This is a genomic window from Streptomyces sp. NPDC003016, from assembly GCF_053591455.1.
The window spans coordinates 110686-166025 of sequence record NZ_JBSFTV010000013.1 but is presented as its reverse complement, the minus strand read 5'-3'; the positions used below and the strand labels follow the sequence as shown (position 1 = coordinate 166025).

The 55340-nt window shown below is 71.2% G+C and carries 55 protein-coding genes and 4 pseudogenes (2 of these 59 only partly in view); 23 read left to right on the top strand and 36 right to left on the bottom strand.

Annotated features, from left to right (window positions below; translation table 11 throughout):
- Positions 1-555, bottom strand: the start of a protein-coding gene (locus ACWDZ4_RS14190; RefSeq protein ID WP_451508657.1) for an MFS transporter. It extends 873 nt beyond the left edge of the window; 555 of the gene's 1428 nt are visible here — the first part of the coding sequence; the start codon lies at positions 553-555; its stop codon lies beyond the left edge, outside the window.
- Positions 556-996: 441 nt separating this feature from the next.
- The gene (locus ACWDZ4_RS14185; protein WP_451508670.1) at positions 997-1308 is read right to left on the bottom strand and encodes a restriction endonuclease; all 312 of its coding nucleotides are present in this window, start codon (positions 1306-1308) and stop codon (positions 997-999) included.
- Between the two features lie 409 nt (positions 1309-1717).
- On the opposite strand from ACWDZ4_RS14185, the gene ACWDZ4_RS14180 reads away from it, so the two are divergent.
- Genes ACWDZ4_RS14180 through ACWDZ4_RS14170 form a run of 3 tightly spaced genes read left to right on the top strand, consistent with a single transcriptional unit; the run spans position 1718 to position 2996 of the window.
- Positions 1718-2080: a peptidase inhibitor family I36 protein gene (locus ACWDZ4_RS14180; protein WP_451508656.1), complete on the top strand. Its 363-nt coding sequence runs from the start codon at positions 1718-1720 to the stop codon at positions 2078-2080.
- Between the two features lie 29 nt (positions 2081-2109).
- Positions 2110-2484 (top strand): peptidase inhibitor family I36 protein, encoded by a 375-nt coding sequence (locus tag ACWDZ4_RS14175; RefSeq protein ID WP_451508655.1) that lies wholly within the window; start codon positions 2110-2112, stop codon positions 2482-2484.
- The gene (locus ACWDZ4_RS14170; RefSeq protein WP_451508654.1) at positions 2484-2996 is read left to right on the top strand and encodes a ricin-type beta-trefoil lectin domain protein; all 513 of its coding nucleotides are present in this window, start codon (positions 2484-2486) and stop codon (positions 2994-2996) included. Before ACWDZ4_RS14175 ends, ACWDZ4_RS14170 begins: the two co-directional genes overlap by 1 nt.
- Before the next feature lie 38 nt (positions 2997-3034).
- Here ACWDZ4_RS14170 and ACWDZ4_RS14165 read toward each other — a convergent pair whose 3' ends face one another.
- Entirely contained in the window at positions 3035-3403 is a 369-nt protein-coding gene (locus tag ACWDZ4_RS14165; RefSeq protein ID WP_451508653.1) for a hypothetical protein, read from the bottom strand.
- Between the two features lie 771 nt (positions 3404-4174).
- On the opposite strand from ACWDZ4_RS14165, the gene ACWDZ4_RS14160 reads away from it, so the two are divergent.
- Both ACWDZ4_RS14160 and ACWDZ4_RS14155 read left to right on the top strand, forming a co-directional pair.
- The gene (locus tag ACWDZ4_RS14160) at positions 4175-4549 is read left to right on the top strand and encodes a hypothetical protein (RefSeq protein ID WP_451508652.1); all 375 of its coding nucleotides are present in this window, start codon (positions 4175-4177) and stop codon (positions 4547-4549) included.
- 47 nt (positions 4550-4596) lie between these two features.
- Complete coding sequence (locus tag ACWDZ4_RS14155) at positions 4597-4869, top strand: hypothetical protein (RefSeq protein WP_451508651.1); 273 nt, start codon at positions 4597-4599, stop codon at positions 4867-4869.
- A 391-nt stretch (positions 4870-5260) separates the two neighbouring features.
- Here the strand turns inward: ACWDZ4_RS14155 and ACWDZ4_RS14150 are convergent, their stop codons facing one another.
- Complete coding sequence (locus tag ACWDZ4_RS14150) at positions 5261-5428, bottom strand: hypothetical protein (protein ID WP_451508650.1); 168 nt, start codon at positions 5426-5428, stop codon at positions 5261-5263.
- An 892-nt stretch (positions 5429-6320) separates the two neighbouring features.
- Here ACWDZ4_RS14150 and ACWDZ4_RS14145 point away from each other — a divergent pair.
- Entirely contained in the window at positions 6321-6743 is a 423-nt protein-coding gene (locus tag ACWDZ4_RS14145; RefSeq protein WP_451508649.1) for a hypothetical protein, read from the top strand.
- A gap of 217 nt (positions 6744-6960) precedes the next feature.
- Here the strand turns inward: ACWDZ4_RS14145 and ACWDZ4_RS14140 are convergent, their stop codons facing one another.
- The 20 genes and pseudogenes from ACWDZ4_RS14140 to ACWDZ4_RS14045 all read right to left on the bottom strand — a co-directional run bounded on the left by ACWDZ4_RS14140 (position 6961) and on the right by ACWDZ4_RS14045 (position 22748).
- Positions 6961-7323 carry a hypothetical protein gene (locus tag ACWDZ4_RS14140; RefSeq protein WP_451508648.1) on the bottom strand — a complete coding sequence of 121 codons (363 nt, stop codon included), beginning with the start codon at positions 7321-7323 and terminating at the stop codon, positions 6961-6963.
- Between the two features lie 386 nt (positions 7324-7709).
- A complete protein-coding gene (locus tag ACWDZ4_RS14135; RefSeq protein ID WP_451508647.1) occupies positions 7710-8477 on the bottom strand; it encodes a sulfite exporter TauE/SafE family protein in 768 nt (255 codons plus the stop codon).
- A 130-nt stretch (positions 8478-8607) separates the two neighbouring features.
- Positions 8608-8960 (bottom strand): annotated as a pseudogene (locus ACWDZ4_RS14130) (transposase); the annotation flags it as partial.
- 714 nt (positions 8961-9674) lie between these two features.
- On the bottom strand, positions 9675-10949 hold the full coding sequence (locus tag ACWDZ4_RS14125; protein WP_451508646.1) for a geranylgeranyl reductase family protein: 1275 nt from the start codon (positions 10947-10949) through the stop codon (positions 9675-9677).
- Positions 10950-11394: 445 nt separating this feature from the next.
- Entirely contained in the window at positions 11395-11523 is a 129-nt protein-coding gene (locus ACWDZ4_RS14120) for a hypothetical protein (RefSeq protein ID WP_451508645.1), read from the bottom strand.
- A gap of 207 nt (positions 11524-11730) precedes the next feature.
- Entirely contained in the window at positions 11731-11919 is a 189-nt protein-coding gene (locus tag ACWDZ4_RS14115) for a hypothetical protein (RefSeq protein WP_451508675.1), read from the bottom strand.
- Positions 11920-12410: 491 nt separating this feature from the next.
- On the bottom strand, positions 12411-12944 hold the full coding sequence (locus tag ACWDZ4_RS14110) for a hypothetical protein (RefSeq protein WP_451508644.1): 534 nt from the start codon (positions 12942-12944) through the stop codon (positions 12411-12413).
- Positions 12945-13207: 263 nt separating this feature from the next.
- Positions 13208-13870, bottom strand: a complete 663-nt coding sequence (locus ACWDZ4_RS14105; RefSeq protein ID WP_451508643.1) for a lysophospholipid acyltransferase family protein — start codon at positions 13868-13870, stop codon at positions 13208-13210.
- Positions 13871-14079: 209 nt separating this feature from the next.
- On the bottom strand, positions 14080-14232 hold the full coding sequence (locus tag ACWDZ4_RS14100; protein WP_451508642.1) for a hypothetical protein: 153 nt from the start codon (positions 14230-14232) through the stop codon (positions 14080-14082).
- 249 nt (positions 14233-14481) lie between these two features.
- The gene (locus ACWDZ4_RS14095) at positions 14482-15492 is read right to left on the bottom strand and encodes an ABC transporter substrate-binding protein (RefSeq protein WP_451508641.1); all 1011 of its coding nucleotides are present in this window, start codon (positions 15490-15492) and stop codon (positions 14482-14484) included.
- 16 nt (positions 15493-15508) lie between these two features.
- Positions 15509-16282 carry an ABC transporter ATP-binding protein gene (locus ACWDZ4_RS14090; protein WP_451508640.1) on the bottom strand — a complete coding sequence of 258 codons (774 nt, stop codon included), beginning with the start codon at positions 16280-16282 and terminating at the stop codon, positions 15509-15511.
- Position 16283: 1 nt separating this feature from the next.
- The gene (locus tag ACWDZ4_RS14085) at positions 16284-17303 is read right to left on the bottom strand and encodes a FecCD family ABC transporter permease (RefSeq protein ID WP_451508639.1); all 1020 of its coding nucleotides are present in this window, start codon (positions 17301-17303) and stop codon (positions 16284-16286) included.
- Between the two features lie 421 nt (positions 17304-17724).
- Positions 17725-18543: an S-methyl-5'-thioadenosine phosphorylase gene (locus ACWDZ4_RS14080; RefSeq protein ID WP_451508638.1), complete on the bottom strand. Its 819-nt coding sequence runs from the start codon at positions 18541-18543 to the stop codon at positions 17725-17727.
- Positions 18540-19274, bottom strand: coding sequence for an acireductone synthase (mtnC, locus tag ACWDZ4_RS14075; RefSeq protein WP_451508637.1), 735 nt, complete (start codon positions 19272-19274; stop codon positions 18540-18542). Before mtnC ends, ACWDZ4_RS14080 begins: the two co-directional genes overlap by 4 nt.
- Positions 19271-19855 carry a 1,2-dihydroxy-3-keto-5-methylthiopentene dioxygenase gene (locus tag ACWDZ4_RS14070; protein WP_451508636.1) on the bottom strand — a complete coding sequence of 195 codons (585 nt, stop codon included), beginning with the start codon at positions 19853-19855 and terminating at the stop codon, positions 19271-19273. The genes mtnC and ACWDZ4_RS14070 overlap by 4 nt, the downstream gene beginning before the upstream one ends.
- A gap of 4 nt (positions 19856-19859) precedes the next feature.
- Positions 19860-20525 carry a methylthioribulose 1-phosphate dehydratase gene (gene mtnB / locus ACWDZ4_RS14065; protein WP_451508635.1) on the bottom strand — a complete coding sequence of 222 codons (666 nt, stop codon included), beginning with the start codon at positions 20523-20525 and terminating at the stop codon, positions 19860-19862.
- Positions 20522-21568: an S-methyl-5-thioribose-1-phosphate isomerase gene (mtnA, locus tag ACWDZ4_RS14060; protein ID WP_451508634.1), complete on the bottom strand. Its 1047-nt coding sequence runs from the start codon at positions 21566-21568 to the stop codon at positions 20522-20524. The genes mtnB and mtnA overlap by 4 nt, the downstream gene beginning before the upstream one ends.
- A 17-nt stretch (positions 21569-21585) precedes the next feature.
- Positions 21586-21742, bottom strand: a pseudogene (locus ACWDZ4_RS14055) (methionine adenosyltransferase domain-containing protein); the annotation flags it as partial.
- Positions 21715-21840: pseudogene (locus ACWDZ4_RS14050) on the bottom strand (S-adenosylmethionine synthetase N-terminal domain-containing protein); the annotation flags it as partial. The pseudogenes ACWDZ4_RS14050 and ACWDZ4_RS14055, both read right to left, overlap by 28 nt.
- A 14-nt stretch (positions 21841-21854) precedes the next feature.
- Entirely contained in the window at positions 21855-22748 is an 894-nt protein-coding gene (locus tag ACWDZ4_RS14045; protein ID WP_451508633.1) for a class I SAM-dependent methyltransferase, read from the bottom strand.
- Positions 22749-23608: 860 nt separating this feature from the next.
- Between ACWDZ4_RS14045 and ACWDZ4_RS14040 the strand changes: the two genes are divergently transcribed.
- The 5 genes from ACWDZ4_RS14040 to ACWDZ4_RS14020 all read left to right on the top strand — a co-directional run bounded on the left by ACWDZ4_RS14040 (position 23609) and on the right by ACWDZ4_RS14020 (position 28991).
- Positions 23609-24712 (top strand): ABC transporter substrate-binding protein, encoded by a 1104-nt coding sequence (locus ACWDZ4_RS14040; protein ID WP_451508632.1) that lies wholly within the window; start codon positions 23609-23611, stop codon positions 24710-24712.
- A 41-nt stretch (positions 24713-24753) separates the two neighbouring features.
- Positions 24754-25521 carry a methyltransferase gene (locus tag ACWDZ4_RS14035; protein WP_451508631.1) on the top strand — a complete coding sequence of 256 codons (768 nt, stop codon included), beginning with the start codon at positions 24754-24756 and terminating at the stop codon, positions 25519-25521.
- Between the two features lie 15 nt (positions 25522-25536).
- On the top strand, positions 25537-26571 hold the full coding sequence (locus tag ACWDZ4_RS14030; RefSeq protein ID WP_451508630.1) for a pyridoxal-phosphate dependent enzyme: 1035 nt from the start codon (positions 25537-25539) through the stop codon (positions 26569-26571).
- Between the two features lie 291 nt (positions 26572-26862).
- Entirely contained in the window at positions 26863-27684 is an 822-nt protein-coding gene (locus ACWDZ4_RS14025; RefSeq protein ID WP_451508629.1) for a Rossmann-like domain-containing protein, read from the top strand.
- Positions 27681-28991, top strand: coding sequence for an MFS transporter (locus ACWDZ4_RS14020; RefSeq protein WP_451508628.1), 1311 nt, complete (start codon positions 27681-27683; stop codon positions 28989-28991). The genes ACWDZ4_RS14025 and ACWDZ4_RS14020 overlap by 4 nt, the downstream gene beginning before the upstream one ends.
- A gap of 618 nt (positions 28992-29609) precedes the next feature.
- Here the strand turns inward: ACWDZ4_RS14020 and ACWDZ4_RS14015 are convergent.
- On the bottom strand, positions 29610-30332 hold the full coding sequence (locus tag ACWDZ4_RS14015; RefSeq protein WP_451508627.1) for a TauD/TfdA family dioxygenase: 723 nt from the start codon (positions 30330-30332) through the stop codon (positions 29610-29612).
- Between the two features lie 86 nt (positions 30333-30418).
- Positions 30419-30979 (bottom strand): annotated as a pseudogene (locus ACWDZ4_RS14010) (MFS transporter); the annotation flags it as partial.
- Between the two features lie 1390 nt (positions 30980-32369).
- On the opposite strand from ACWDZ4_RS14010, the gene ACWDZ4_RS14005 reads away from it, so the two are divergent.
- The 8 genes from ACWDZ4_RS14005 (at position 32370) to ACWDZ4_RS13970 (ending at position 41726) form a co-directional block, all read left to right on the top strand.
- On the top strand, positions 32370-34535 hold the full coding sequence (locus ACWDZ4_RS14005; protein ID WP_451508626.1) for a hypothetical protein: 2166 nt from the start codon (positions 32370-32372) through the stop codon (positions 34533-34535).
- A 70-nt stretch (positions 34536-34605) separates the two neighbouring features.
- Entirely contained in the window at positions 34606-36114 is a 1509-nt protein-coding gene (pelF, locus tag ACWDZ4_RS14000; RefSeq protein ID WP_451508625.1) for a GT4 family glycosyltransferase PelF, read from the top strand.
- On the top strand, positions 36111-37472 hold the full coding sequence (locus ACWDZ4_RS13995) for a hypothetical protein (RefSeq protein ID WP_451508624.1): 1362 nt from the start codon (positions 36111-36113) through the stop codon (positions 37470-37472). The genes pelF and ACWDZ4_RS13995 overlap by 4 nt, the downstream gene beginning before the upstream one ends.
- A 59-nt stretch (positions 37473-37531) precedes the next feature.
- Entirely contained in the window at positions 37532-38557 is a 1026-nt protein-coding gene (locus ACWDZ4_RS13990; protein ID WP_451508623.1) for an SDR family NAD(P)-dependent oxidoreductase, read from the top strand.
- Positions 38558-38589: 32 nt separating this feature from the next.
- Positions 38590-39303 (top strand): nucleotidyltransferase family protein, encoded by a 714-nt coding sequence (locus tag ACWDZ4_RS13985; protein WP_451508622.1) that lies wholly within the window; start codon positions 38590-38592, stop codon positions 39301-39303.
- 7 nt (positions 39304-39310) lie between these two features.
- On the top strand, positions 39311-40213 hold the full coding sequence (locus ACWDZ4_RS13980) for an NAD-dependent epimerase/dehydratase family protein (RefSeq protein WP_451508621.1): 903 nt from the start codon (positions 39311-39313) through the stop codon (positions 40211-40213).
- Between the two features lie 41 nt (positions 40214-40254).
- Entirely contained in the window at positions 40255-40926 is a 672-nt protein-coding gene (locus tag ACWDZ4_RS13975) for a spherulation-specific family 4 protein (protein ID WP_451508620.1), read from the top strand.
- Complete coding sequence (locus ACWDZ4_RS13970) at positions 40923-41726, top strand: endo alpha-1,4 polygalactosaminidase (RefSeq protein WP_451508619.1); 804 nt, start codon at positions 40923-40925, stop codon at positions 41724-41726. The genes ACWDZ4_RS13975 and ACWDZ4_RS13970 overlap by 4 nt, the downstream gene beginning before the upstream one ends.
- Before the next feature lie 603 nt (positions 41727-42329).
- On the opposite strand, the gene ACWDZ4_RS13965 is transcribed toward ACWDZ4_RS13970, so the two are convergent.
- On the bottom strand, positions 42330-43691 hold the full coding sequence (locus ACWDZ4_RS13965) for an FAD-dependent oxidoreductase (protein ID WP_451508618.1): 1362 nt from the start codon (positions 43689-43691) through the stop codon (positions 42330-42332).
- 205 nt (positions 43692-43896) lie between these two features.
- Between ACWDZ4_RS13965 and ACWDZ4_RS13960 the strand changes: the two genes are divergently transcribed.
- Together ACWDZ4_RS13960 and ACWDZ4_RS13955 are read left to right on the top strand one after the other, a co-directional pair.
- Positions 43897-44340 carry a hypothetical protein gene (locus tag ACWDZ4_RS13960; protein WP_451508617.1) on the top strand — a complete coding sequence of 148 codons (444 nt, stop codon included), beginning with the start codon at positions 43897-43899 and terminating at the stop codon, positions 44338-44340.
- A 312-nt stretch (positions 44341-44652) separates the two neighbouring features.
- On the top strand, positions 44653-45015 hold the full coding sequence (locus ACWDZ4_RS13955; RefSeq protein WP_451508616.1) for an ArsR/SmtB family transcription factor: 363 nt from the start codon (positions 44653-44655) through the stop codon (positions 45013-45015).
- Between the two features lie 483 nt (positions 45016-45498).
- Here the strand turns inward: ACWDZ4_RS13955 and ACWDZ4_RS13950 are convergent, their stop codons facing one another.
- Positions 45499-45891 (bottom strand): ArsR/SmtB family transcription factor, encoded by a 393-nt coding sequence (locus ACWDZ4_RS13950; RefSeq protein ID WP_451508615.1) that lies wholly within the window; start codon positions 45889-45891, stop codon positions 45499-45501.
- A gap of 11 nt (positions 45892-45902) precedes the next feature.
- A complete protein-coding gene (locus tag ACWDZ4_RS13945) occupies positions 45903-46232 on the bottom strand; it encodes an ArsR/SmtB family transcription factor (protein WP_451508614.1) in 330 nt (109 codons plus the stop codon).
- 401 nt (positions 46233-46633) lie between these two features.
- Here ACWDZ4_RS13945 and ACWDZ4_RS13940 point away from each other — a divergent pair, with 401 nt between their 5' ends.
- Together ACWDZ4_RS13940 and ACWDZ4_RS13935 are read left to right on the top strand one after the other, a co-directional pair.
- The gene (locus ACWDZ4_RS13940; protein WP_451508613.1) at positions 46634-47752 is read left to right on the top strand and encodes a permease; all 1119 of its coding nucleotides are present in this window, start codon (positions 46634-46636) and stop codon (positions 47750-47752) included.
- Positions 47753-47888: 136 nt separating this feature from the next.
- The gene (locus tag ACWDZ4_RS13935) at positions 47889-48410 is read left to right on the top strand and encodes an N-acetyltransferase family protein (protein WP_451508612.1); all 522 of its coding nucleotides are present in this window, start codon (positions 47889-47891) and stop codon (positions 48408-48410) included.
- A 576-nt stretch (positions 48411-48986) separates the two neighbouring features.
- Here ACWDZ4_RS13935 and ACWDZ4_RS13930 read toward each other — a convergent pair.
- The 7 genes from ACWDZ4_RS13930 to arsL all read right to left on the bottom strand — a co-directional run.
- Positions 48987-50255 carry an ATP-grasp domain-containing protein gene (locus ACWDZ4_RS13930; protein ID WP_451508611.1) on the bottom strand — a complete coding sequence of 423 codons (1269 nt, stop codon included), beginning with the start codon at positions 50253-50255 and terminating at the stop codon, positions 48987-48989.
- A 77-nt stretch (positions 50256-50332) separates the two neighbouring features.
- Positions 50333-50668 (bottom strand): ArsR/SmtB family transcription factor, encoded by a 336-nt coding sequence (locus tag ACWDZ4_RS13925; protein WP_451508610.1) that lies wholly within the window; start codon positions 50666-50668, stop codon positions 50333-50335.
- A gap of 8 nt (positions 50669-50676) precedes the next feature.
- The gene (locus tag ACWDZ4_RS13920) at positions 50677-51756 is read right to left on the bottom strand and encodes an inorganic phosphate transporter (RefSeq protein WP_451508609.1); all 1080 of its coding nucleotides are present in this window, start codon (positions 51754-51756) and stop codon (positions 50677-50679) included.
- 68 nt (positions 51757-51824) lie between these two features.
- The gene (locus ACWDZ4_RS13915; RefSeq protein WP_451508608.1) at positions 51825-52613 is read right to left on the bottom strand and encodes a methyltransferase domain-containing protein; all 789 of its coding nucleotides are present in this window, start codon (positions 52611-52613) and stop codon (positions 51825-51827) included.
- An 18-nt stretch (positions 52614-52631) separates the two neighbouring features.
- On the bottom strand, positions 52632-53738 hold the full coding sequence (locus tag ACWDZ4_RS13910) for a GTP-binding protein (protein ID WP_451508607.1): 1107 nt from the start codon (positions 53736-53738) through the stop codon (positions 52632-52634).
- Positions 53739-53775: 37 nt separating this feature from the next.
- Complete coding sequence (locus tag ACWDZ4_RS13905) at positions 53776-55038, bottom strand: GNAT family N-acetyltransferase (protein ID WP_451508606.1); 1263 nt, start codon at positions 55036-55038, stop codon at positions 53776-53778.
- 30 nt (positions 55039-55068) lie between these two features.
- Positions 55069-55340, bottom strand: partial view of an arsinothricin biosynthesis radical SAM protein ArsL gene (gene arsL / locus ACWDZ4_RS13900; RefSeq protein WP_451508605.1) — the 3' portion only. It continues 979 nt past the right edge of the window; 272 of the gene's 1251 nt are visible here — the last part of the coding sequence; its start codon lies off the right edge, out of view; its stop codon occupies positions 55069-55071.

Genomic DNA, 55340 nt, shown 5'->3' with positions numbered 1-55340 from the left:
CGCGAGGCCGGGGAGGGCGACGAGGACGCTGATGGCGAAGACGGCCCACCAGCCCAGGGCGCTGGTGAGCACTCCGCCGAGCAGGACTCCCGCGGCTCCGCCCGCCGCGGAGGCCGCTCCCCAGACGCCCAGGGCCTTGCCGCGGCCGGGCCCCGGGGGCCAGTGGGCCAGCAGGACCGCCAGGCCGGCCGGTGACAGCAGGGCCGCACCGACGCCCTGGACCGCACGGGCCGCGATGAGCAGCCCGGCGTCCGGGAGAGTGCTCGCGGCGAGGGAGCCGGCGGCGAAGACGAGGAGACCCGCCAGAAAGGCGGTCCGGTGCCCGAGGAGGTCGGCGAGACGGCCGCCGACGGGCAGCAGGGCCCCGAAGGCGACGAGGTAGGCGTTGACGACCCAGGCCAGGCCTGTCGGTGTCAGGTGGAGGTCCTGGCCGATGGCGGGCAGGGCGACGTTCACGATGGAGGTGTTGAGCACGACGAGGAACTGCGCACCGGCCAGCAGGAAGAGGACAGACCTGGGGCGGTAGGGGCGGGGTGCGGGCGTCGGGAGGGACATGATGCCTTTCGGGCTGCTGGTCTGCTGCTGATCCGTGGGCGGGGCACCGTCCCGGTGGGACGGTGGGACGGCGGGACGGTGGGACGGCGAGACGGTGGGACGGCGAGACGGCGAGACGGCGGGACGGCGAGACGGCGGCGGGGCTGTCGGCCCTGCGGCAGGTCATGAGAGCGGCGACCGGAGCGGGACGGTCGCGACGGCCCATGGGCGGGGAGTCGGGTCGGGAACACTTCCGGCAGGTGCCGTCGGCAGCCGGGAATGTGCGGTCAGGCCGTGTGCGGCGTGGGTCTTCCTGACAGATGCTCATGCCGGTCGGCGCTCGGACGACAGGTCATCGGCCGCCCATTGCTGTTCAAAAGTGCTCACTGCCGCTATCGATCCGTCGCACCAGGGGCAGGAGCAGCGGCGGTGTGGTGGTCGCGAAGCGGGCGCGAGCCGCAATCAGCCGGCCCACTCCCCCAACAGACGACGATTGACCAGGTGCAGGCGCTGGTCACGGTCGAATGGCTGAGCGCGGGAGCCGAACCGGCCGTTTGTCACCATGCCGATGACACCGCCATGGTGGATCTGGCGGCCGGTGGCGTTGAACTTCTGCGGATCTGGTATGCCGACCGCGGCGCCGGCAAGGTCGGCTCGGCGGTGCTTGCACTGGATCACCCACCGCCACCCGAACGGATCGGTTGCCTTCGCGTCCGCACCGTTGTCCCCGGCCCCGCCCCCCTGCACTGCGTCCGGGCACCCGTCGCGCCTCATCAGGTCCCGCACGGCGTACTCGAACTGCCGGTGATGCAGAGCGTCGATCTGCGACAGCTGATCGCGCAGCCTAGGAGCACAGCTGCCCGGGGGTCTGCGTCCGCTGGGCGCGGTTCGCTCGCGGCGCCCCGTTCCCGTCCCACGGCTCCCGGAAAGGGCGCACTGCTCTGCGCGCCCTTTCCGGGAGGGGCGGACGGGAGCACGGCGTCCGCGGCTGCGGGAGCACCGCGGACGGGCGCTGTTCAGCGGTGGCCAAGGTCCGATGGCGCTGAAGCAGAAGTGAGCAGTACTGAACAGCGAATGGCCTGTTGAATGGGCAGCCGCCGCGCCGATGATTTCCTCAAGAGACCGGGGAGCCGCCGAATGCCCCCGGGACCACGGAAGGAAATCCATGCGCGGTAATCGCCTCGTGAAACGTCTTTCCGCGACGGGAGCGGCCACTCTGGCCGCCGTCGCGATCGGTGCGCTGAGCGCCCCGCCGGCCGCCGCCGACAGTGACTACTGCCAGGCCAACGAGTTCTGTGTGTGGGACGACTCCAGCTACCAGGGCCGGTTTGTGGGCAGCCCGGCGCAGAACGTCTCCAACATCGGCTTGCACATGAACGACCGTACGACGTCCTACTGGAACCGCACCAGCCAGTGGATCACGGTGTACAGCGACTCGGGCTACCGCGGTTGCATGTTCGCCATTCCGCCGGGCGGCTCGGACGCGGCCGTCGATCCCCACCTCAACGACCGCGTGACCTCGTTCGCCGTCGGCCAGTGGTGCTGAAGAGAGCCGTGACAACCATGAGGAAGAAGATGATGACGATACGCATGCGCCCCCTGGCCGCCGCTGTGCTCACTTTGAGCGCGGCCTTCGGTCTGACCACCGTGAGCACAGCGACGGCCGCAGCCGATTCCGCCCAGTGCCCGGTCGGAGAGTTCTGTCTCTGGGAGCACTCCAGCTACCAGGGGCGCTTCGCCTACTCCAGCGAACCGCAGCCCAACGTCGGCAACTACATGAACGACCGCATGACGTCCTACTGGAACCGCACCGACCACTCGATCACGATCTACGACGACGACAAGTTCGAGGGATGCATGATGGCCATCGCGCCGGGCATGAAGGTCCCGGCCATCATGTCCTGGTACAACGACCTGACCACCAGCTTCCGCGCCGGAAATTTCTGCTGATGGACCCTATGACCGACCGCACCCGCACCCATGTCCCCGCCCGCATCCGTCTCGGCATCATGGCGACCGCCGCCTGCCTGGCTCTGGGCCTCGCACCGCAGGCGGCACACGCCGACGACTGGTCCGGCACCTGGGTCAACCTCGAAAACCCCCACACCCAGGCCTGCTTGGGCATCAACACCGCCATCGCCGGGCCCAAACCGGTCACACAGGTGTCCTGCAAATTCGGCAGCTACAACTCGTGGCACCTCAATGCCGCCGGCTGGCTGCGCAACGGCTACATAAGCGACTCGTGCCTCGACACCAACGGCACCCAGCTGTACCTCTCGAAGTGCAACACCACCGACCCCGGCCAGCTGTGGGAGCGGCTCCCCGGTACCAAGGTCGGCATCGTCAGCCGGGGCTTCCCCGGCAAGACACTCGTGGGCTGGGCCGACGGGACGGTCAGCCTGGCCGCCCCCGGCGCCGTCGACAACGCCGGCAAGTACCAGTGGAAGTGGAACTGGCGGTAGTCCGCTTCCGGCCCAGGGCTGATTCAAAGTTGCGGTGATCAAGAGTCAGTGCTGGTCAGGGCAGTCCGATGAGGTCGAGTGGGCGGTTGTGGGGCTGGTAGGAGAGGTGCCGGAGCCGCGGCGATGCTGTGGTGGCCGACGGTTCGCAGAGTGCTGATCGCGAAGTTGCGCAAGGTGTCCATGTTGGCCGGGCCGTGTCCGGTGCGGATCTTCGGGGCGTCCTCGGCGAAGACGGTGTCCCGCACGTGGCGCACGACCCCGGTCTCCCATGGCGAGCGGGCCAGTTGGGCGACGAACTGCGGGGATGTTGCAGTGGCGGGAAGGCCGGTGATCGCGTAGAACGTCTCGCGGGTGACTTTGCCGGTCTTCACGCAGAGGCGGTAGCGCACGATCTTCGCGGCCTGCACGACGTGCGGGAAGGCCAGGCCTGTCCGGTGACGGTCAGCGCCCTCACCGGGCAGGTCTCCCGGCGGCCGTGACCGGATCCACGGTCGTAGCGGCGAGCGGTGACCTGCGTCCAGGGCAGCGAGCGCAGGGCCGCGTGCAGCACGGCTGGTTGCATTTGACGGCCATCGAGTAGTGCGCCTGCTTGGCCGCCACCAGCTATTTCGCGTGATCGCGGCAGGCGCGCAGAGCGTCCACGGTCACCGTGACGTCTTCGAGGCCGAACGGGCTGGGGCACAGCTCTCCCTCGGGTGAGGGGCGTGCTTTCGGTTCGCTGGCCGGCTGCCACTGCCGACCAGCAAGACAACTACAACACGCACACGTCACGCAAGGGGATGGTTCGCAGCGATTCCGCGGACCAGCCTCCGCTGCTCGCCTGGCATATGGGCGGCGGGGCGGGGCGCGCGGCGGGCGTCGGCGGTGCCCCGTGGCGCCGCAGCGCCGGGGCGGGGAGGCGGGCAGTACGCAGCAAGGGAGCGGGCGCGCAGCGCCCTCGGCGACCGGCTGACCGATCTTCGCGGTGCGTGAGAGCACGCAGCGCTCGGTCCGGGCCGCAGCGCAGCGGCGCGCCCCGTTCAAGGAAGGATGCTGCGCCCCGCTGCGTCACTCCCGGCGGTGATAGGGCAGGCGGGCATTGACCGAAGGGCGGGTAGGCTCCGGGCATCCGCGAAGCGGCCACCTCGACGGCCGGCGGATTGTCCCGGGGCCTGCGGCCCGGGCTTCATGCTGAGCGCATGAGCGACTGGGGCGGTCCTGACCCGCCGGACTGGCAGCTGTACGTCGTCGGTCGGCTGGGGCCCGGCGAAGGGCCGGTCATGGGTGAGAGCTCTGTGGTCTGTGTGCGGGCCTGCTGGCAGTGCGGAGCGCCGGTCGGCGAGCTGTGTCTGCCGCTTGCCGGGGTGCGGCGGTTTCGAGGCGCCCACGTGGCGCGTTACGCGGACCTGACGTCGTACGACATGGAGCGCAACCGGGAGGCGTTCGGCCGACCGTGCCCGCGATGCGCTGCGGCTGCCGGTGCCATGTGCCGGACGGTGCCGATGGACGGCAGCCTGCCGCGGGAACAGCGGCAGACCGTGCACGCGGCCCGTGAGGACGGTGCCCTGGGCTGACGGGGCGGGCTGCGCCGCCGTCGCGGCGGTTTGGATATGGGACCGCGATGGGGCCATCGGGCCTGATCGAGGAGATGCCCGGAGAGTCGACGTGCGGACTTGGCGCGGGCGCGGGCGAGGCGGCGTTCGAGGGCGAAGCGGCCTTGGAGCGCCGACGTGCCGGGCAGCAATCGGCCGGTGGCCAGCCCGGCGGGTGGGGGCGGGCGAACCACAGCTGGTCACCGTTCCTCATCGCGACCTGGGCGGTGCCGGCTTCGGTTTCGGCGACGACGATCCGGCACATGCGGCACATCCCGCTGCTGAGCATCAGCGTCCGGTGACAGCGCTCGCACTTCGCCTCACTACCGCCGCGCTTGCGGATCTCGAAGCACCAGCAGGTGCACGGCACACACAGGACCCGGCGGTCGTTCGCCCAGGCCAGACAGTGCGCGCACTGGCCCCGCAGCTCGGGGTCGCGCTGTGCTGATGGGGTCTCGGGCCGCCAGCGCCAGGCGGGCGGGCCCCTCCAGCCGCCAGATCCCACATGGTCCGGGTCCGTACCCGGCGCTCGTCCGCCGTCTGCCGCGGCTGCTCGGAGACGGCCTCGAAACCGGGGAGGTGCCGGTCGCTGATGCGGGCCGCGCGGGTGCGGGCGAACGGGCGGGCTGGGGTGGACCTTGCTGGGGGTCGTCCTGGGCCTGCGGTGAGAGCCTGGAACCAGGACCTGAGCCGTCAGGCGGAGTTGGGGATGAAGCCTCCGGCGGCGTCCTCGTCGATCAGGGTGATCGGCCGCCGCCAGCAGAAGTACGAGGGGATCAGCAGCAGGCCGCGCCCTTCCAGTTGCAGGTCCCGTCCGACCGGGTGGTCCACCTCCAGGACGGGCGGACGCCACACCACCATGGGCCGGAACGTGTCCAGCAGGGCCCGTGTTCCGCCGGTCAGCAGGGCCCGTGTTCCGCCGGTCAGCAGGGCGCGGGACCGCCACGTCGCCCCGTGCCGGTGTTGCGCCCGCGAAGGGTTTCTCGCCTGCTGTCGCCAATATGGCCATCTCTGCGCCTAGTCGGCGGTGAGGAGTGGCCGGCACTCGGCCGATTCCGGTTGCCAGGCTGATGCTCTCGCCCCCAACAGGCGGGGTCAGGAAGTCCGGAAGGTAGACGGCGTACGGCACCAGGGTGCACAGCTTCTGCGCCACCCAGCGGGGTGATCCGCCACGCCGGATGCGCGCACGGACCACCCGCCGCCACGGGTCGAAGGCGAGGGGACCCCCCTTGGTCTGGAGTCGGCAGATGCTGCAGACGATCTCCCAGAGAGGGTCGGGGCTCCGGGCGATCCGGATGTTCTCCAGGTCCTGGCCGGCGCAGTGGATCCGCAGCAACGCCTCCCCCGATGTCGTGGACACTGAATGCGTACGGTCAAGGCTGAAGTACCCCGCATACCGAAGTGGTTGATGCGGGATAAACGAGTACAAGGACCTGGACCCAAGGCCCATCGACGAATCATCAGGTCTGATTCGCCGCCGGCTGGCTCGCGTGGCGTCATCGGGGAGACGGTGTTCAGAATACGACCGGCGGTTCTCGCCCCTTTGATCATCGTTCCTGCAGTGACCCTGGGCGTCCTGATTGTGGACGGTACGGCGTTCGAGCCCGACTCACCGGTCTCATCATCCAGCCCATGTCCTGCGTCCGCTGCGTCCGGGCGAGGGAGATACCCCACGACCTACACCGAAGACGCGAAGCCCTATACCGGGTCAGGCCCACATGCAGTCGACCTTCATTTCCAGCTGGACAGGCCCTTGCCCCCTCACTGGACGACGCCCGACGGCGAGCCGTACACCGCTCAGCTGGTCGTTTGCGAGTACATGGAAGAAACCGGTCTCACGGACATCAAGTGCGAGTACCGGGGATATGGCGAGGTATGGCTGATGCAGGCTCGGGCCACCTACCTGCTCCTCGAAGCGAAGACCTCCAAGCTGATCACCCGCTTCACAGTCGACGGGAGAGGCGTCTGCCCAGCCAGGCTTTCCTACTCGAACGATGCCCGCCCCACACATGTCCGCGAAGACATGGACGCGACCGAAATCATCAGGACGCTGCGCCCCTATGTCGACGACGGCGCCCGGGGCGAGGTGGGTGGGTCCGGTGAGCAGCGCGGCGTGGGCGAGCAGCGGTGGCGGCAGAGACCGGCGGCGACCTCACGGGCGGCCGGGTCCCGGTAGTGCCCGACGTACGCGGCCAGGGCGTGCGCGAGCCGGGCGTCGACGTCGGGGGCCCTGTCCGACCGCCTGCGGCCGGGCGCCGGGCCGCAGGCGGGCTGCTGCGCCGCACCCGTCGCGGCCCCTATCCCCTCGGCAGACCTGGAGCCGGTGTACGAAGCGGTGGCTAACTCCCGCAACTCCGGGCCCTGCTGACGGTCCGTTCACCGCAGTCCCGACGTCAGGGGATCAGTACGCAGTGGTTCTCGATGACCCTGCCGCTGCGGTCCAGCCCTCCGCAGACCGCCAACCGCGGGTACGCCCTGATCTCCCGGTTGACGACGAACCGCCACTGCGACACGCCCGCCTTGCTCGCCCGGTAGTCGCCCACGAAGGCGCGCAGTGTCCCCGGGAGGCCGTCCCGGGTCGTGACCGTGATGTCCTGGACATAGTCGCGCCCCTGGTAGGCGGTGGCCACGCAGATGTAGGTGCCGCACGTGGACTTGACCTCGGCGCTCGCCGGTGGCGCGGTCGCCAGCCCCAGAGCGCTGGCTGCGGCGAGAGCGGCCGTGATCGCCGCCACCCGTCGTCCTGTCGTGGTCACCGGCCGGACCGTCTCATGGCGTGCGTACTTCATCACAGGGAGCCCCCTCGAGTCGCTGCGTCGACTGACTGCACAGCGTTCTCCACTGTCGCGGGCCGAGTCCGAAGCCGCAATGCCAGGGACGGGGCGCTCTGGTCGGTACCGGGGGCGCGGGGCGCGGGAAACCTCATTCGACCGCGCTCCGCCATTTCACGGTGCGCGCTCTCGGCCGACCGGGCCAGCCATGGGGTTGGGGCAGTGAAACCAGACGACGGGACGTTTGTTCTCCGCGCTTTGAACTTCGCTGAGTACGTGTACGACGCTCCAGAGCCGGCCCCAGCCGGTGGTGGCCGGCTCAGTCCGGGTCCAACCTCGGGCTTTCACGCGGATCGGCGTCCCGGGCGAACTCAGACGAACTGATCGAAAGCCATCTTGGTCACCATCGCGGTGACCACGAGGACCAGGACGACCCGGACGAATCCGGATCCCCTCCTCATCGCTGTGCGTGATCCGATCATCGCGCCGGCGATGTTTCCCACGGCCATTCCCAGCCCGAGGGCCCACAGGACATTTCCCTGCCAGGCGAATACCGCGAGGGCTCCCAGATTGGAAGAGGCGTTGATCACCTTCCCCATGGCCGCGCTTTCCAGGAATCGCGTTGCGAGAAGCGTGGTGAAGGAGATGATGAGAAAGGTGCCCACTCCGGGTCCGAAGACTCCGTCGTAGAAACCGATTCCGACGCCCGCGATGAGGATCGCCGCATTGCGGCGGCGCGGGGTGACGACGATGTTCCGCTGCTGCACCCCGAAACTGGGCCTGAAGGCCACGAAGAGCGCCACCGTGATGAGCAGGCCCATGATGACGGGCCGGAAATAGCTCGTGGGAACACTCGATGCGGACAGGGCGCCGAGGGCGCCGAAGGGAACCGCGAGCCCGGCGGCCGGCACCAGCACCGAGCGATCCAGCTCGGTGCGCCGCTGGTACATGTACGCGGCGGTCGCGGTGCCCATGACCGCCGCGATCTTGTTCGTCCCCAGCGCCACCGCCGGCGAGTACTGGGGGAAGGCCAGCAGGAGTACCGGGATGAGCAGGACCCCGCCACCGCCGACAACAGCGTCCACCCAGCCCGCCGCCGTAGCGGCGAGGAGCAGGCCGAGCACCTCGTACAGTTCCACTCTTCCTCATTCACATCGAACGGCCCCGGTTCCCGGCGGGCGGGGCGCCATCCACCGGGTCAGAGGACCCCGCGGATCTCCGTCGTCGCGGGCAGCACGCGCGGGTGTCACATCATGCGCGTGAAGGGGATCACATGCCACCGCCGGCGGGCCTCCCCCGGTCTCGTCGGCCCTCGAAGGCGATGCGGAACACGTTGAGGGGGCCTTCCGGCGCATGGTCCATCGCCTGCGGCCCCTGCCGGTCGGGGCGAGACTCATCAGCGCCACGTAGACGCACCTGAGGGCGGCGGCCTCGTCGGGGAAGCGTCCACGGGCCCGGACGGCCTTGCGTATGCGAGCGTCCACGGACTCGATCGCGTTCGTCGAGCAGACGGCCTTCCGGACCTCGACGTCGAAGGAGAGGAAGGGCGCGGACTCGCCCCAGGCGTTCTCCCACAGCTTGATGATCGCCGGATGCTTCCGGCTCCCGGCTTCCTGGAAGTCCCCGGCCTCGACCGGGCCGGCGTCGGTCAGCACGGTCTTCGCACGAGTGCCGTTGTGGCTGTTGCGGCTGTTGCCGTTGTTCCTCCCGGCCGGATCGTGCTTCTCCTGGTCGGCATGGCCAGTGATCCCGCCCTCCAGCGCGGACTCCAGCACCCACTTGACCAGCTGCCGCAGCAGCCCACCCCCGCCGCTCAGCCGCAGGCCCCCGCCACGGGCCCAATCGGCCAGCATCGCGACGAGCCGTTCGTCCGACGCGGCCGACGGCCTCGCACTACCGGCCGGCTCCTCGACGGACTCGTGCTCGATCGTCATCCCGCTCACTGGGCGTCTCTCCTCGATCAGCAGATCCGCCGTTGATCAGCCCCTCCCTCACGTGGTACGCCTCCCGGCGTCCCGGTGCCCGCCCCGCGGCCACCTCGGTGCCGCCGACACGAACGGGCAGGGCAGGGCAGGGCAGCTGAAGGATCACGGGTGCCTGCCTGTCCGGAGGCATCAGCCGGGGTCGCCTCACCGGTGCGGACACCTCGGCGGACGTCCTGCCCATCAGCGTGTCTCCCTGTGCGGCACCCGCGGGATCTCTGCCGTACACGGTCGGGGAACGCTCACCTTCCGCTGATTCCGGCCCGACCGACGGGCGCCGAGAACCGACGCCTCCCTCCGCCGGTCAGGATCCGGTGCATTCGCGTGAGACGCCCCCGGGTACAGGTTCGCCGTTCAGCGGGCGGGGACCGCTTTGAGCAGGGCGTTGATGACACGGTCGCTGGCGTCTTTGCCCCGGGGGTCGCCCAGATTGGCCCACAGCTTGAACATCAGCCGGCGCAGCACCGGGTGAGTCAGGCTGTGGGAGGCGAAGAATTTCATGACGTGGGGGTTTCCGACCGCCTGGACAACGTACCTGCCCAGGGTGAAGTAGCTGCCGAACGAGTCCTTCACGGCTTGGGGGTACTGGTGCAGGGCGCGTTCGCGTTGCGCCGCGGTGGGCCGGGCCAGTGCCTGGACGGTGATCTCGGCGCTGAGGCGGCCCGATTCCAGGGCGTAGTCGATGCCCTCGCCGCTGAGCGGGTTGATCATTCCTGCGGCGTCGCCGGTCAGCAGGACGCCGCGGGTGTACTGCGGGAGCCGGTTGAGTCCGCTGGGCAGGGCGTGCCCGCGGACGGGGCCGTCGGCGTGGTCTTCGTCGATCCGCCATTCTTCGGGCAGTCCCCGTGTCCAGTCGGTCAGCAGTTGCCGGTAGTCGAAGGTGAATCTGCGGTTCACTCCGAACGTGCCGATGCCCACGTTCCATCGGCCCGCTCCGGCGGGGAAGATCCATCCGTATCCGGGGAGCATTTCGCGTCGGCCGCGAGCGTCGGGGTCCCATAGGTCCATCCACGCCTCGAGGTAGTCGTCGTCCTGGCGCGGGGTGGTGTAGTAGCGGCGCATGCCCACTCCCAGGGGGCGGTCCTTGCGTTGCTCCAGTCCTGTGGCGACCGCGATCCGGCTGGAGGCTCCGTCGGCGGCGACGACCAGGTCTGCGGCGTAGGTGTAGGTGGCGCCCTCCCGCTGGGCGCGGACGCCGCGGATGTGTCCGGTGCGGTCGTCGACCACGGTGTCGATGACCTTGGTGCCCTCTACCAGCCGGGCACCGGCCGCCTGGGCCCTTTTGGCCAGGATGTGGTCAAAGTCCTCACGGGTACGGACCAGGCCGAAGCTGGGGTAGCCGGCGAGATCGGGCCAGTCCAGTTCCACGCGCAGGCCCCCGCCGTAGGCGCGCAGTCCCTTGGTGCGCACCCAGCCGGGCGTTTTCAGGTCGATGCCCATGGCGAGCAGTTCCTTGACCGCGCGCGGGGTGAGGCCGTCGCCGCAGATCTTGTCCCGGGGGAAGCGCGCCTTGTCCACCAGCAGCACCTCCAGTCCTGCCTGCGCCAGGTAGTAGGCCGTGGCCGCACCGGCCGGGCCGGCCCCGACCACGACGACATCGGCCTTCTCCTGATTCTGGTGGTAGGCCATGAACTTCCCTTCTTCCGGCGCACGTGAGCGCGCCGCCAATGGTGGGGAGGGGGTGTGCGGAGTGGTTCATCCCGTGAGCGCTCGGACCGGCTGTTCCGAGCGGGGTGGACGGCGGAGGCCGGAAGGGTTTCGAGACTGCGCTGAGGCTGCCCGGGTGTGCACAGTGGCCATGTCCAGGACGGGGCGGACCGCGGGGCTTCTTCGACGATCCCGGTGATCGTGCGCAGAGCCCCGACGAGACCGGTCCCGGCTGTGAGGGCTTGGCGAAGAGTCCCCACACGCACCCGTCCCCGCCCGGCACCAGGGCAGTCCAGGAACCCGCCCGAACACGGCGCGGGAGGCACCGGCCCACCTACTGTTGCGGCCCGCGCCCCCGAACCGGCCGACCACGCCCAACACCCCGTCTCCAGAGCCGAAATCCATTCTCAGCGAGACGCGGCACCTCTCAGCAGTCATCTGCGCAGCCCAGCCCCACACTGCCGCGCCCTCCCGGCGGCCGCCCCGTCGGCTGCACCCGCAACCGCTCCGCCTGTGCGTCCTCGATGCCGTCGGACGCGGACTCGAGTTCGGACATACGCCACCCCCAGAAGAGACAACCCGGCCACACGCGGAGCCGTATCCTCAGAGCCTGACAGCCAACTACAGAGAGCAACAGTTCATTTACGGACGGTGTCCGCTTGGCCGAGGAGCCCCTCTTGCGCAGACGACCCACGGCCAGAGCCGCACACTCCCCCGGCGTCCGCAACACCCCCTGCCCTGCCGCCACCCGCATCCCCGCGGTTCAGGGGGCGAGGGGGAGTCGGTCGCCGGTGGCGCCGAGCTCCAGACGAGCGTAGTCGGGGTGGTCCAGGCGGTGGTGGGCGTAGATGTCGAGGACCTTCCCGCCGGCCGGGGCCGGCCCGTGCCCGTGGTGGGCCCCCTTGCGGACGTCCAGGCCGAGGAAGACGCCCACGTCGTCGATGTCGTACACCCCATCCTCCCGAACAGGGTTCGTGCGGTGCTGGCCACGGAGTCGGCGCCGTACGCGCGCGTCCACGTCATGCAGACCTGCCGCGCCCGCAAGCGGCCGGGCACTGCGCCGGGCCGGGCGGTAGTCGGACCTCTCATCAGCATCTCCAACAGCGTCCCCTCGAACCCGGTGACACCACCCCCAGGTCCTCCATTCGACAGGGGGAAACAGTCATGCCGGGCCCGGAGGCCAGCGGTCCCGTTGCAAAACCGCGAAGAAGACAACGCCGCCACGCACCCCTTCCGGGACACGGCGGACAAGAGCGAGGTGGTGAGGCGCGGATGGCACTCAGGCACACCCACGAAACCCCCGGCGACAACGCGGCCGCGTAGCAGTCGGTTCCGGGCGCGCACCCGGTGGCTACGGCGCCGGCAGCCAAGAGCGGATAGGGGTCAGTGACAAGAGCACCGCGTCTCGCTGGATGTCCGTGTCAGGCCGTGACACCCGGCCGTTCACAAGGCGTCGCCGAAGACCTCCGCCAACTCGCCGGCGGACTCGGAGGTCAGACGGTAGAACCCCTGGAGGCTGATCGAGCGTTCGAGGCGGCCCTCCGCCATGTACTTCAGACTGCGGGTCCGGCCTCGGCGGTTACGCCAGGTAAGCCGCGTCAGAAGATCGCCGGGGATCGGCATATCGAAGCGCACGGGTGTCGCGTCCACGTGCACCGCCGTGGCGCCGCAGCCGTCGGCACCGAGCATCGACCAGTTGCTGTGCCCGGGAAACGCCGGGTCCTGCCACGTTGCGGGGCCGGTGCCGCAGCAGTCGCGCCGCTCCATGTCGATCACCCGCATCCGGCTCACCACGTACACGACGCACCGGTTGACGTGCAACGCGTACGCCTCGTCCCCAGCGCGGGCACCCGACCAGGCGGGCAGGGAGGAGTGGACGCCGCTGAAGGCCACCGGTGGCCGCTCGCCCACGCGACCCGCCTTACGCAGGGCGCGGCACGTGTCATGGGTCCACAGGACGGTGAAGGCATCAGACATGCGGTGATCCTATGAACGAGGACTGACAGCCTTCCGCGGGACAGCCCCTGGTGGAGCACGACTTCCGAGCCGGCGGACCCCGCGAACCGCATTCCCCGGCACCGCGACCAAGCGCCAGGGGCGACACGTAGGGGCGACACGCCGCATGGGCGCTCTCGGAACTCGGCAACGGTTGCTCGCCGTCGTAGGTGACAGGTGCGGCGAGCAGGCGGGCCGGATCGATCCAGTGCTGGTGCCGGAGACGGCGGGCGGGCGGCAGGGACCTACGCGGCGAGCGCGGCGGGCTCGCCCAGATGGGAGACGGCTGTCCGCCACGCGGTGGTCACCGCGGCGCGGGCCCGCGCTGTCTGGACGGCGCGGCCGCCGGTCAGTTCAAGCGGCGCGCCCACGTGCACGTGAAGGTCCGGTCGGCGCAGAGGCGCTGTGACCAGGCCGGCGAGCTGCTTGGCGGTGCCGCCCGAGGTGACCCGGCGGGCGCCGGCCTGGCCCACGGGTACGACGGGGGCGCCGGTGCGCTCGGCGAGCCGGGCCAGGCCACTGCGGAAAGTTCCGGGGGCCGCTTCCGCGGCGTCTTTGCGGCGGGGCAGGCCGCCCTCGGCGTAGATGAGGACCAGCCGTCCCTGCTCCAGGGCCTCTGCCGCAGCGTCCAGCGCGGCCGCGGCGCGCCGGTCTCGGCGGAAGACGGGAATGTGTCCTTCGCGGGCGAGCGCGCGCCCCAGCAGCGGGACGCGCCATAGTCCCGCTGCCGCCATGATGACCGGCTCGACACCCAGGCGATGGAGGGCGGCGACCACGACGGCGGGGTCGGCGAGGGAAGTGTGGTTGGCGGCGATGATGCTGCCCGGCGCGAGTTCGGTGCCGGGGTCGGTGGTCACCGACAGGCGGCCGACGACGGGCACCAGGGTATCGGCGATGCGGCTGAGCATGAGCGGGCTCCTGGCCTCGACAATGTTGATCTTCATTGTCGGGGCCAGGCACCGACCGGACATGAGTCGCCCTACTCATCTCCTCGGTGGGAGCACTACGCCTCCTCACCCCGGAGCAACGCGCCATGGTGACGCGGGCGTCAAGAGCACGGCGCAGACCGTTGATCAAGGAGGAGTGTCCGCGAGGGACGGCAACGACGCGGAGGGGATCACGCGACGAGCACGGATACGTACCCCGAGGGGCAGTGCAGCGGGCGGCGCAGGAGGTGGACGAAGGCGCGGCGGACGAGGTGCGGGCGGCCGCGGTGCGGGCCTACGCGCGCTCTGCCGCGCATGCCCGGTTCGACGCGGTGATCACGCACGAGGTGCTGCCTGTTCTCCGGTCGGTGATCCGCGGGCCCGGACGGGACAACTACCCGGTGCTTCTGGAGGCGTCCGGGAACCGGCCCTCCGCCGCCCGCAGGCGATCCATGCCACTGACGGTGACGGCTGCCGCGACGCGGTCCGCCGCGGCGCTTTCCCCGACGGGGCAGCCGTCCGGGCTCAGCGCTTGCGGCTCGGAGCGCCAGGGCCGTGCGGATCGGACACGGCCCTGGCACGCTGCGACTCGGTCAGCTCTGGAACTCACGCACATACTTCGCGAACTTCTCCAGACCGTCGATGTTGCGCGGCCCGCTGACGCCCTCGTTGTAGTCGAGGATGAAGAATTTGTTCTTCCTGACAGCGGGCAACCCCTTCGTGTGAGGGGACTTCTTCAGGAAGTCGATCTTCTTCTGGGCAGGCAGGTCCCCGTAGTCGAGGATCATGATGACTTCCGGCTCCGCTTCGGCAACGGCCTCCCAGTTCACCTGCGTCCACCGCTGGTCGAGGCCGTCGAAGACGTTCTTGCCGCCGGCGGTCTTGATGATGTCGTTGGGCGGGACCTGGTTGCCCGCGGTGAAAGGCTGGTCGGTGCCCGAGTCATAGAGGAAGACCGGCACCGGATCGCCCTTGGGCGCCTTCGCCTTGACGGCCTCCACGCGCTTCTTCAGCCCACCGACGACCTCATCCGCCTTGTCCCCGACCTGGAAAATCCTGCCCAGCCGATCGAGGTCGGTGTAAAGGGCTTCGAAGGGGGTGAGCTTCTCCGGGTACTTGGGGTAGTTGAAGCAGCTCTCGCTGTGCATGAAGCTCTGGATCCCGAGCTTGTCCAGGATCTCCGGGGTGATGCCCCGCTCATCCTTGAAGCCCGAATTCCAGCCGGCCACGACGAAGTCGGACTTGGCCTCGACGACGAGTTCCTTGTTGAGGAGATCGTCACTGAGCATCTTCACCTTGGCGTAGTCGCCCGCCCACGGTGACTCCTCCACCGGCGGGTTCGCCGGCGGCATCACGTAGCCGTAGACGTGGTCGGCCAGGCCGAGGCTGAACAGCTTGTCGGCGCTTCCGCCTTCGTATGCCACGGCGCGCTTGGGGATCGTGTAGGCGACCGGCTCACCGCACCTTTTGACGGTGACCTTCTCGGGCGCCTTGGCGTCCGGCTCGATCTCGGCGCCGCAGCCGCTGAGCAGCAGGGCGGCCGCGAGTGCGGAGCCGAGGGCGGTGTGCTGCCGCACCGAGCCGGGGAATCGGTTCGTGATCATGACGTGGTGATGCCTTTCACAGGAAGGGAGGGAGCGAATACAACAACTGCGGATCACCCGTCAGCGGGTGGGACACGATGCTGGCCTTGACGCCGAACACCTCGTCGACGAGCTCCGTGGTGAGGACGTCCTCGGGCGTGCCGGTGGCGACAAGGCGGCCTTCGCAGAGCACACCGAGGCGGTCGCAGGCGGCTGCGGCGAGGTTGAGGTCGTGCAGCACGACCAGGACGGTGAGTCCTGAGCCACGCAGGAGCGAGAGCAGTTCGACCTGGTGGCGTACGTCGAGGTGGTTGGTCGGCTCGTCGAGTACCAGGATCTTCGGCTCCTGGACGAGCGCCCGGGCCAGCAGGACACGCTGGCGTTCCCCGCCCGAGAGCGTCAGGACTCCGCGCCGGGCGAGGTGGCGGATGTCGAGCTGGTCCATCACCCGTTCGCACAGCTCCCGCTCCCGGCGGTTGAGGGCCTGGTTGCCCTGAAGGTGCGGCGTGCGTCCGAGTGCGATGACCTCATCGACCGTGAAGTCGAGGTCGACGGAGCCGTCCTGGGTCATGGCCGCGATGACCTGCGCGGAGCGGCGCATCGTCAGGCCGGAGAGTTGCTGCTCGCCCACCCAGACGGTGCCGGAGCTGGGGCGGAGCGCGCGGTACACGCACCTGAGGGCGGTGGACTTGCCGCTGCCGTTGGGTCCGACCAGGCCCACGACCCGGCCACTTGCCACGTCCAGGGACAGGTCGCGTACCAGGCTCTTGCCGTCGGTCACCACCGAGAGCCCGTCAAGCCTGAGGTCCATCTCAACGTCCTCCGAACATGTAGCCCTTGCGGCGCATCAAGGTGATGAACACCGGCACCCCGATGAGTGCGGTGATGACGCCCAGGGGCAGCTCGCGCGGTGCCACCAGCGTCCGGGACACCAGGTCGACCCACACCATGAAGATCGCTCCGGCCAGTGGTGCCACGGCCAGTACGCGGGCATGGGTGGCGCCGACGACCATGCGCACCAGATGGGGCATGACCAGTCCGACGAAGGCGATGGCGCCACTGACGGCGACCATCACTCCCGTCACGAGCGAGGCCAGGACGAGCAGGGCCTTGCGGTGCCGGTCGGGGTTGACGCCCAGACTCGCGGCGGTTTCGTCCCCGAGGGCCAGCACGTCCAGCGCCCGGCCGTACCGGTACAACACGGCCAGGCCGAGAATGACGACCACGGACACGACCGGGAGCGCACCCCAGTTCGCGGCGCCGAAGCTGCCCATCGTCCAGTACAGGACCATGCTGGTCGCTTCGCTGTCCGGCGCGAAGTAGATGATCAGGCTCATCACGGCTTGGAAGCCCAGCGACATGGCCACGCCCGTCAGGACGAGACGCAGCGGGGAGAGCGCGCCCCGGCTGGAAGAGGCGACATACACCAGGAACGACGCGACCAGGGCCCCGATGAAGGCACCGGCCGACACCGCGTAGATGCCCAGCGCCGCCAGTCCCCCGGTGACCGTGACACCGACGGCTCCGACGGACGCGCCCGAGGAGACGCCCAGCACGAAGGGGTCGGCGAGCGCGTTGCGCACCATGGCCTGGATGGCCACGCCGATCGCGCTCAGCCCAGCCCCCACGAGCGCCGCGAGCAGCACCCGTGGCGTACGGATCTGCCAGATGATCTGGTACGTGGTCACCTCGTCCGCGGCGACGCGGCCGCCGCTGACAGCCGCCCACACATATCGGACGGTCTCCCCCGGCGTGATCACGGCGGCCCCCAGACCGATGGCCACCACGACCGAGGCGAAGAGGACGAGGAGCAGAACGGCGCAGGCAAGCACCAGGTCCTTACGGGAGGCGAGCCGGCCTCTCACACCCGTTGCGGGTTCGGGGGGTGCCGCGTCGGCTGACGTATCGGCGCCGCTGCTCGCCGATGGCGGGGAGATTGCTGGCGGTGACATAGAACTGGGCCTTCCAGATTGAACGGAACGTACTCATCGGGTTCGTGGCGTCCGCCCGTCGCCCCGGGCGGACGCCAGTCCTGCGCCAGCTACGCGGAAGCAGACGCGCCGCTTGTCTCTTTCCCGTCCGCCCGGCCCGCGCGACGCAGTGGGACGGTGATCCTCAGCGCCACAACGACCAGGGCGCCGAAGACCGGGGCGAGGTCCGGGCAGCCGGCCGGGGCCGCGCCCACGAACACTCCGGGACTCCGCGCAGCGGCGTTGAGGCGGCTCGGTGTTCCCCGTTGCGGTGTGAACCGGCTCAGGGCAGTTCGAAGGGCAAGGTCATGCCGTCGAGTGCGCGGGCGGAAGGGGCGTCGTTGCCCTCGGGGAGCATTCCGACGGCATCGAGGACGACGCGGCGCAGGCGCTGGGTGTTCTCGGCGAAGACCTTGAAGACCTCTTCCTGGGCAACGCTCCCTGCCGCGTCGATGCCCGCGTCCAGATCGGTCACGAGGGCCACGGCGGCGTAGCCGAGGGCGAGTTCCCGAGCCAGGACCGCCTCGGGGTGCCCGGTCATGTTCACCAGCGACCAGCCGGCCGCCGCGAACCACTGCGACTCGGCTCGGGTGGAGAACCGGGGCCCCTCGACCACGACCGTCGTGCCACCGTCGACCGCCTCGATCCCGGCTGCGGCAGCTGCTTTGAGGAGCGCTTCGCGGCCGCGCCGGCAGTAGGGATCGGCGAACGAGACGTGGACGGCGCCCTCGTCGTAGAAGGTCTGGATCCGCCCGCTGGTCCGGTCCACCATCTGGTCGGGGACCACGATGGTGCCCGGGCCCAGCTCGCGCCGGAGGGAGCCGACCGCGCAGGGGGCCAGGATCTGGCGCACGCCGACAGACCGCATCGCCCAGAGGTTCGCCCGGTAGTTGATCTTGTGTGGCGGGATGCGGTGCCCACGGCCGTGCCGGGGCAGGAAAGCCACCCGCCGCCCCTCGACCGTGCCCAGCATCAGGGCATCGGACGGTGGGCCGTAGGGCGTGCTGACCCGGACCTCCTCCGCGTCGGCCAGCAGTTCGTAGAAGCCACTGCCTCCGATCACGCCGATGTGGGCCGCCGGAGTGCTGCCGCTGACGTTCATGTCCGTGTTTCCTTTCCCCGTCTTGTTCGCCTGTGCAGCCGTATGCCGTCCAGCGCGGGGACCGTCGGGTGTCCGGCCACCTCCGGGCCGCGCGGGTCTCCGGGGCGCCGTACGGCCACAGCCCTCCACCCTGCGGCGGTGGCCGCGTCCAGTTCCTCTCCCACGTCGCTGACGAAGACCGTTTCGTGTGCGGGGACGCGGAGGGCACGCGTGATGGCCCGGTAGGACTCCGCTTCCTGTTTTCCGCCCGCGCCGGACAGGTCGAAGTAGCCGTCCAGGAGCGCGCTGAGGTCGCCGTGGTTGCTGTGCGCGAACCAGTCGCGCTGAGCCGCCGCCGACCCGGAGGAGTAGATGTAACGGCCGATACCCGACTGCCTCCATCGGGCCAGGGCGGCGGGCACGTCGTCGTAGACATGGCCGGTCAGCGTGGAGCGGGCGTAGCCCTCGGCCCAGATGAGCCCTTGGATCCTCTTCAGCGGGGGTGCCTTGACGTCCTGGTCGGACCAGGCGGCCAGCGCCGCGACGGCCCCGCCCTCGTCGAGTCGAGGATCACCGGTGTGGATCCGTACCTCTTCCATCAGCTGTGTCCATGGAAGCTCGCCCCGATGGGTCGCGAACCAGCCGGCGAAGCGCTCCCGTGCGTAGGGGAAGAGCACGTCGTGCACGTGGGAGGCGGAGCCGGTCGTCCCCTCGATGTCGAGGACCACGGCCCGCACTGTCGACACGATCACGTCGCCGCTTCCGGCGCCAGGAGTGCGTCGAGGCGGGGAAAGCGCTGGGCGATGGGGTCGCCGGTGAAGTCGCCCACCCAGCCGTCCGCCTTCTCGAAGAAGCGGATCGCGACGAACTCCGGGCGCGGGCCCATGTCGAACCAGTGGCGGGTGCCCGCCGGCACGGAGAGCAGGTCGCCCGCCTCGCACACCACTGCGTGGACCCGGCCGTCGAGGCGGAGGTAGAAGCACCCCGTGCCGTGGGCGAAGAAGCGCACCTCGTCCTCGGCGTGCCGGTGTTCCTCGAGGAAGGCCGAGCGCGCCTCGGCCGCGCTTCCCTCCCCTTCCGGCCCTTCCTCCGGCTGGAGTTGGGCGACGTCCACCAGTTTCAGCCCCTCGTGCGCGCACAGTTCGTCGATCTCGGTGCGATAGCGGGACAGCACGTCTCCCGGGCTGGTGTCCGGTGCGATGGTGCCGCGCAGCGGCCAGCGGCCGAAAGCCACCGAGCAGGCGGTCAGGGCCTCCGTGATGCGCTCGTGGTCCCGGGTGCGCAACAGCACCTTCTCGGGGTCGTCCTCCGACATGATCTGAAGCAGCGTCATGGGATCAGCCTTCCTTTCCTTCCGCGGGCAGCCCGGATCCGGTGAGCAGCAGCAGCTGGCAGATTGATTCCAGGCACTCCAGCCGGTTGCGGGCCTGGGCGAGGTCGTGCCCCCATGTGGTGATGCCGTGGTCGGTGATGAGAAGGGCTGGAGGTGCCTGTGGCGTGGTGGCCAGGTAGTCGGCCACGTCCGCGGCGATCCGCGGAACCTCGGGCCAGTTGGGGAAGACGGGCACCCCGGTGCGCGTCGGGTCGGCCAGTCCCAGGCCCTTGAGCAGCTCGAACCGCTCGATGGGCAGCGAGGTCAGGCGCGTCCGGCGGCCCGTGCGGCACGCGACGGCCGTGGCGTAAGGGGAGTGGACGTGGATGACCGCGCCCGCGTCCGTGGTCCGGTAGATCGCGGAGTGGATCGTCGTCTCAGCCGACGCCCGCAGCTGCCCCGGGGCCGCTTCCTCTCCCGTGCCGGCCCGCACGACGACCATGTCCTCCGCGGTCATGTCCCCCTTGCCCTGGCCGCTGGCGGTGATCAGGGCCGCCCCGCCCGGCAGGCGCACCGAGAGGTTGCCGGCGGTACCAGGCATCCAGCCGCGCTCGTACAGAGCCCGTGAGACCGCCGCGAGCCCGCTTCCGACGCGTACGCGTTCGCCGTCGTCGATGACCGTATGAATCATGCCGACACCTCACGCGGGTGACTCGCGCTGCGGGAATCGTGGGGGCGGAGCACCCGGTCTTCGGAGACGGTCGCGGTGACCGGCTCGGCCGGGGTGACATCGGAAGCGGGGTTGAACACGGCGGCGCCGGCGGGGGCGGCCCCGACTCCCGCGCATCCCGTCACTTCACCCGGGTCGCGCTCCTCGACCACGACTGCCGAGCCGTCGGCCGGCTCTCGGTCCCAGGAGGACTCCGGAGCGACGATCACGAAGGGGATGCCGTGCCGCGCGGCGGCGACCGCGAGACCATATGTGCCGATCTTGTTCGCCACGTCCCCGTTCGCCGCGATCCGGTCGGCCCCCGCCAGCACGCAGTCCACCATCCCCCGGGCCATGGCAGCGGCAGCGGCGGAATCCACGCACAGCCGGTACGCCGCCCCCGCCTCCCCCAGCTCCCATGCGGTGAACCGGGCTCCCTGGAGCAGCGGCCGGGTCTCGTCCACGAGCACCTCGGCGACCCGGCCGCGCTCGTGCAGCTCCATGATTGCGCCAAGTGCGGTGCCGGAAGCGGCGGTTGCCGGGCGGCCGGTGTTGCAGTGGGTGAGGACGCGCACCGGCCGGTCCGGGACCAGCGACTGCACCAGGTCGGCGGCCCGTACGACGGCGGCCCGGTTGGCCGTGGCGTCCTCCTCCAGCATGGCCAGGGCCTCGGCGAGGACGGCCTCGGGCCCGTCGGCGAGCCGCCTCACGGCCCGGCGGACGGCCCAAGCCAGGTGGACGGCGGTGGGCCGGGCGGCGGACAGCCGCGCGGCATCGGCCGTCGCGGACGCCTCGTCGGTCCTACCGTCCGAGCTGTGCCGGCAGGCGGAGAGCGCCACCCCCAAGGCACCGGCCAGACCGATGGCGGGCGCTCCGCGCATGGCGAGCGACGCGATGGCGTCGATCAGCTGGTCCACCGTCTCAAGCCGCAGCAGGCGGTGTTCACGCGGCAATGCCCGTTGATCGACCGCGAGGACGCGCCCGTCGTCCCACGAGAGCGACCAGCTCAGGCGTGGCGATATCACCGTCTCGCTTTCCCGTTTCATATGCCGGCGGCCTCGCGCAGGGCGTCGACGCGGTCGGTGCACTCCCAGGTGAAGCGGGGAAGCCCGCGGCCGAAGCGGCCGTACGCCGCGCTCTGGGCGTAGACCGGACCGCGGCAGGTCGAGGTCACGGATGTTCGCGGCCGGGCGGAGGTCCGCAGGAGCGCGTCGAGGATCGTGTCGCTGATCTGGTCAGCGATCTTGTCGGGGTGGCCCTCGGTCAGGGACTCCGAGGTGAACAGGCGGCGGGACATGAATCTCCTGTAGGTCAACCGATCCGCGGCGCCGGCCCGACGGGCCGGCCGGCGGTCAGCAGGGGGCGGGCACCTCGGGGACAGCGAGGCGGGGCGACGCGGCGGAGAGTCCCCGTGCCCACAAGCGCGGAGAAGTCCATCGTGTCGCGGCCCTCGGCGAGCAGGCCCGCCGCGAACCGCCGACGGACACGCTCCACCGCGGCGACGGGCAAGCCGTCGAGCAGACCCTTCCCTCCGGTGCCGGTCACCAGGGACCACAACAGGTCGGGGTCACCGGGCACAGCGAGCGGAACGTACTGCACACCGATGGACGACAGCGAGCGGGCAGCAAGCCAATCCCGGAACAACCGGGGTGTGCCCAGGGGTTGGAGCGGATCGGCCGGCCGTGGGACGTCGGCAAGGCGCGGCCGCTCTGGCCCGACGGCCCGATGGAGCAGCTCAGGCAGCGGCCCAAGCGCGCCCTGGGACCAGATGGCCATGGTCAGCCGGCCGCCAGGGCGCACCAGCCTCAGCAGTCGCTCTGTTCCTGCCGCCACGTCGGGGAATGAGGAAATCCCGAGCGAACACATCACGGCGTCGTAACCACCGGGGGGCGAGGGCCAGTCGAGGACGTCGCCGTGCACGAAGCGCACGTTGGCGAGACCGCGGATCGCGGCCCTGGCGCGGCCCCGCTCAAGCGAGGACTCCGCGAGGTCGACTGCGTCAATCACGCCGTACGGGCCGACCTGCTCGGCGGCCGGAATCGCGGACGCCCCCGAGCCGCAACATGCGTCGAGCACGTGCAGACCAGGGCGCAGGCGCGCAGCCCTGACGGTCGCCCTACCGATCGGCGACCACAACGCGCCGAACAGCCGGTCGAAGCTCTCCGCCCCTTCTGCCAATCCGGCGGCCACGTCGCGCAGTTCCATGCAGACTCCCGTCCGAGGGTGACAGTGGGACCAGCGTATATGAAAACGATAATCAATACTACTGTCCGGTGGCCCTCACCGCGCCAAGCCGCCGAAGCCCTCACGCGGACCCGACAAGCGGCGCTTGCGCAAGGCGCGGGATCGGAACCGGCAGCAGCTGACGGGAGGAGGGAGGCGCTCAAGGAGCAGGCAACCGCCCGGTCACGCCAACTCCGCGCGCGGCGAAGCACCGACCGCCCCGCCACCCGCGGCTTCCCCCGCATCACGCGGCAACGGGAGGCCGCACTGCGGGCCCTTGCGGAACGGGACATGTTCGCCAGCGCTCAGGAGTTTCGCCGGCTCCCCCGCGGCCAGGGCGATCGAGCCGGCCCGAGCACCGCGCACCGGACCTCCGCCGCCCCGGAGCGCCTCGATCCGGTCGACCTCGCACATGACGGCCGAGGAGAGCGGTCCTACCGGCGCCGGGGCGTCACACTGCGAGCACCACCGGCCGGATTCCCTCGGACGCGAGCGCCTCGACCTTCCGGCCGGCGAACAGCCCGGCCGGCTTCCGCGGGATCCTCGGGCAGACACGCCCGTCCCCCTCGACGGCCTCGCCGAAGTCGGGCGGTGCGTCGCCCCCTCAGCCCGTCGGCCTCGATCACGCGGAGCGCCACGGGCGGCGGAGGCACCGCAGCCGGCCAACAGGAGGCCCCCGCAGGCGAGCAGGACAAAGGGCGGCGACCGAGCGCCGACTGGACGATCATTAATCGATCTTGACAATCATTTTCATCTAGTGGATGCTGCTCGAGCCCCGCACCCTCCGCCCCATCCGGCGGCCGCGGTGCGGGGACCACACCACGTGATCTGCCGGGAGCAGCATGTCGATCTTCCACGAGCGCCGAGAATTCCTCACCGGCGCCGCTGCCGGCGTTCTGGCACTTACCGGGTGCGGTGGCCCGGCGGCGGATGGCAAGGGGAAGCCCCGGCGCGGCGGCCAGTTCCGCGCGCTGTTCACCGGGGGCGGCGAGCAGGAGACCGTCGACCCCCACGCGGAGGCCCTGGCCATCGGCACGACCCGCACCAAGGCCCTCTTCGACCGGCTCGTGGACCTGGACGCCACCATGGCGCCGGTGCCGCGTCTCGCCCGGAAGCGGGTGTCCCACGCCCACGCGACGGCAGGGCGGTTCACCCTGCGCGAGGCGCTGTCCCACGACGGGAAGCCGCTGGCTCCCGAGGACGTGGTGTTCGCCTTCGGCCGCGTCCTCACCCCCAAGGCGGCCACCCACTTCGCACAGAGCCTGCTCTCCGTCATGGACCTCAAGAAGAGCCGGAGCGCCGGGAAGAACGTCGCGGAGGTCGCGCTGAAGCAGCCCGGCGCCGAGTTCCCCGCCCCGCTCGGCACGCTGGGCACGGCCTTCGTCGGTTCCCGTTACGCCGACCCGGCCAAGCCCGTGGGAACGGGGGCTTCCACGCTGAGGTCCTTCCGGGCCGGGCGTGCCTTCGTCGCCGAACGGTTCGGCCACCACGGGGACGGCGGCGCGTACGTCGACGAGCTGAGGAGCCCGTCCGCCGGCGTCGACGCCCGGGGCAACGCCCCGCGGGCCGGCCGGGCGGAGTTCGGCTACACGATGGCCCCGGCCCCCACCCGGACCGTGCAGGCCGACAAGTCGGTGCGGACCCTGGCGGCGAAGGGCGCCACGGCCCTGGGCCCGGCCGCCACCGAAGCGGTCCTCACCGAACTCGCCCGGCACCGCCAGGAACACAGCACCGCGCTCCTCTGGGTGAGTCACGACCCCGGACTCCTCGCCGCCGTCGCGCACCACATCATCGTCATCGACGGCGGCCACACCGTCGGAACCGGGACACCCGATCAGGTGGGGCGAGCTCTACGGACCAACCTGACCCGGCGCCTCGTACGCGCCATGGACCTCGGTACGGCCCTGGTGGCCACTGACCTGGTCCCGGCCGCACCCGGTTCCTGACTTCACGAGCTTCCACCACACAACCCGACCACGGAGGACCCATGACCGACCGGACCGCAGCCGGCGCCGCAGCATCTCAGGACGGTGCCCGTGCCCTGCTGGACTCGCTGCCCGACACCCTGCCCCCGGACGAGATCCTCGCGATCAACAGCTCCAAGTCCGACATCCACACCACCCGGACGTACGACTACAACGGCTGGGCGTTCACGCTGCCGCCGGGCGTCTTCAAGCCGGGCGACACCAGCCGTATCGTGCACGACCGGCTGCTGGACGGCACGATCCCCGTCAAGGGCAGGTCGTACGCGGCCATGGGCGTCGGCCTCGGTGTCGAGGCCGTCATCGCCGGCACGCTCGGGGCGCGGGAGATCTACGCGGCCGACATCCACCCGGACAGCGTGGCGACGGCCGCCGAGCACTACCGGCGCATCGTCGGGGACCGGCCGGACACCGTCTTCCGCCCCTTGGCGTCCAACCTCTTCGAGGAGTTCCCGGACTCGTCCCGGCTGGACGTCATCACCTTCAACCCGCCCGCGGTTTCCACACGGACCAGCGACGATCCGACCGTGGTCCGCAACGTCTGTGTGGGCGCCGAGATCGTCACGCGCTTCTTCGACCAGATCGTCACGCGCGACCTGCTCGCACCCGAGGGCGAGATCTACCTGATCGTGTCCAACACCGCGGAACTCAAGCGAATCGTCGGCTACGGGATCGACGCCGGGTTCCGGCCCGAGATCCTGCACCGCCAGACATGGGAGGGCGACGACTGCCAGGCGTACCTGTTCCAGCTCATCCGCCACAACGCCGCCTGAGCGGGAGGACAAGACATGCACGAGCACATAGCCGAGGCCGTCAAGGAACCGGACGTCGTGACCGTCCCCCCGGGCGCGATCTGTCTGCGTTTCGAGACCATGAAGCTGTACTCGGCCCTCGGCGCCGTACGCCACCTGCTGGATACCGGGCAGGTCAAGCCCGGTGACACCCTCGTCGACAGCTCCAGCGGCATCTACGCCCACGCGCTCGCCCTGACCTGCCACCGCTACGGCCTCCACTGCCACATCGTCGGCTCGACGACGGTCGACCGCACCCTCCGTGTCCAGCTGGAGATCCTCGGCGCCACCCTGGAGCAGGTCCGCCCCTCCAAAAACCTGCGCCTGGACCAGAACCTGCGCGTCGAGCGGATCGGTGAACTGCTGCGCGAGAACCCGCACTACCACTGGATGCGGCAGTATCACGACTCCATCCACTACCTGGGTTACCGCGACGTCGCCGACCTCATCCGCAAGGAGGTCCCGGAGGGCCCGCTGTCGCTCGTCGGGGGCGTGGGCACCGGGGCGTCCACCGGCGCCATCGCCACGTACCTGCGCGAGGCGGGCCGGGACGTGGCGCTCATCGGGGTGCAGCCGTTCGGCAGCGTCACCTTCGGCGCCGAGCACGTCTCGGACCCGGACATGATCATCGCCGGTATCGGCAGCTCCATCCCCTTCCAGAACGTCCGGCACGACCTGTACGACCGCATCCACTGGGTGAACTTCGACTACGCCATGTCCGGCGCCGTCGAACTCCTGCGGGCCAGCGGCATCTTCGCCGGCCTGTCGGCGGGGGCCGCGTACCTCGCCACGCTCTGGGAGCGGGAGCGCGACGCCGGCAGGACGTACGTCTTCCTCGCCGCCGACACCGGACACCGCTACGTCGACAGCGCCTACGCCCAGCACACCGACGCCGTGGGCCTCGGATCGATGCGGCCCCATGAGGTCACAGCTCAGGACGGGTTGCGGCACCCGTGGTCGGCGATGGACTGGCCACCGACCGACAGCGCGCTGCTGCGGGGCGGTCCTGTTCTGGTGCCCGAGAGGGCCTAAGCGCCGCGGGACCGGTCCGAGCCCACCGGCCTGCCGGCGGACACCGGGCGTACCGATGTGAGCGGCGCGGTGACCGTCGAGGCACCGGCCGGTTGGGGGGCTGATGTTCCCGGGGCTCACCGTGCACCACTGCGGCCCCAACCGGACGACCCGGGGCCGGCGTTCTCCCCTGCTGCGCTTCCAGCCCGCCGGGCGCCCCGGGTTCCCGGCGCTCCCCTACCGGGCGGAGCGGCTCGCCGTCCTTCCCCCGGCTTCCCCTTCCTTCCGTCAACACCCCGAGAAAGAACCGACATGTCCCCTTCACAGCCGTACTCCGTACCCGAGCTGCAGCAGGCCGTCCTCGACGGCGCTTTCGGCCCCCGTCCGCAGGAGCTGACCGTCACCAGCGCCTTCTGGCTTCATCACACCACCCGGCTGGCCGGCACCCAGGTCACGTACCGCAACAGCTACCTGCTGATGAGGTCCGGCGACGCCTTCGGCGCCTGCTCCTTCGAGGCCGGCGAGGTCGCCCCCGACTTCTGTGCCGACGCCTCCGGGCACACCCTCGACACCCTCATCCGGCACGACTCGGCGCCGGTGCGCGTCGCCGCGCTCGACGCCTACCTCGGGCGCGTACAGCCGCATCGCAGCGCCCCGAACGCCGAGACGGTCACCCTGCCCACCGGAACGCCGGAGGAGCGCGCGCAGGCCAGGGATGCGGCCGTCGCCGGGCTCCTCGACATCGCACCCGGGGCGAAGGTCGCCCTCATCGGCGTCGTCAACCCGCTCGTCGCCGCGATACGCGAGCGGGGCGGTGTCCCGCTGCCCTGCGACTTCAACCTGCGCACCACCCACTGGGGCGACCCCGTCACCGACGACATGGCGCAGGTGCTCTCCGAGGCGGACGCCGTGGTCGCCACCGGCATGACCCTCAGCAACAGCAGCTTCGACCAGATCCTCGAACACTGCCGCAAACAGGATCTCCCGCTGGTGGTGTACGCCCAGACCGGCAGCGCCGTCGCGCGCGCCTTCCTGGGCGCCGGCGTGACCGCGCTGTCCGCCGAGCCCTTCCCCTTCTCCCAGTTCAGCGCCGACGCCACCGCGCTGTACCGGTACCGGGCGGAGCAGGCATGAGCAGCGAGACCCAGGGTGCCGCAACCTCCCCCGAGGCTCCCGGTAAGACCGCCGACACGGCCGCGGGGCAGGCTGTGGCGGGCGACGGAGCAGTACCGGGCGATCTGAGAATGACCCGCCTCCTCTGGCCGTTCATGCTCGCCTCGGCCGTCGGGCTGGTGCCCTTCACCATCTACAGCACCTTCCTCGTGCCTATCGCCCACGCGGCGGACGGCGGCGTCGCATCACTCGGCCAACTGCGCGGCCTCGGCGGACTCGCGGCCCTGGCCGTGGGCACGGCGCTGGCACCGCTGATCGACCGCGTACGCAAGGAATGGGCGGCTGCGGGCGGACTCGCCGTCCTGGCCGTTTCCGCCGCGCTCGGCGCGAGCGGTGATTTCCTGCTCCTGGCGGCGTTCTGCCTGCTCGTCGGCGCCGGCACGGCGGTACTGAACCCGGCGCTCACGGCGGCCGCCGCCGACCGCTTCGACAACGATGCCGCCGCGGGCCGCGCGGCGACCCTGATCACCGCCACCCAGTCGCTGACGGCCCTCCTCGCAGCGCCGCTCGTGGCCCTGCCGGCCCTGCTGTGGGGCTGGCAGGGCGACCTGTGGGCCATCGCCGCGATCTCGTCCGTGCTCGCCCTGTACTTCCTCCTCCGGGGCCGTCGCCGCGATGCGGACGGTGAGGCCGGGAAGCCGGCGAACCGGGTGGAGAGGCCGGGATACCTGGAGTCGTTCCGGCTGCTGGGAGCCCTGCCCGGAGTAGTCCCGCTGCTGTTGGTCGCCATGTTGCGGACGGCGGCCTTCATGGGATACCTCGCCTACCTGGCTGCCTTCTACGAAGAACGCTTCAGCCTCGGGCCCGAGACGTTCGCGATCGTGTGGACGCTCAGCGGCGCGTCGTTCTTCCTGGGAAACCTGTTCGCCGGACGACTGCTGAGCACCGAACGGCCGAGGATTCCCTGTGAGCGCCTGATGGCACTGGCGTTGCTGGTGGCGCTGTCCGCCCTGGTCGGCGTCTTCTTCACGCGGTCACTGTTCCTCGCCCTCCCGCTGACGGCACTGGTCGGCGCCGGACACGCGACGGTGGCGGCCTGCGTCACCACATTGCTCGTACGACGCTGCGGCTCCCTGCGCGGCACGGCACTCAGCGTCAACGCCGCCGGAATGAGCTTCGGTGTCTTCCTCGGCGCCGGGCTCGGCGGCGTGGGGCTCGCGCTCGGCGGGTACCCCGGTACGGCGGCGGTACTGGGCGGGCTGACGCTCGTGGCACTCGTCCTCGCCCGGGTGGTGGCCCGGTCCACTCCTGTGCCCGCCGCGGCCTGAGACACCGCCGCATGCCCCGCCCACGGCATGCGGTCGCTGTCGGGCCGGGGCCGGCGAGCCGCGGCAGCCCGCTCCGCAGGCCCCTGGCGTCGTCTCCGCCCAGGAACTCCCCGCGCTGGTGGGCGCGGCGGGCGTCCGCGCAGGGCTCACCACCGTGTACCGGGCGCTGCCGGACCTGGAGCGGGCCGGCACCGCCGACGTCGTACGGGACGACGTCGGCGAAAGGCTCTACCGGCAACGCCCGGACACCGGGCACCGGGCACCGGCCACCGTCATTACCTCATCTGCCGGCGCTGCCGCCGGAATCAGCTCCTGGACGCTGACGTCGTCGGGCGCCGGGGCACCGATGCCGTCCGGTCGACGGGGTTCGCGGGCGTCGAGCACACCCTCGAACTCACCGGAATCCGCGGGGGTTGCCGAAGCGGCGCGGACGACGGTGGATCCGGTGCCTCGCCGCCCTTCTGATGCCCGCGCCCGATCCCCGCGCCCGACCCCCGCACAGTCTGCGGTGGCCTGCGTTCCCGGGCAGCCGGGGCCGCGTGGAGGCGTGGAGCGGAATCGGGGCCGGTACGGGGTGGGTTCCCGCCCATTCCCATGACGCGCATCACGCATCGGCTTTCAGTGGGCGTCGGCCGTGCGCAGGGTCAGGATGCGCACGGTGCGCTCGCCGTTGTGTGCGTCCCGGCCGTGCCAGCAGCGGTAGTTGTCGAGGACGAGGATGTCGCCCTCGGCGAGCCGGAAGCGCGGCAGTGACGGTTCGAGACGGTGGACGGCTTCGTGGAAGCGGGCCAGCATGGCGCGTACGTGCCCGGTGTCCGGGTCGCGGTGCAGCGGTGCGGCGCCGCCGGTGCGGCGGACGATGCGCCGACCGGTGCGCGTGTACTCGACGTGCCGGCCGACGCGCGGGGTGGCGGGCAGTCCGCGCAGTCCTGCCCACTCGCCGTACAGGTCGACGTCGGTGCCGGTGAGGAAGTCCAGGAGGGCGGGGTCGGTTGACGCGAGGTCGTCGACGAAGCCGTACGCGTCGACGGCGAAGGAATCGCCTCCGGAGGGAGCGGGCCGGACGCACTGGACCAGGACGTGGTCCTCGTCGGGGTCGCGCCGCCTGCTGAGTACACCGCCGACGTCGACGACGACGTCGAGACTGTCGGCGTGCAGGTGGACCGGATCGCCGTCGCGCGAGGTGCGCACACGATGCGGGAACAGTTCGCGCAGGCGGCTGCCGAACAGGTGGGCCGCGGCGACGAACAGGGCGTCCGGGGTGTTCTCGTGGCCGGTGAGGACGACCGCTCCGTCCTGGGTCAGCAGGGCGCGGGCCTCGGGTGCACGGTCGGCGGGCACGCGAGTCGGGACGACACCCGCGGGTGCGGCGGACGCAGAGGGGTGGAGAGTGTGGCCGGGTGAGTGCGTGGTCGGTGACAGCCGGTTCATGTGGCGCTCCTGGTCTCCTCGTTGGCACGGGAGGCGGGTCGGCGGGAGAAGTGGCGGGCGGTGGGCACAAGGGCGGCGGCGGCCGGTGCGGCGAAGCAGGTCAGAGCACAGACCGCAAGGACACCCCGGGTACCGAAAGTGTCGATGACGGGGGCGACGAGGGCGAGCCCGAGCGGGGCGGGGCCGTAGGAGAGCAGGAAGTCCGAGGAGGACACACGGGCCGGCCTGTCCGGGGCGACCTCGCGCTGGGTGGCGGTGAACCGGGGCACGTTGAACAGCTCGATGCCCATCCCGGTGACGGCGTGGGCGGCCATCACCACGACGGGGTGGACCGGGAACATCAGGCTGAGCGGGGCGAATCCGTGGGCGGCGGGGCCCGCCAGGGCGGTCCGGCCCGCCGAGCGCGGGCGCCGGCGGGCGATGAGCAGGGCCGCGGCCAGCGCCCCGGCGGTGCGGGCCGTCATCGCACCTGCGAGCACGGCTTCGGTGCCGTATTCGTCGCGGCTGGACAGAGGCAGAGCGACACCGGTCGCCGAGTAGCCGGTGGCTATGCCGGCCGGTCGGTTCCTGGGCAGGGCCGGACTGGCCGCGAGGGCCGGCCGCGGGGGCTGCCCGCGGATCCGCCGCGCCGACTGTCAACAACCGCTGCGTTCCGGGCTGTCGGCAGCCGACAGCGCCCGGCGGGATACCGGTTCCCACCGCCGCGCCGGCTCCGAGACCAGACTGATGAAAATCATTGCCGGTAGAGTGGCCCTCGGCTCACCCGTACTCTGCGCAGACCAAAATCCCCCGCCTTTCCAGCCCTGAGGACCAGTACGCCGTCCCTTACACCTCGGCGTCGCTCTGGCCGCGCCGGCTCCCACAGCAGTCGGCTGCTCCTCTCCGGGGGGGGATCCTCCGGCGACGGCTCCGCGGACAAGGCGACCGCGCAGGTAGTGCCCACGCGCCGCTGCTTGAGTTCGAGGCTCCACACCTCGCTGGTGCGCGGGCCGGTGCCGCCGGCCCGGCTCAGTGGGCGGGCCGAGGCCGCACGGTCGTGATGGACGCCGACCGTCAGCTGGAGATCACGCGGCTGGGCCCCCTCGATCCCCAGGGCACACCCGGCGTCGTCCAGTAGCCGGATCGCCTCCAGGCACGAGCGGCACAGGCCGTCCGCGATCGGTCTCCAGGCGGCCGCAGTCGCGGGCTTCCTCACGCACACCCCGGCAGTGAACTCGCCCACTGCGTACTCGCAGGAGCCGTCGCCTTCGGCGCCACCGCCGCTTTCGCCTATCGGGTGACCTGCTCCAGAGCCGCAGATGGACGCCCCTCGCAAGGCCCGCCCTCCACGAGGGACCCGAGCACCGGCCCGCAACCTGGTGCAGCACCCCCGGTCCGGCGTACGCCGGGAGAGGTCGGGGTGAGAGCACGGGTGTACGCCGGCACTCGCCAGAGCGCCACGGTGACCAAGACGCCCGCATCATCCGGTTGCCGAGTGCGGCACCGAGGCGCCGCCAGGTGGACGGGTTCCGGCCGAGGGCGGGGCGGGTAGCCGTGGCATACCCGGCCGACGCACTTTCCTGCATGGCCGCACCGATCCTGTCCGGGCGTCCGGGCTGGCTGAAATCGGTGGCCGACTCCCGAAAAGTTTCTGTGGACTGGACCACCTGAGTGTGCCGGTCAGCGCGGTAGGCGCTTTCAGCGCCCTTGAGCTGTGGCGGAGAGGCGGAACCTCTGCCGCCGGGGGCTCCGCAGGCGTTGCCGGAGGGGCTACCGATCGGGCCTGGAGATAGGCGGGACAGGTTTGTTTCGCGCCAGGTTTCACGCCACCCTCACAGAAACTCCATGCTTGGCCCCACTATGTGATCCGACAGAGCGGGACACAGGCGGCGGCTGGCCGAACGCCCGTCTCGCCGGGGGCAGGGCATGCCCATCACACCACCGGCATGCCCTTCCGGGGAGGGACCCATGCACTTCACAAGCCGTACGGTCCGATGGGCCGCGAGATCCACACTGTCCGCCGCGCTCGTACTGACGCTCTTCACGCCAACGAACGCGGCCGCGGCGGCCCCGGCGGCACCGCGCATCGACCTGAACGTCCTCGTGGTCGGAGACGGAGGTCCTGCCACCGCCGCGATCGCCGCCGAACTTGACGGCGCGGGAACTCCGTACACGACCGTCGACCTGACCCGCCAGGACCGCCCGGTGATCGACAGCGGCTTCCTCTCCGACACGCTCGACGGCCGGCCACGCGCCAAATACCAGGCGGTGGTGCTCCCCAACGACAATCCGTTCGGGGCCGGTTCGAAGGAGATGGAGGCGCTCGTCTCGTACGAGAAGACCTTCGCCGTTCCGCAGGTCGACGCCTACACCTACGCCCGGCCCGAGGTCGGGCTCCACCACCCGGCCAACGGCGGTTACAGCGGTTCACTGGACGGCGTGCGCGCCGAGGTGACCGCGGCCGGCGCCGCAGGCCCCTTCGGCTACCTCGACGGCGGCATCCCCTTCGAGGACAACTCGCCCTCGGTCGGCGAGAGTTACGGTTATGTCGCGAAGGCCCTGCCGGGAGCGGACTTCACCAGTTACGTCGAGGCTCCACTGCCGGGCACATCGGAGCGGGGTTCGATCGTCGGCGAGTACCGCCACGACGGCCGGCGCGAACTGGTCGTCGGCTTCGTCTACAACCAGTACCAGCAGCAGTTCCGGCTGCTCGCCCGCGGCATCGTGGACTGGATGACCCAGGGCGTGCGGCTGGGCGCGTCCCACAACTACTTCGCGGTCCACGTCGACGACGTCTTCGCCGCGGACGACCGCTGGGACACCGAACTCAACTGCACCCCGGGCGACGTGGACTGCGCCCCCGGACAGGGCGGTGAGCCCGACCCGATCCGCATGACGGCCGCCGACGCGCAGTACGCGGCCGAGTGGTCCGCGGCCAAGGACTTCACCCTGGACCTGGCGTACAACGGCGGCGGCAGCGAGCTCTACAAGGAGGAGCACGGCGGCACCGACCCGCTGGCGCAGCGGCTGACCGCCGACAGACACACCTACCGGTGGATCAACCACACCTACAACCACCCCTTCCTCGGTTGCGTCCAGGACGTCACGGTCGTCCCCTGGGTCTGCGCCAAGAACCCCGACGGAAGCACCAAGTACGTCACCCGCGCGGAGATCTCCTCCCAGATCAGCGACAACCGCGCCTGGGGACAACGCGCCGGACTGCCCCTGGAGAACAGCGAGCTGGTGACCGGTGAGCACTCCGGGCTGAAGATCCTGCCGCAGCAGCCCGACGACAACCCCCACCTCGGCCCCGCCCTCGCCGACAACGCCGTCACCTGGCTCGGATCCGACAACTCCCGCGACCGCGGCCAGCGGAAGGTCGGTCCGGCGCTCACCGTGCCCCGCCACCCCATGAACGTGTTCTACAACGCGGGCCGCACCACCGAGCAGATCGACGAGTACAACTGGATCTACACCCGGGCCTCCGACGGCGGCAGCGGCATCTGTGAGAGCGCCGCCGGCACCACGTGCCTGGACGAGCCGCTCGATACGGTCACCGGTTACACCGACTACATCGTGCCGCTGGAGGTCCGCATCGGCCTCGGCCACGTCCTCTCCAACGACCCCCGGCCGCACTTCATCCACCAGTCCAACCTCGCCGAGGACCGCATCGCCTACCCGGTGCTCGACCGCGTCATCGACGACTACGCCGGGCTGTACGCCGCCAGCACTCCACTGGTCAACCTCCGCCAGCAGCAGATCGGCGCGGAGCTTCGCGACCGGGCCGCCTGGAACACCGCCGTCAAGGCCGGCCGGGTGACGGCGTACCGCGTCGGCGACACCGTCACCGTGCGGGCACCGAGCGGCGTCCGGGCCACCGCCACCATGCCCGCCGGCACCCGGCAGGACCTGCTGCTCGGCTCCCAGGCCTTCGGCAGCCCGTACGCCGGATCGCTCGCCGGCTGGGCCTCGCCCGCGCTGCTCCAGGACCGGGTGACGCTGACCCTGCCCGCCGCCACGCAGGCCGCCACTGCGGACGGGGCGGACCGGGCGGACCCGGTGCAGCGCAGCGCGCCTCGCCTGCCCGTGCCGGCCGGGGTGCGCCAGAGGGTGCCGTACGGCGTCACCGGCTGACCCGCGCCCCGACCGACCGCACGTTTCCGGCCCAGACGGCGCCGGCATCTCCACGGGGGACCAACTCGTCATGCCCGATTTACTCCGCGTGCCGCCGTCCGGTGCGGCCCGGGTCACCCTGCTCACCGAAGGCACCTACCCGCACAGCCACGGCGGCGTCAGCGTGTGGTGCGACCAACTCGTCCAGGCCATGCCCGACTTCGACTTCCGGGTCATCGCGGTGACCGGCACCGGCCGGGAACCGCTCGCCTGGGAGCTGCCCGGCCACGTCGCACCGCCCGTCACCGTCCCCATGTGGGGCCCCGACCCGGTCGGCAGGGCGCCGCGGGGGCGTCGCCGACGACAGCTCATGGCGGCGTACGAACGCTTCCTGACCGCACTCCTCGATCCCCGCGCCGAGGACCGGTTCGGGCCCGCGCTGCACGAACTGGCCCGGTCGGCCAGAGACGGTGAGCTGGCCCCCGCCCTCCGCAGCGACCAGGCCGTCGGCGTCCTGACCGCCGTATGGAGCCGCCCGGGTCTGCCGGTGCACGCGGCCCGGCCCACCCTGCACGACGCCCTGACCGCCACCGACCTGCTGGAGCACGCCCTGCGCCCGCTCACCGCCGCGCCGCCGGAGCACGGCGTGTCCCACGCGGTGAGCGGCGGCCTGGCGGTACTGCCCGGACTCGTCGCGCGGCGCCTGCACGGTGTGCCTCTGCTGCTCACCGAGCACGGCGTCTACCTGCGCGAGCGCTACCTCGGTTACCGCACGGGCCCGTACCGGTGGCCGGTCAAGGCGCTGCTCCTCGGCTTCTTCCGGCTGCTCGCCGAGGAGACGTACCGCACGGCGGACCTGATCACCCCGGGCAACCGCTACAACCGGCTCTGGGAGGAACAGGGCGGCGCCGCCCCGGAGCTGATCCGCACCGTCTACAACGGCGTCGACCCGGCGGCCTTCCCGGCCGCCGGGCCCGAGCCGGACGTCCCCACCCTCAGCTGGGCGGGGCGGGTCGACCCGATCAAGGACCTGGAGACCCTCATCCGGGCCTTCGCCCTGGTCAGGGCCGAGATACCGGACGCGCGACTGAGGCTCTTCGGCGGCACCCCGCGCGGCGGGGAAGCCTACCGGGAGCGCTGCGAGGCGCTCGCGGCAGAGCTCGGGCACGCCGACGCCGTCGTCTTCGAGGGCCGGGTCGACGACATCCGCGACGCCTACGCGGCGGGCAACGCCGTGATGCTCTCCAGCATCAGCGAAGGCTTCCCCTTCACCCTGATCGAAGCCATGTCCTGCGGGCGGGCCACCGTCTCCACCGATGTCGGCGGGGTGCGGGAGGCCGTCGGCGACACCGGCCTGGTCGTGCCGCCCAGGGAACCGGAGGCCATGGCCCGCGCGGCCCTGGAACTGCTCCGCGACCCGGTGCGCAGGGCCGCCATGGGAGAGGGCGCGCGGCTGCGCGTCATCGAGCAGTTCACGCTCCGCCAGACCGTCGACACCTTCCGCTCGATCTACACCGAACTCGCGGCCGGAGGACCGGCGAGCGGTGCGGCCGGGTCCGCCGTACGGCGGGAAGACCTGCGCGTGGGAGTCCTCGCATGAGCGGCCCGCTGCGCCTGCTTCCGGGAGAGGGCGACAGCCTGCCCGCCCTGCCCCGGCAACGGCAGGGCGGCAGAAGCCGGCCGAGCTGGGCCGCCGACCCGATCGACGGACTCGCCGACCGGCTGATGGAGCCGGTGTCCGCCGCCGTCCACCCCTACGAGGTCGCCGCGCTCCTGGAGTCCGACGGCCTGACAGGAGATCAGATAGGAACGCGCTACGGACGCCCGGGTCTGTTCGCCCTGGCCGAGGACCTGTACGCCCGGGTGCCCCGGCACTACCCGGAACCGCCGCCCGCCGCCGACCCCTGGCGCCCCGACCACCTGCGGTGCGCCCTGCGCGGACTCGTCTTCGCGCTCCCCGGACTGGCCTACGTGCTGGGCTCCGGGCTGTGGGGCGGCTCGCGCGCCGTCACCGGGCTCGTCGCCGCCGGGCTGGCGGCCTGGGCGTGGAACCAGGCACTCAGCCACCGGGCCTACCTGCGGCTCGGTACCGCGGGCCCCGCCGCCGCGGGCCGCGCCCTGCGGCTCGGCGCCCCCCTCGGAGCGCTGGCCGCCACCATGGCCGGCCTGGTCCTGGCGGGCCCCGGACCGGCCGCGGTCTTCGCCGCCGGGCAGTCCTGCTACCTGGGCGCGGCGACCGTACTCCTCGTCCTCGGCCGCGAACGCGCCCTGCTGTCGGCGCTGTTGCCCCTCGCCGGGGGCGCCGCCGCCACGCTGTGGTGGCAGCCACCCACCGCCGTGGTGACGGCTGTGCTGCTCGCCACCGTCTGCCTGGCGACGCTCGCGGCCGCCCACGGGATCCGCGCCGCACTGCGTTCGGACACCGTGCCGGCCGGCGCCGCGCCCCCGCTGCTGCGCTCCCTGCCGTACGGACTGTTCGGCCTGGCGGCCGGGGTGCTCGCGATGCTCACGGGGGCAGTGGACCCGTACGCCGTCGTCGTCCTGACGCTCAGCATGGGCTTCGCCGAGTGGCTGCTCTACCGCTACCGCGGGCTCGCCGTCGCCGCTCTGCGCGCCAGCACCGAACCGCGGGGCTTCACCCTGCGCGCCACCCGCGCCCTGGCGCTGTGCCTGAGCGCGTACGTCGCCCTGCTGGCGGCCGGCGCCCTGCTCGCCGGGGCCGGCCCGGCCCCCCTGCTCGGGCTCGGGGCGGTCCTCTGGACGGCCCTGCTGCTCCAGGCGTTCGGTGTCGCCTGGCCACCCGCGGCGGTCTGCCTCACGGCTGCCGCCGCCGAAGCCGCGGCCACGGCCGCCGGGTTCTCCTCAGGGTCCGCCCAACTGGTCTGCCGGACCGCAGCGGCTCTCGTCCTCCTGTTCCTGGCCTGCCGGGTCCTCGGCAGGCCCACGGCGCACCGCTGAACCCCCGCGCCCCGCTTTTCCCGCCCCGTGCCTCCCATCCCCGACAGAGGAGCGTCCCCGTGACCGCACCGCTACCAGCGCCCGCACCAGCACCCTCACTCGTCGCCGTCACCGGCGCCGAGGGCTTCATCGGATCCCACCTCACCGAGGCGCTCGTCGCGGCCGGCCACCGGGTCCGTGCGATGGCCCAGTACAACTCCTTCTCCTCCTACGGATGGCTGGAGACCCTCTCCGCCGAGACCCTCGGCCAGGTCGACATCGTCCTCGGCGACGTCCGCGACCCCGGCTCGGTCAACCAGTTCGTCGAAGGCGCCGAGGCCGTCTACCACCTGGCCGCCCTCATCGCGATCCCGTACTCCTACCAGGCCCCGCACAGCTACGTGGACACCAATGTCACGGGCACCCTCAACGTCCTCGAAGCCGTGCGCAGGCAGGGCACCCCACGCCTGGTGCACACCTCGACCAGCGAGACGTACGGCACCGCGCAGACCGTGCCGATCACCGAGGACCACCCCATCAGCACGCAGTCGCCGTACGCCGCCTCCAAGGCCGGCGGCGACCGGCTCGCCGACAGCTACCACGCCAGTTTCCAGACGCCCGTCGTCACTCTGCGCCCCTTCAACACCTTCGGTCCGCGCCAGTCGATGCGGGCGGTCATCCCCACCGTCATCGGCCAGGTCGCGGCGGGGGAACGGACCGTCACCCTCGGGGACCTCCGGCCCACCCGTGACTTCCTGTACGTCAAGGACACCGCCCGCGCCTTCCTCGCCGTCGGCACCGCTCCCGCCGAGGCGGTCGTGGGGCGGACCTTCAACGCCGGCACCGGCGGTGAGATCTCGGTCGGTGAACTCACCCGCCTCATCGGCAAACTGATGGACGCCGACCTCGACGTACGCGAGGACGAACAGCGCATCAGGCCCGCCAACTCCGAGGTGATGCGGCTGGTCGCCGACGCCTCGCGGCTGCGCGCCGCCACCGGCTGGCAGCCCGGGCACGACCTGGAGCAGGGGCTGGGCCACACCATCGACTTCTTCCGCGACCCCGGCAACCTGTCCCGCTACAAGACCGGCATCTACAACATCTGAGCTCGCCCGCACGCGACGTACAGGGGACTTCCATGCATGCAGTGATCCTCGCCGGTGGCAAGGGTGTCCGGCTGCGGCCGTACACGACGGCGCTGCCCAAGCCGCTCGTGCCCATCGGCGACCAGCACGCGATCCTGGAGATCGTGCTCCGCCAGCTGGCCGCCTGCGGCTTCACCAGCTGCACCATAGCCATCGGCCATCTCGGCCACATCATCCGCGCGTACGTCGGCAACGGCTCCCAGTGGGGCCTGCGCGTGGGCTATTCGACCGAGGACAGCCCGCTCGGCACGATGGGTCCGCTGCTCACCATGATGGACCGGCTGCCCGAGGACTTCCTGGTGATGAACGGCGACATCCTGACCGACCTCGACTACAGCGAGGTCATCCGGGCGCACCGCGCCTCCGACGCCCCGCTGACCGTCGCCACGTACGCCCGCAAGGTCGCCATCGACTTCGGCGTCCTGACCACCGAGGGCGGCCGGGTCGTCGGCTTCGCCGAGAAGCCGAGCGTGGACTACCGGGTCTCCATGGGCGTGTACGGGCTCTCCCGCGAAACCCTCGCCGGATACACACCGGGCCTGCCGCTCGGCTTCGACGAACTCGTCCTCGACCTGCTCGCGGCCGAGAAAGCCCCGCACGCCTACGAGTTCGAGGGCTACTGGCTCGACATCGGCCGCCCCGACGACTACGACCGGGCCAACGCGGAGTTCACCACCCACCGCGGCCTGCTCCTCAAGGGGGCGTGAACGGGACATGCGCATCCTCGTCCTGGGTTCCACCGGATTCCTGGGCAGGCACACCGCCGAGCAGCTGCGCGCCCTGCCGGGCGTGCGGCTGCTCGCCGGCGGCCGGCCACCGGCCGCCGGCGTGCCGCTCGACCTGACCACCGCCCCGGAAGTCCTCGCGGCCGCGCTGCGCGCCGCCGCGCCCGATGTCGTCGTCAACTGCGCGGGCCTGGTGACCGGCAGCGCCGTGCAGCTCACCGACGTCAACGCCCGCGGACCGGCCGCGCTCTGCGAAGCCCTGCGCGCGGCGGTGCCCGGCGCCCGCCTCGTCCACCTCGGTTCGGCCGCCGAGTACGGACCCACCGCACCGGGCGGGGCCGTCACCGAGGACGCCGCCACCCGGCCCCAGGGGCCGTACGGGGCCACGAAACTCGCCGGCACCGCCGCCGTGACCGCATCGGGCCTCGACGCCGTGGTGCTGCGCGTCTTCAACCCGGTCGGTCCCGGCGCGCCGTCCGCCGGGCTGCCCGGCCGGCTCGCCGGGGAACTGCGCCGGGCGGGCGAGACGGGCACCGTACGGGTCGGCGACCTGTCGGCGTACCGCGACTTCGTCGACGTACGGGACGTCGCCCGCGCCGCCGCCCTCGCGGCGACGGTTCCCGGACCGCTGCCCCCCGTACTCAACATCGGCAGCGGCCGGGCCACCGTCGTCCGCGAGATCGCCCACGGGCTGGTCCGGGCCGCCGGGTTCCGCGGCACCATCGAGGAGACCGGCGGCGGATCCGCCCGTTCGTCCGCGGTCTCCTGGCAGTGCGCGGACATCGCGGCGGCACGCGTCGCGCTCGGCTGGCAGCCGCAGCGGAGTCTGGCGGACTCACTGTCCGGCCTGTGGCAGTGCCTGCCCGCGGCCCCTGCCCCGGCCATCCGGTGAAGGTGAAACCGCAACCGCAACCACAGCCGCAACCACCGCCGGTGGCCCCGGCGAAGCTGCTCGTGCCCATGTATGTCCACCCCGCCGTCGATCCCGGCGCCTGGCGGGCACTCGTCGAGTCCGCGCCCCTGCTGTACGGCGTGGTCCTCAACATCGCGGACGGACCGGGCACCGCGCCCGATCCGTCGTTCGCCGCCGCCGCCCGCGCCCTGCGGGCGGCGGGGGTGGCGCTGCTCGGGTACGCCGACACCGACTGCGGCCACCGGCCCCTGCGGGCCCTCACCGCCGACTTCGACCGCTACCGGGACTGGTACGCCACCGACGGATTCTTCCTGGACCAGGCCGCCTCCGAACCGGGCGCGGTGCGCCACTACCGGCGCATCGCCCGGGCGGCGCGCTCCAGGGGCGGCCGTACGGTCGTCCTCAACCCGGGGGTCCACCCGGCCCCCGGGTACGCGGCGGTCGCCGACCTGCTGGTCACCTTCGAAGGCGACTGGACCGCCTACTCGGAGGCGCCCACCGCACCGCCCTGGACCGCCGCGCACCCGCCGGAACGCTTCTGCCACCTCATCCACGGCGTACCGTCCGGACTGTGCCCGCTCGCCGCCCGCACCGCGGCTCTGCGTCGCGCAGCCGTGCACTGCGCGGTACCCGGCCACGGCCCCAACCCCTGGTCGCTCCTGCCGCCCGTACTGCACCGGGAGGCTCCATGAACCGCTCGCGCCTGCTCTGCCTGCTGTTCCTTCTCGCCCTGCCGGCAGCCTGCTCGGCCCCTGCCCCCGCACCCGGTCCGGCCCCTCCGCCACCGCACGGCAGGCCGTGGCGGCCGCCTGTCGGTACGGCCTGGCAGTGGCAGCTCGACGGGCGGCTCGACCACCGGGTCGACGTGCCTGTCTACGACATCGACGGATTCGAGAACGACGCGGAAGCGGTACGCCGTCTGCACAGGGACGGCCGCAGGGTCATCTGCTACCTCAACGCGGGCGCATGGGAGTCGTTCCGCCCCGACCGCCGCGACTTCCCGGCCGCCGTCCGGGGCAGGGGCAACGGCTGGGCCGGTGAACGCTGGCTCGACATCCGCCGCCTGGACGTACTGCGCCCACTGATGGCCAAGCGCTTCGACATGTGCCGCGACAAGGGCTTCGACGCGGTCGAGCCGGACCTGATGGACGGCTACCTCAACGACACCGGCTTTCCCCTGACCGCCGCCCACCAGCTCGCGTACAACCGCATGCTCGCCGGCCTCGCTCACGCTCGCGGCATGTCGGTGGGCCTGAAGAACGACTTGCCGCAAATCCCCGAACTGGTCGCGGACTTCGACTTCGCGGTGAACGAGGAGTGCGCGCAGTACGGCGACTGCGCGGCGCTCGCTCCCTTCGTCAAGGCCGGCAAGGCGGTCCTGCACGTCGAATACGCCGTCCCGGTCGGCGACTTCTGCGAGCGCTCCGCAGAGCTCGGCCTCAGTTCGATGCGCAAGAGACTGGACCTCGGAGCGTGGCGCCAGCCGTGCTGACGGGCACCGGCGTCCGCCCCGGACGGGAGGTTACGGCTACGCGCCGGCGTCGTGCGGGACACGCAGCCGTGTGCGGAGCGACTCCTGGCCGGCCGTGCCCGCCCTGGCCGCCAGTCTGTCGAGCCTGCCGCTCGGGCGCCGGCAGCCTCCGCACACGGCACGGCCATCGCCCCCGAGACCCGCAACTACCGCTGCCTGCGGCGCTGGGCCTCCAGCGGGCCGAACGAGGCCCAGGGCCCCATGCGCTGCCGCACCTACCACGAGAGCCCGAACGCCATCACCGCGTGGAAGGCCGTCCACCCAACGCCAGCGGGGACAACTACAAACAGGTCATCCAGGTCATCGCCGGGCGAGAACCGCCACTGAACCGCTGCAACCGGTCGGGCCCGGGGGGTGCTGGTGAGCACCCCCCGGGCCCTCACGCGTGCACGTACGGGCGTCCTTGGGTCATTCGCCGGTGGGCGGGAGGCAGCACCGGTACGGTGGCCGGCTCGAAAGACACCGGCCCGCTGCCTCCACGAGGAGCTGGCAGTACGGCGCGTGGCCGCGACCGGACCCCCGTCCCGGTCGCGGCCACGCCGGCGTGAGTTGTCGGCACGTCGGTCAGCAGCCGCCGGTGGAGATGGCGGGGGCGCCGACGGTGAGCGTGGCCGGAGCGGCGCAGCATCCGCCGCCGGCCTCTTCAGCTGCGGGCTGGTCGAAGAGGCCGGCGCCACCGCAGACTCCGGTCTCGGGAAGGGTGAGTTCGACGCGTTCGGCGGCTTGCTTGTCACCGGCCAGGGCGGCGGCGATGGAGCGGACCTGCTCGTATCCAGTCATGGCGAGGAAGGCCGTGGAACGGCCGTAGCTCTTCATGCCGACGAGGTAGACGTCCTTCTCCGGGTGGGAGAGCTCGTTGACGCCGTGCGGGTGGACGGTGCCGCAGGAGTGCTGGTTGGGGTCGATCAGTGGCGCGAGCGCGACCGGGGCCTGGAGGCGCTCGTCCAGGCCGAGCCGCAGCTCGGACGTGAAGGAGACATCGGGGCGCAGGCCCGTCAGAACGATGATCTCGTCGACCGGGTCCAGGCGCCGGCCGTCCTCGGAGACCAGCACCAGCTGGTCGCCGGTCTGCTCGACGGCAGCGGTGCGGAATCCGGTGACCGCGTCGGCGTACCCGTCGTCGACGGCTGCCTTGGCGGCAAGGCCGAGTGCCCCGCGGGCGGGAAGCTGGTCGGCCGCGCCGCCGCCGAAGGTGGAGCCGCTGATGCCGCGGCGCAGGATCCACACCGAGTGTGTGTCTTCCTCTTGCCCGGCGAGGGCGGCGAGGTAGGCGAGGGCGGTGAACGCGGAGGCCCCGGAGCCGATGACCGCGGTGCGCTTTCCGGCGTACCGGGCACGCGTACCCGGGTCCGTGAGGTCGGGGACGCGGTAGGTGACCTGGGCGGCTGCCGCTCTCTCGCCCCTGGCCGGAAGGCCGTCAGCGCCGATGGGTCCGGGGGTGGACCAGGTACCGGAGGCGTCGATCACAGCGCGGGCGAGGATCCGCTCCTCGGTCCCGTCGGCGCGCTCGACGCGGACGGTGAAGGGCTGCTGGTCGCGGTCGGCGTCTACGACTCGGTCGCGGCCGAGGCGGGAGACGCCGGTTACGGCGGCGCCGTAGCGGACCTTGTCACCGAGGACGTCGGCGAGCGGCTGCAGGTACGTGTCCGCCCAGTCCGCGCCCGAGGGACAGGTGGCGCCGTCGGGTGCGATCCAGCCGGTCGGGGCGAGAAGCTTCTCGGCTGCCGGGTCGACGACTTCGGCCCAGGTGGAGAAGAGCCGCACGTGCCCCCACTCGCGCACCGCACTGCCGGCGGCGGGCCCGGCCTCCAGAACCAGGGTTTCGACGCCACGCCCGGCCAGGTGGGCTGCGGCGGCCAGGCCGACGGGGCCCGCTCCGATCACGACGACAGGCAACTGGGTCCGGTCGGTGGTGTGGGTGTTCACGGCGACTCCCTGAGCTATTTCGACATCCGTCGATCTCTTGCGCTGCCAGCCTCACACTTGATTCGACAACTGTCAACATAGACATCCATCGATTTTAAGAGGTCCTCAGTGGAGCGTGTCGACGTCGCCGTTGCCGTTGCCGGGGGCGGGGGCGGCCAGTCGGGTCCGGCCGCGGCCCGCAGCCTGCCGGGAGGGGCTTCAGCCCGTGATCCTGGAGGCGTCAGCACAGGCAGCCGGCTCTTGGCCGCAGCACTACGACAGCCTCACCCTGTTCTCACCAGCGGCGCACAGCCCACTCCCCCGGCTGCCGTTCGGCGGCAACCCGGACCGGTATCCGCACCGGGACGAGGTGGTGGCCTGCCTGCTGCGGTATGCCGAGCAGTGGGATGCCGACACCCGCACGGGACAGCGGGCCTCCTCCGCACATACGGACGGCGGGGCTCCACGCTCCAGCTTGCTGACGGGCGAGTCCTCGGGGCGCGAGCGGCGTCACGGCCACCGGCGGCTCCGGCCGGCCGAACCGACCTCCCCGCCGGGGTTCGACACGTTCGCCGGGGCGGTCCTGCACGTCTCGGAGTACCGGACGCCGGAGCCTTACTCCGGACAGCGGGTCGTGGTCGTCGGCGCCGGGAACCCGCCGTACAGGTGACCTCCGAGCTCGCCCAGGTCGCGCGCGTGAGCCTTGCCAGCCGATCCGCGATCCGCAATCCGCAATCCGCAATCCGCAATCCGATGGTTCCCGCAAAAGCCCCCGGGCCGCGACTTGCACTTCCGGCTGACGATCACAGGCCTGGACACCGCCCCGCTCAGCCACTTCCAGTGCCGACCGGCCACCATGACTGTCATCGGCGTCTTCGCGGGGGGTCCGACATGACACCCGGCGCATGGCACGCCGCCCGGCTCGGGACCTGCGTCAGCTGTAGCCCTACCCACCTGGTTCGACGTATGTCAAAATAAAAGCATGTCGAATGTGAAGGTGCTGCCGCTTCTGGAGCCCGGCGTTGAACCGTGCTGCCCGCCGCTGAACGAGCGCCCCTTGACGGCCGAGGAGGCCGAGCGGACGGCAGTGATGTTCAAGGCGCTTGGCGATCCGGTCCGACTGCGGCTCTTCTCGGCCGTCGCCTCCCATCAGAGCGGGGAGGCGTGCGTCTGCGACATCTCCGACGTGGGTGTCTCCCAGCCGACCGTCTCCCACCACCTGAAGAAGCTCAAGGAAGCGGGACTGCTCTCTTCCGAACGGCGCGGCACCTGGGTCTACTACCGGGTCGAACAGTCCGTCCTCGCCGCCATGGGACAGATCCTCACCAAGGCGGCCACGGCCTGACCTGACCATGGGAGCCTCCACAGTGCGTCCGCCGCCGCCATCGAGGTACCACTCACCGCAGCCCGGGCCGGCGAGGCTGTAGTGATCCACCAGGCGTCGAGAAGCCCCCCGCTGGCGACTTCTCGATTCCGGGGTCACCAGCAGGAAGGGTCGTCGACAGACTCCGAGAGCGAGCGCCGGCCGACAGAGCGGACGCCGGAGCGCTGCGGTTCCGGCCGGGCGGACGGTGGGCTGGAGATCGGCCGGCCTCGCTGCGGGCCATGCGACGTAGAGGGATGCAGAGATGCAGAAGCGTCGCGGCCCAGCCCATGGGGACCGGCAGGGCTCGGGTGCACGACCCCGAATCGGTCGGCGTGGCCCTATCCGGTCCGGCGGAAGCCGAGCCGTCTCCCGGGCCCGGTCATCGCCTCAACGCCGGACCTCGAGACCCGGATGAATGCGCTCGCGTCTTCGGGGTCCGCGGCAGCATCACGCGCGCCACCCTCAGGCGCTCTGCGCCGTGAACACCTTCTCTTCCGTGCGAGCGAGCTCGGTTTCGGTCAGGAAAGCACCGAGGGCGGCGAGCGCTCCCGGGGCCGGGCGGTAGTACACCCAGGTGGCGCGGCGTTCCGAAGTGAGCAGACCTGCTTCACGGAGCTTTTTCAGGTGGTGGCTGACCGTGGGCTGGGAGACACCTACGTCCGCGATGTCGCACACACATGCCTCGCCGGCCGGATGCGAGGCCACCCGCGAGAGGAGCCTCAGCCTCACCGGATCAGACAGTGCTTTGAACATCCCGGCCATCACCTCCGCCGCCCCTTCGGACAGCGCGGCGGTCGTGATGGGCGGGCAGCAGAGGAATGCGGGGCCGGATATGCGGGCGCTCGCGTCAGGCATGGGTCCGCTTCTCAGGCCGAGGCCGCAGGGCGGCCCATGACGGCATCGGCCGCGCTGGGGAAACAGGCGACGCAGGCGACGTTGATCGAGTAGAGCATGGACGTGCCCTGGCGCTCGCGCAGGACGAACCGCACGTCGGCGAGCAGCTTCAGGTGGTGTGACACCGTCGACTGTCCGACGCCCACCCGGTCCACGATCTCTCCGACATTCATCGGCCCAGGTGCGAGGGCGAGAAGGTTGAGGATCTGTACGCGCGTGGGGTCGGAGAGGGCCTTGAACCACGTCGCGTAGGACTCGGCCGTGCTTCGATCGATCAGCTGGGCATTCATTGTACCGCTCATGATCCATCGATGTTATTCGATGACTGGGTACGAGGGCAAGGCTGGTGGCGGTTGAGAAACGGGAGGCCGCGGCCGCCGCGGGAGGCAATCCGCCCCGTCGGCGCGGCCGAGCGCTCGACATCAGGACGCCGACGCCCATCGTCGGCGTCCTCTCACACCGCTTCCGGCCTGGGCCGACCAGGCGCTGCCATCGACGAGCAGGACCGCCCCGACCCACGCCCGGTCCTGCTCGCCGATGGCAGCGCCCCATAGGCATTGCCGCGCCCATCTTTAATCGTCTATCATCGATATTCGATTAAACGAGGTGTTGACGAAGCCTCCTCGGCGGTGCTCCACGCCTTCCGTGCGTCCCTCACGGCGCCGCCTCCTTCTCGCGTCACCGTCTCAGAGAGGTTTCCCCCATGGGCGAATTGCGGGCTCTCAGCCTTTTCGTTCTGCTTGAGGTACTGCACTACCTTCCCTGGTTCCTGGTCGCCATCGTCCTTGGAATCGCCGTCCAGCGGCTGTCCATCGACGTGGTGGCCCGCCGCAGCTTCGCCCAGGGGAACCGAGGGGTCCTCGGTATCGCCATCGTCACCGCCATCGGTGCGTTCAGCCCCTTCTGCTCCTTCACTGTCATTCCCCTGATCCGCCGCTTCCTGATAGCCGGCGTACCTCTCTCCGCGGTCATGGCCTTCTGGGTCGCCTCTCCTTCCATGGACCCGGAGATCTACGCCCTGTCCGCCGCCCAGTTGGGTTTCCCCATCGCGACGGCGCGCCTGGTCGGCGCCCTCGTGCTGAGCTTCGGCGCGGGTCTTCTGGTGCTCGCGCTGGAGCGCCGGGGACGGTTCGCCAGCCCTCTGCTCGACAGCACGGCAGCGGCGCCTGCCAAGTCGTGCTCGGAGACCGAAGTGCCCGTGACGGAACCGGCGTGCTCGGCAGCGAAGTCCCCGGCGCCCGCGACAGTCACGGTCGGAGGCGGCACGTCGGGCGGCGGTTCCGAGGACGGCTGCGGAGGTACGGACGCGATGCCCGACCCGGCCGCCGGCTCCTGTTCTGCCGCGCCGGCGCAGAACGCCGCGGACGACGACGGCACGCCGTGGCGGGTCCTTGTCCGGCGCGACATCAAAAACCTTCGTGCGGGTGAGATCCTCAGGGAGATCTGGAGCGACTCCCTCATCCTGGGCCGGTGGCTCCTGCTGGCCATCGTCCTCGAGGCGGTCATCGTCCGCTACGTTCCCACCGACTTCGTGTCCAGCCTTCTCGGCACGGACGGGGCCTTCTCGGTCGTGCTCGCCGCTCTCATCAGCGTCCCGCTCTACCTCAACGGTGTCGGCGCGATCCCCGTCGTCGAAGGCCTGCTCGACCAGGGCATGGTGGCCGCGGCGGGTGTCACCTTCCTTCTCGGAGGGGCCGTGACCACGATCCCCGCGATGGTCGCGGTGAAGAGTGTCGTGAAGACAAAGGTCTTCGTGTTCTACCTCGGGGTCGGACTGTTGGGCAGCACCGCCATCGGTCTCGTGGCACTGCCGCTCCTCTGAGTAACGTTTCCCGGCGGGAAGCCCCTTCGGCCCCTGCGGCGCGGCTACGACGCCCGCCGCAGGGGCACTGTCATTTCAGGCACAACGACCAGTGGTACACGCCGTGTGCAGCACTCGCGGTGGTGAAGGAGAAACCGTGGAAACGCAAGCGCCGTCTTCGTCGGAGCTCGTCCTGGTCCCTATGACGCAGGCGCATGCCGCCGATGTCCTGACGATCTACCAGCAGGGGATCGACGAGGGCGACGCCACGTTCGAGACACGCGCTCCGGTCTGGAGCGCGTTCGACGCCTCGAAGCTGCCGGCCCACCGGCTGGTGGCACTGGACCGCACCGATCGTCGGGTCGTCGGCTGGACGGCCGCCTCACCCGTCTCGGCGCGCCCGGTGTACGCAGGGGTGGTCGAGCACTCGGTCTACGTCGCCCCCGCCGCACGGGGCAGAGGAGTGGGGCGCGCGCTGCTGGGGGCGCTGATCGACTCTACGGAGAGGGCGGGGATCTGGACCATCCAGGCAGGGATCTTTCCGGAGAACGCCGCCAGTGTGGCGCTGCATGAGGCGGCCGGGTTCCGTGTGATCGGCCGGCGGGAGCGGGTGGCCCGCCACCATGGCGTGTGGCGGGACGTGGTGCTGATGGAGCGTCGCAGTCCCACGATCGGCTGACGCCGGCGGCGTCGTAGTCGGTCACCAGGGCGACGTCCGGTGTTGCCGTGGGTCAGGACGCGAAGCGGCCGGTGGGGGGTGCGGTCGAGCACGGTGTCGACGGCGTGCTCGACCCTCGTCCGGTTCGTCGTGATGTCTTCCTGGAGCATGGCTGTGGCCTCCCGCAGCACGGCGTCGGCGCCTTCCGGCACCCGCTCGAGTGCTCGTTGCACGGCCCAGGCCGGGTTGACGGCCGCGGGGCGGGCCGCGGTGAGGCGCTGCGCGTCCAGGTGCACGACTTCCGCGCAGTTGCCGGCGGTGCCGGTCGGCAGTGCTCGAAGGCGGACAGAGCGACGCCCATGGCGCCCGCCGGCCCGATGGCCGGTGCGCCGCGGACCGCGAGGATCGCCATCGCGTCGGTGACGTCGTCCACGGTGGTCAGGCGCAGCACCCGTCGGTCAAGGGGCAGCGCTCGTTGGTCGAGCGTGACGATCGCGTCGCCGTCCCGGCGCAACGACGGCTGGGCGGCTGGCCTGCTCACGGGCGGCTGCTCCTCATTCGGCTCGTTCGGCGACAGGGGCGGCGTGGGCGCTTGTGTCAGTCGGTCAGCGGTCGGCAGCGGAGCTCGATGAGGGCCTGTGGGGCGGCCAGATCCGCGGCCACCTGCTCGGCGTCCTCGCCCACGGCCACGACGTAGCCGTAGCGGTTCATGTACGCCCTGGGTGGGAGGGCCAGTCGGGTGCCGGGGCCGGCCGTGGCGACTGCGCTGTGCACCGTGGGCCCGAACCGGTCGGTGTGGACGCTCACCTCGACGGCTTCGCAGTCGGCCTGCGGGTACAGGAAGCGCACGGCGGCGGTCCTGTGGGTCTTGGGGGCGGTGTCGGGGGTGAGGCCGGCGGCCACCTGGGCGGCTGCGACGGCCGGGTCGGTGCCGGTGGCGAGCATGCCGATGTAGGGAATGAAGTCGCCGCCGAGACGGGCGTTGATCTCGACGAGGCGCGGGCCCCTGGGGGTGAGTTTGAACTCGGTGTGGGTGGCGCCGTGATCGAAGCCGAGAGCCTTGTGGATGCGGTGCAGTTGATCCAGGAGTTCGGGGTCCTGCAGCAGGGGGTCGGTGGCGTCGACCGTGTGGCCGGTTTCCTCGAAGTACGGTTCCATCCCGAGCTGCTTACGCGCCACGATCATGGGCGTGCACACGCCGTCGACGACGACCGCGTCCACGCTGATCTCCGGTCCGGTCAAGAACTCTTCGACCAGGACGTCAGCGGCGTAGCGGGGCACTCCGGGGTAGTGGGCGGAGCTGGCCGCCTCGAAGGCCGCCTCGACGCCTTCGCCGTCGTCAGCGCGGACGACCCCGAGGCTTCCGGCGAGGCCGCGCGCTTTGATCACCACCGGGTAACCGGTCGCGTCGGCCGCCGCGCGGGCCTCTGCGGCGCTGGAGACGGGTGTGCAGGCCGGCTGCGGGATCTGAGCTGCGGTGAGCACGGCCCGGGTGGTCGCCTTGTCACGGCACGCGAGTACGGCCTGCGGGGCGCTGCCGGGCAGACCAAGGGTCTGAGCGAGCTGCGCGGCGGCGTGGACCAGGGACTCGTCGTAGGTGAAGACGCCGGCGACCGGGAGCTGCTCCATGACGGGGCGGGCCGCCGCCAGCAGTTCGTCGGGGTTCTTGGTGTCCAGCAGGGTGGTGCCCTCGGCGTACTGCAGCTGCCAGGTCGCCTCGTGGGCGTCGAGCAGCCACAGGCGGAAATGCTGGGAGACCGCCGCGACGATGTACTCGCGGTAGCGGCGGTCACCGCTGCCGATGAGGAGGAGTACGGGGCGCTCGGGATCGGCAGCGGACGGACGGAGCGTGGGTGCGGCGGCCATGGCAGGAACCTTTTCTTGACGTGTGGCGACAGGGGCCGGGTCCGTCGGACGGCGGGCGTTGCCCAGGCGGTCGGGCGTCAGCCGGGACCGGCCTGCGGACGGGGTCGGGCGGGAGATCCGAGGAGGATGCCGACGGCGCGGGGAAGCCGGGTGATGCAGCGGGCGTTCACGGCGTACAGGATGTTGGCCCCCGCTCTGCGCCGGGTGAGGAGCCGCACGTGGTGAAGGATTCTGAGGTGGTGCGAGACGGTCGACTGGTGGAGTTCGAGGTGGTCGACGATCACGCCCGCCGGGACGGGCTCTGGCCGGCCGCTGAGGAAGCGCACGATGAGAATGCGCGTCGGGTCGGCCAGCGCCCGGAACCAGCGGGCGTACTCCTCGGCGGTCGTCCGTTCGCATGAGATGTCGGGCACGGTGATCCTTAGCGGACCACCAGGAAGACAGCCGCGGCGACGGCCGCGGCGACGGGGGGCGTGACGAGCCAGGCGATCAGGAAGTGCCGGAGGGTCTTGCCGCTGAGCCGGCTGAGGTTGGGGCCGGCGGAGCCGGCGATCGCGCCGGTGGAGGTGTGGGTGGTGGACATGGGCAGGCCGTAGCCGGCGCCGAGGCCGACGAGGGTGGCGGTGGTGAGGTTGGCCAGGAAGCCTTCCTTGTGGTTCATCTTGATGACGCCTTCGCCCAGTCGCTGGGCGATGCGCATGCCGCCGGTGATCGACCCCAGAGCCATGGCTCCGGCGACGAGGAGCATGATCTGCCATGTCGTCATTCCGGCCGGGACGAGCGCGAAGGCGCCGATGGCCACGATCTTGGGGGTGTCGTTGAGGCCCCGGGCGAACCCGGTGGCGCCGCTGGTCAGCCAGTGGGCGGCAGTGAGCACACGGTTGCCGGAGGGGCGCGGGGCGTCGGTCTGCTGTGCGGTGACGCGCTCGGGGGCGAGTACGGCCCCGGAGCCGTCGGCGGCGCCCGTCCCGGGCGACGACGGCTGCACCGTGGCGGCCGCGTCGCGTTCGGAGGCGCGGCGGCTGGTGCGGCTGAAGACCAGTGCGAGCACGAGCGAGATGCCGTAGGCGACGCCGACGCTGGTGAGCAGCGGAATGATGAGCTTCTGCGGGATCGCGGCCCAGGCGATGCTGTCCGAGGCGAGCAGCAGACCGGCGCCGAGCAGCGCACCGATCAGGGCGTGGGTGGTGGAGACGGGCAGGCGCAGGAGGGTGGCCAGCGCCACCCAGCTCACGGCACCGGCCAGTACGGCTACGGCGAAGGCTTCGGTGGGCTCCGCGGTGACGATGCCCTTGGAGAAGAGCTTGGTCATCTTTTCGGCCAGTGCGAGGGAGCAGACGCACCCGGCAAGGGTGGTGACGGTGCCCCAGATGATGGCGGTGCGGTACTTCGTCACGCCCGCGCCGGCCAGGGTGGCGACGCCCTTGGGTACGTCGTTGCTGCCGTTGGCCGCGGCGAGTGCCGCGACCAGGACGAAGACGAGTACGACGGTGAAAGACATGGCGGTGCCTCCGGGAGTGGAGGCCGCGGCGGTTCTCGCCGCGGCCGTCGACGCGATGCGGGCGGCTGTCAGCAGCAGGAGCCGCCAGGCGCGCATTCCCGCGCTTCGGCGCTGGGGTCTGCGGGCTTGCGGGCGCGGATGATCGCGGCGTGCAGACCGTCAGCGGCCTCCTGCGTGAGGACGACCTCGGCGTCCTTCAGTCCGACCGCGTCCAGGAGTTCCTTGTACTCGGAGACCGAGAGGGCGCCGGCGATGCACTGGCTGTGTCCGCCCCGCTCGGCCCGCTCCTCGGGGCTGAGGCGGTCCTCGGCGACGACGTCGCTGATGCCGAGGCGGCCACCGGGCGTCAGGACGCGCGCCATCTCGGCGAAGACGGCGGGCTTGTTCAGCGACAGGTTGATCACGCAGTTGGAGATGATCACGTCGACGGTGTCGGCGGGCAGTGGGACGGACTCGATCGTGCCCTTGAGGAGCACGACGTTGTCGATCTCGGCGTCGGCGACGTTGCGGGCTGCGAGGGCGAGCATCTCCTCCAGGAAGTCCAGGCCGAAGACGCGGCCGTCGGGGCCGACGCGGCGGGCGCTGAGGATGACGTCCAGGCCGCCCCCGGAGCCCAGGTCCAGAACCGTTTCTCCTTCGCGGAGTTCGGCGACGGCGCTCGGGTTGCCGCACCCGAGGCTTGCGAGCAGCGCGGCGTCCGGGGCCGTGCCGGGGCCGATCTCGTCGTAGGCGGCCGGGCCAAAGGTCCGCGGGTCCGGGGAGCAGCAGGCACCGCTGCTTTCGGCCTCGGCGGCCTTGGCCCGGTAGTACTCGCGCACCTCGTCCTGCAGCGTCCCGGCGGTGGTGGTGTCGGTCATGTCAGGTGGTCCTTCGGGTCAGGCGCCGGCGGGGGCGAGGCGGTGCACCGGGCGGGGGTAGGAGGGCTTGAACGACACCGGGGTGGTGGCCGAGGAGGTGACGCCGGCGGCGCGGCCGGCTGCCTCGACCGCCTGGGTCACGGCGCTGTCCAGCGCGTCGGGCTCGCAGGCGATGCGGGCGTTGACGACGGCCCGGCCACCGGTGGGCGCGGAGGCGGCGGCGCGGTCGAGTGTGGGCTCGGCGCCGGATTCGGTGAGGCTGAGCTTGGCGAAGTCGCCGTCGGCCAGTTCGACGGTGATCTTCGCATGGCCGATCACCGCGTCGTTCTGCAGGGCCCAGGTGGACAGGTCCTCGAGGACCGTGCGGGCCCAGGTGGTCGCATCGAAGCTGTCGCCTGCCGCGGTCAGGTCCAGTTCCTGGTTCATCCAGGCGAGCTGTGCCTCGGCGGCGGCGTAGCGGTCGTAGTCGATGTCGAGCCGGACGTCCTCGTTGGTGGCGGGGGCCTGCCACGCCCCGAGCAGCGAGTCGAGGTGCTTCCCCGTGCCTGCGGAGTAGCCGACGACCCTGGCGTTCGGGTGGGCCTTGCGCAGGTTGTCGAGGAGGTCTTCGGCCCGCTCGGCGCCGATGGTGTCCAGCTTGTTCACGGCGATGACGTCCGCCTCGGTGAGCTGCTGGCGGAAGAGGTAGGACAGGTCCGACTCCGGCTCCCCTCGCTCAGCCGCACGCGCGAAGGCAAGGTGACGCAGGGGGTCGACCACGGTGGTCAGCGGCGCGACGACCATGTCCTGGCCGTAGTACCGGCGCAGGGGCCGCACCACGGTGGCCTGCAGGTCGGTGCAGCTTCCGACGGCCTCCGCGATCACCGTGTCGACGTCGTCCGAGGAGACGAGGGCGACGATCGCCTCGACGAGGTCCTCGAACTTGCAGCAGAAACAGCCGCCGGTGACCTCTGCGACGCTGTCGAGCTTGCTGCGCACCAGTTTCGTGTCGACCAGTTCCACGCCCTGGTCGTTGGTGATGACCGCGACCCTGCGCCCCTGCTCCTGCAGCGCCAGGGCCGTGGCCGTCATGGTCGTGGTCTTGCCCGCCCCGAGGAAACCGGTCAGGGGGATGAAGGTGATCATGTTGTCCTTCTCGTCCTTGTCGTTGTTCCCGGGCGGATCAGCTGCAGCAGCCGCTGTCGGCGGAGTTGCCCAGCAGGGGAAGGCTCGCGGGCTGGGCGGGCGCGGGGGCCGCGTCACCGAACGCGGCCCGCCGGCTTTGGCCGAAGGCCTCCAGCCACGCCGCGGCCCGGGGCCGCAGAGCGGGGTCGGACAGCAGCACCGAGGTGGTGACGGCGCGCGGGGTACAGCCTCGAAGGGCCTTCGCCTGGTGGGCGCCGGCGCCGAACTCGACGGTGCGCAGCCCTTCGGCGTAGGCGTCGCGGACGGGTGCGTCGAGGACCAGGGCGAAGTAGATGCCGCTGCGCTCGCCGATCGTCGCGTAGTCGAAGCCCGCCCACTTGGGGAAGAGCCGGTGGTTCTTGCGGATCGTGACACATGTGGCGACCAGGGCGCCGTCCTTGTAGCCGAGGTAGGCGCGCACGTCCGCGCCCTCGTCGATCAGGGCCGCGAGGATGCCGACGATGTGCTCGGGCTCCTCCCCCGCCCCGTTCTTCTCGCGGTTGAGGCAGGTCAGCTCCGCGATACGGGCCACGTAGGGCCGGATCTCGGTGCCGTCGACGCGCTGGATGGTGACGCCGGCCGCCTCGGCACGGCGCACGTCGCCCTTGATGCGCTGGCGCTTCTTGAGCGGCAGGGCGGCGAGGTGCCCCTGCCAGTCCGGTGCGTCCAGGCTCATGAAGTCCTCGTAGCCCCAGAAGGTGCTCTGCCCGCCGGCGGCGTCGAACGCCTTGACCAGAGCCTCGTTGCCCCGGCGCTCCGGTATCCAGGGGGCGACGATGCAGCGGACACCGGCCTCGAACGCGGCGGGCACCAGCTTCTCGACGATGGCCCCCATCAGGGTGGGCGTCCAGAAGTTGTAGGCCATCTCCGTCCGGTAACCCAGGGGGGAACCGAGCAGCAGGGTCGGGAAGAAGGGCTCGGTGCCCAGGGCGTCGACCTCGGCGCTGCGCGCGGCGTCGGTCTCGGCGCCGCAGCAGACTTCCTGTCCGGAGGGTGCCTGCCGGCCCAGGTAGGTGCGCGGCTCGTGGTCGACGACCGGCGGCGTGGTGAGGATGTAACCGGGCAGGAGGGCGAGTTCGCCGCGGGCTCGGTGGGCGATGGTGTGCCAGGGCTGCGCCTCGGGGAGAACCTTCTCCGTCGCGCGCAGCCAGGTGGGGCCGAGGTAGGGCGAGGAGTCGGTGAGGGCGGCGAGTTCGCCGGACCAGTCCATGTCCGGCAGGGCCTGGCCGGTCGAGATGACAACGCGGGGTGATCCACCCATGTCAGTGTCCTTGTCTTGTGGGCGGGCGGGTCAGCACTTCACGCAGCAGCGGATCTTGCCGGCGTCCTCGGCGTCCGTGCGGCGTTCCTGCCACAGCTCCTCGACGCGCTTGTCGGGGTGGGTCCACTCGACCCAGAAGCCGCGGTCGACGGTGGCGATGTCTTCCATCCACGGCGAGGACAGCAGCGGGGAGCCCTTGAACAGCAGCAGCCGGGTCTGCAGCGCGGTGGGGTCGGTGACGCGGGCCAGGCCCGTGTCCACCAGCCAGTCTTCGAAGCCGAGGAGTTCCTCGTACTCGATCC

What these genes read in the sequence shown, in the direction of transcription:
- ACWDZ4_RS14005 (WP_451508626.1), top strand. Translation starts at nt 32,370, where the DNA reads ATGCACTTCACAAGCCGTACGGTCCGATGGGCCGCGAGATCCACACTG.
- ACWDZ4_RS14030 (WP_451508630.1), top strand. Translation starts at nt 25,537, where the DNA reads ATGCACGAGCACATAGCCGAGGCCGTCAAGGAACCGGACGTCGTGACC.
- ACWDZ4_RS14105 (WP_451508643.1), bottom strand. Translation starts at nt 13,870, where the DNA reads ATGCTCAGCCGCATCGCCGATACCCTGGTGCCCGTCGTCGGCCGCCTG.
- ACWDZ4_RS14175 (WP_451508655.1), top strand. Translation starts at nt 2,110, where the DNA reads ATGATGACGATACGCATGCGCCCCCTGGCCGCCGCTGTGCTCACTTTG.
- ACWDZ4_RS13950 (WP_451508615.1), bottom strand. Translation starts at nt 45,891, where the DNA reads ATGCCTGACGCGAGCGCCCGCATATCCGGCCCCGCATTCCTCTGCTGC.
- ACWDZ4_RS14120 (WP_451508645.1), bottom strand. Translation starts at nt 11,523, where the DNA reads ATGTCCGAACTCGAGTCCGCGTCCGACGGCATCGAGGACGCACAGGCG.
- ACWDZ4_RS13970 (WP_451508619.1), top strand. Translation starts at nt 40,923, where the DNA reads ATGAACCGCTCGCGCCTGCTCTGCCTGCTGTTCCTTCTCGCCCTGCCG.
- ACWDZ4_RS14025 (WP_451508629.1), top strand. Translation starts at nt 26,863, where the DNA reads ATGTCCCCTTCACAGCCGTACTCCGTACCCGAGCTGCAGCAGGCCGTC.
- ACWDZ4_RS14160 (WP_451508652.1), top strand. Translation starts at nt 4,175, where the DNA reads ATGAGCGACTGGGGCGGTCCTGACCCGCCGGACTGGCAGCTGTACGTC.
- mtnB (WP_451508635.1), bottom strand. Translation starts at nt 20,525, where the DNA reads ATGATTCATACGGTCATCGACGACGGCGAACGCGTACGCGTCGGAAGC.
- ACWDZ4_RS13945 (WP_451508614.1), bottom strand. Translation starts at nt 46,232, where the DNA reads ATGAGCGGTACAATGAATGCCCAGCTGATCGATCGAAGCACGGCCGAG.
- ACWDZ4_RS13915 (WP_451508608.1), bottom strand. Translation starts at nt 52,613, where the DNA reads ATGACCGACACCACCACCGCCGGGACGCTGCAGGACGAGGTGCGCGAG.
- ACWDZ4_RS13905 (WP_451508606.1), bottom strand. Translation starts at nt 55,038, where the DNA reads ATGGGTGGATCACCCCGCGTTGTCATCTCGACCGGCCAGGCCCTGCCG.
- ACWDZ4_RS13980 (WP_451508621.1), top strand. Translation starts at nt 39,311, where the DNA reads ATGCGCATCCTCGTCCTGGGTTCCACCGGATTCCTGGGCAGGCACACC.
- ACWDZ4_RS13995 (WP_451508624.1), top strand. Translation starts at nt 36,111, where the DNA reads ATGAGCGGCCCGCTGCGCCTGCTTCCGGGAGAGGGCGACAGCCTGCCC.
- ACWDZ4_RS14150 (WP_451508650.1), bottom strand. Translation starts at nt 5,428, where the DNA reads ATGGTGGTGTGGCGTCCGCCCGTCCTGGAGGTGGACCACCCGGTCGGA.
- ACWDZ4_RS14170 (WP_451508654.1), top strand. Translation starts at nt 2,484, where the DNA reads ATGGACCCTATGACCGACCGCACCCGCACCCATGTCCCCGCCCGCATC.
- ACWDZ4_RS14035 (WP_451508631.1), top strand. Translation starts at nt 24,754, where the DNA reads ATGACCGACCGGACCGCAGCCGGCGCCGCAGCATCTCAGGACGGTGCC.
- ACWDZ4_RS13930 (WP_451508611.1), bottom strand. Translation starts at nt 50,255, where the DNA reads ATGGCCGCCGCACCCACGCTCCGTCCGTCCGCTGCCGATCCCGAGCGC.
- ACWDZ4_RS14125 (WP_451508646.1), bottom strand. Translation starts at nt 10,949, where the DNA reads ATGGCCTACCACCAGAATCAGGAGAAGGCCGATGTCGTCGTGGTCGGG.
- ACWDZ4_RS14155 (WP_451508651.1), top strand. Translation starts at nt 4,597, where the DNA reads ATGGGGCCATCGGGCCTGATCGAGGAGATGCCCGGAGAGTCGACGTGC.
- ACWDZ4_RS13940 (WP_451508613.1), top strand. Translation starts at nt 46,634, where the DNA reads ATGGGCGAATTGCGGGCTCTCAGCCTTTTCGTTCTGCTTGAGGTACTG.
- ACWDZ4_RS14040 (WP_451508632.1), top strand. Translation starts at nt 23,609, where the DNA reads ATGTCGATCTTCCACGAGCGCCGAGAATTCCTCACCGGCGCCGCTGCC.
- ACWDZ4_RS14090 (WP_451508640.1), bottom strand. Translation starts at nt 16,282, where the DNA reads ATGGACCTCAGGCTTGACGGGCTCTCGGTGGTGACCGACGGCAAGAGC.
- ACWDZ4_RS13920 (WP_451508609.1), bottom strand. Translation starts at nt 51,756, where the DNA reads ATGTCTTTCACCGTCGTACTCGTCTTCGTCCTGGTCGCGGCACTCGCC.
- ACWDZ4_RS13955 (WP_451508616.1), top strand. Translation starts at nt 44,653, where the DNA reads ATGTCGAATGTGAAGGTGCTGCCGCTTCTGGAGCCCGGCGTTGAACCG.
- ACWDZ4_RS14110 (WP_451508644.1), bottom strand. Translation starts at nt 12,944, where the DNA reads ATGTCTGATGCCTTCACCGTCCTGTGGACCCATGACACGTGCCGCGCC.
- ACWDZ4_RS13985 (WP_451508622.1), top strand. Translation starts at nt 38,590, where the DNA reads ATGCATGCAGTGATCCTCGCCGGTGGCAAGGGTGTCCGGCTGCGGCCG.
- ACWDZ4_RS14045 (WP_451508633.1), bottom strand. Translation starts at nt 22,748, where the DNA reads ATGGAACTGCGCGACGTGGCCGCCGGATTGGCAGAAGGGGCGGAGAGC.
- ACWDZ4_RS14185 (WP_451508670.1), bottom strand. Translation starts at nt 1,308, where the DNA reads ATGAGGCGCGACGGGTGCCCGGACGCAGTGCAGGGGGGCGGGGCCGGG.
- ACWDZ4_RS13910 (WP_451508607.1), bottom strand. Translation starts at nt 53,738, where the DNA reads ATGATCACCTTCATCCCCCTGACCGGTTTCCTCGGGGCGGGCAAGACC.
- ACWDZ4_RS14070 (WP_451508636.1), bottom strand. Translation starts at nt 19,855, where the DNA reads ATGACGCTGCTTCAGATCATGTCGGAGGACGACCCCGAGAAGGTGCTG.
- ACWDZ4_RS14080 (WP_451508638.1), bottom strand. Translation starts at nt 18,543, where the DNA reads ATGAACGTCAGCGGCAGCACTCCGGCGGCCCACATCGGCGTGATCGGA.
- pelF (WP_451508625.1), top strand. Translation starts at nt 34,606, where the DNA reads ATGCCCGATTTACTCCGCGTGCCGCCGTCCGGTGCGGCCCGGGTCACC.
- ACWDZ4_RS14020 (WP_451508628.1), top strand. Translation starts at nt 27,681, where the DNA reads ATGAGCAGCGAGACCCAGGGTGCCGCAACCTCCCCCGAGGCTCCCGGT.
- ACWDZ4_RS14095 (WP_451508641.1), bottom strand. Translation starts at nt 15,492, where the DNA reads ATGATCACGAACCGATTCCCCGGCTCGGTGCGGCAGCACACCGCCCTC.